The organism is Exiguobacterium sp. s28, from assembly GCF_018618135.1.
Classification (GTDB): Bacteria; Bacillota; Bacilli; order Exiguobacteriales; family Exiguobacteriaceae; genus Exiguobacterium; species Exiguobacterium mexicanum_A.
On sequence record NZ_JACSLL010000003.1, the window covers coordinates 112,757 to 167,715 of the forward strand.

Genomic DNA, 54,959 nt, shown 5'->3' on the forward strand with positions numbered 1-54,959 from the left:
GCGACGCGCGATCTCGACCGCGACGCGCTCGTTTTAAATGGGATCCCGGTCGTCCGTCGTTTGACCGGCGGACGGGCCGTCTTGCACGCGGACGAGCTGACGTATAGCGTCATTCTCCCTGAGACGATGCCATCCTTGCCGACGAACGTCATCGAGAGCTATCGCCTCCTGACCGAAGGGGTGCGTCGCGGGTATCACGCACTCGGCGTCCCGGCCGAGTTCTCGGTGCCGTTGACCGAGGCCGACCGTGAGGCGCTTCGAAAACCGAAGTCGGCCGTCTGTTTTGACGCCGCCTCGTACTATGAGCTCGCCGTCGACGGGAAAAAGATTGCCGGGAGCGCCCAAGTGCGCCACCAGGGTGCCGTCCTACAGCACGGGTCGATTCCGTTATCGATTGACGATGACGTCTTGTTCGACTGCTTCAATCTCGAGGCCGATGCGAAGGCGGAGGCGAAAGCCCGCTTTGGTGACAAGGCCGTCTCCTTGAACGAGACGCTCGGTCGACCGGTCGCCTTCGACGAGGTCGCGGCGGCGTTCACGGACGGGTTCCGTGACGCATTCGACTTGACGTTCGAACCGCTGACGTTCACCGAGGCGCAGCAACAAGAGATTCAAGAGCTCGTCGCCAAATACGAGAGTGATGCTTGGACCTGGAAACGCTAAAAAAACGAGTCCTCCGACTCGTTTTTTTAGCGTTTGACCGCTCGATCTTCGCAATCATCTATCACGTTCCATTCGTTTTCGTTTGATCAAAAACCCGAGATAGGGTAGCCCTGTGAAAACAAGCCCAACTACGACGAACATCTGAATGATCCAAATAATCGCCTCAGCCGTTCCCGACCAGTCGAGTCGAAGCAATAACAGTGTCCCCACGAAAAGCATTAAGCAAGTAAATGCCGCCTTCCCCATAGGTCGCTCTACTTGCGCGTATTTCTCATGTGTCGTCTGTTGATCGGTATAAAGCGGCGTCGCGTCCGGACTGCCTTTGAACACATGAATCTCATCGCCGGTCGACGTGACATGTTCCCATCCGCTCGTGGCGAACAGCTCAAAGTAATCCTCGTCCGGTTGTTTGCGATAGTCAAGACTGTAGCGCACATCCATCGGCTCTCCTTCGACGAGTGTGTATCCGAGCGGCGCGAACTTCTCTAAATGCCAACCGCGCGCTGCCATCTGCTCCAACTTCTTCATTTCCCGCTCTTCGGCGAACGCCAGTCCCCAACTCGACATATATTTCCGTTTCATCGGTGTCCCTCCCCTTCCAAAATGAAGCGTGCATCGTCAACGATTGCTTGCCGTCGTTTCAAATCCTCGGCCACGAGTGCGCGGCCTTGGGTCGTAATCACATAACTCTTCTTCTTCCCGTCCCCGTCGAGCGGCTCGATGAGCTGTGCGTTCACGAGCTTTTTGATAATCGTATACATCGACGCCGGGCCAATCTTGATTCGCCCCTTCGTCAACTCCTCGACGAACTGCATAATCAAGTAGCCGTGACGCGCCTCGGTCAAGGCGAGGAGAATGTAGAACATGCTGTCGGTCAATTCTCCGAGTTCGATTGTGTCATTACGTGGCATCTTGCCACCTCCTATATCATTCATTGATATATCTTACCCTCACTATATATCGTTGAATGATATATGTCAATAAATGATATAAAAAAGCCGCAGACAGTTCGTCTGCGACCTCGTCAGCTCGTGACGTAATCTAAATCGTGCAAGATGTACGCTAAAAAGAACAACATGCTCGGGTTCTCGTAGCGCATCTGCACTTTACGAAGTTGCTCCCGATACGTGACCTCATACTCAGCCCCGTTCATCTTCCGCTCCATGTTCATCTTGATGAGCGCGTCGAGTTTGTCCATCATATCGACGAGCATGCCTTCATACGTATCGTCTTTCGAATCGGCCATATAGCGGCGGAACGCCGGCTGCATATAGTCCGGGAGGAGCGACAAGAGCGCCTCGCTCTCGGTCCGTTCGTACGCCTCGAACGCCGCACCGGTCTCGGCGGTCGAATGTTTCACCGGGCCGAGCACGTCCCCGGTCACCCCTTCGACGAGGTCGTGACAGAGAAGACGGGCCGTCAATTCGGCGACATCGACGTCGATGTCATACTTCTCGCGCTCCAACAAGCCGCTGAACAGCCCGAGCGCGGCCGCCCGGAATCCATGGATGGCGTCGTTATCGTCAATCGTATTGAAACGGCCTTTCCAGCGCCTTACGCTGTCCATCCGCATGACGTTCTCGATGAACGTCGCCACGTCGGTCTCCGCCTCGACTTGTTCGTAGAGCCAGCGGACCGATTCGAGCGGATGATTGCGCAAGGCTGCTTTCATCTCTTCAAGCTTCGCGACGAAATGGGGCGAGCCGTGTCCGACTTCGCGCCGCACGAACAGCATCGCGTCGAACGAGTCGATGCCGTCGACGAGCCGTCCTTCAAATGAGTCGTCCTCCGCCTCGACGAGAAAACGATAGAAATGCGGCCGCAGCGACTGCGATAGTAACTCGACGAGGCCGAGACTCGCCGTCCGCTCCATCCGTTCGATATGTTCTTTGAGCGTCGGTTCTTTTTTCGTCCGATGCATGATCGGTCCGGTCTGCACCTCGTTCATATCATGGAACAACGCCTTCCCGAGCACGTCGAGCAAGTTGACGTCCTGTCCTTTGTTCTCTTCGTAGTATGCGGCAATTAAGCTGAAGACAGCGACGCGGAAACTGTGGCTTGCCGCGTTATCATGATAATGCGGCGCATACTCGTCCCAGCGTTGCACGTTTTGCATGCGTGTCATCTTGCGGATAAACGTTCCGTTATGCATCAAATTCCTCCTTGGTTCAGTCGCTCCCACGAGTCATCGTGACAGACGATGTACAGCATGTCGTTCGTCTTAAGCGTTGTGTCGAGCTCCGTCGCATAATCGAGACGGTCGTTGACGGCGATCAACGTGACGCCTTGGTGCATCAAGCTCTCCGCAGCGTCCCGGATGGTCGCCCATTCCGGTTTCGGCGCGAGCGCCTGGATGTTGCCGCCTGACTGTTTGCTGAGCAGCTGACGGAAAATCGATGTCGTCCCCGGTTGCAGCGTCGCTTTCGCCATGAGGAGTGACACCGAGTCGTTCGCGAGAATAAAGTCGTCAATCCGAACGTGTTTGAATTTCGAGATGTTCCGTTCCTCGCACACCTCGACGACCGTATGCAAATCGACGCCGCGTTCAGACGACAGCGCTTCGACCGCGGACGCGATGAGCAATGATTTTCCGTCGGCGAGGAGTGTCTCCGTGATGCGGGCATCCGCGAAGATGGCGATGCGGCGCGCCTTTAAAATATTGGCCTGCAAGAGTACGGCCTCGTCCGACGCGTCACCGTGGACGAAGTGAACGTTATCGTGGTCGTACGGTTCTTCCATCAACTGATCAATCAAGACGATCTCAGCCTTTGGCTCATAGATGAGCACTTCATCGATTGCTTTCTTTGTCTTCGGCGACCAGCCGATGTAGACGTAATGCCCTTCTCCTCGATACACTAACTTCCCCTCCCGTTTTAACCGTTGAAACGTCGCACCGACTTCAACGAGTTTTCCAATCAACGCCCCGATAATCCCGATCCCGAACAGGAACAAGAAAATCCCGAGCCAACGTCCCGCGACCGATGTCGGGAAAAAGTCACCATATCCGACGGTCGTGAGCGTCGTCATCGTCCACCAGAATGAGTCGAACATCGACGGGAACGTCTCCGGTTCAAGCACAAATCCGAGGACGGTACCGGTCAAGATGATGACGAGTGATGCCAAGACGACGTTTAAAAACGATAATTTCGATAATCCGCGCCAGACACGAAAAAAGATATGCACAGAAAAACCCCTCCTTTTCCTATATACTAGAGACAACTTACTTGATTTACGAAACCACCTCACGTTCGGTTTCGTATAGAAAGAAAAAAGAAAGGACGACGTCATGAACTCAATCGTTTTAGAATATCGACTCTATAAAAATGAACTTTCGTTCGAGCCACTCTACCATTATACATCGCTCGGCCTCGATGAAGTACTCGCCCGCCGCGAATGCGAATTTTTCGTCAAGGACGGCATGACCTACAAACAGCGCTCATCGGCGCTCGAAGGCGAGCAATATTTCTTGATTTACGTCGACCGCTACACGGAAGGGCCCGTCGACAAGCACGAGACGACCGACATTAAAGTGGAAATTCGGACGCTCGACGACCGATTCGACAACCCGATGCTCGAGGCGTATTACGTCGATCGGCATCTCGACGCACTCGCCATGCTCGGCAGTCAATACTTGTACGTCGCCGGCAAAGAGTATGAACGCGACTCGGCCGAGACGGACGAAGATCGTGGCGTCTATGTCATTTACGTTACCCCTACAGGTTATACATTGGAGGAATCAACATGAAGACAAGCAAAAAAATCTTGAGCGGTCTGTCGGCTGCTGTCTTGACCGCATCGTTAGCGGCTTGTGGTACCGACGAAACAGAACAAGCGACGTTACCTGAAGAACCGACCGGCTACGAGTGTGACGATTGGGATTGGGATGACGAAACGGAGTCATATTACTGTGACGATGATCGCTCGCCTCACTTCGGTAGCTTTTTCTTGCTCGGCAGCCTCTTTAACTCAAAGAGTGCCTTGAAGAACTCATCAGCGTATAAGAATTACCGCTCAAACGGCGGCGCCAGCAGCATCACCCCGAACAAATCAAACTCAGGCTCCAACTCGGGACTCGGCAGCGGCTCAAAAGGCGGCTTTGGGGGATGAAGCGAGACGCACTGTTTGGCCAAATCCCTTTCTTTTGGCCTGACTTGAATGACGAAGAGTACGCCCTTTACGACTGTCTCGCCATGTCGGATGACGTGGTGAGGCAGATTCGTGAGGCGACGCGTGACGTCGATGCGATTTTCCGCAAGACGAACCGTCTGCTTCGGACGCTCCCGGACGATACGCTCCGCCTGATCGGTTATCCTGAGGCGAGCCTGCCGTTCCTGCGCGACAAGGCGATCCCGCAAGAGACCATTATCGGTCGCTATGACTGGATCGTTAAAGACGACACGCTTAAACTGATGGAATTCAACGCCGACACACCGACGTTCATCAAAGAACTGTTCGATGTGAACGGCTATGTGACGACAGAATTCGGACTCGACGATCCGAACGCGGCGTCGACCGAAGAGCTCAAGGCCGAACTTCGAAAAGCCGTCATCGCAGCATGGCAACGACTCGACCGGGACGGGGCACCGAAAATCGTCTTCACGGCCCACGATGACAACATCGAGGACAAATGGACGACGCGTTTCCTTCAAGAGACGCTCGACTTGCCGTCAGAGTTCGTCCCGCTCGACCGGTTACTCGTCGAGGCGGATGGCGTGTTCACACCGACTGGGGAACGGATCGACGTCTTGTATCGTCAGACGTACCCGATTGAACACTTGGTCGACGACCGGGCACCCGATGGAGATTTGATCGGCATCCGCCTGCTCGAACTGAACGCGGCCAAACACGTCTCGCTGCTCAATCCGCTCTCGGCCTTCCTTATGCAGTCCAAAGGCGTCCAAGCGCTCATTTGGGAACTGTATGAGGCCGATACATATTTTGACGAAGCGGAGCGTTCCATCATCACAACGTATTTTTTACCGACGTATCTCGAAGCCGAGCCGTTTATCGGCCAGAGCGCGTACGTGCAAAAGCCCGCTTTCGGACGGGAAGGCGACTCGGTCATCCTCTATGACCAAGCCGGTGTCCCGTTCCATAAAGAGGCGCTCCAGACGTACGCCGACGAAACGGCGGTGTATCAACAGTTCATCGAGTTGCCGACCCGTCTGACGAACACGGTCAACGGCCCGCTCGAGACACACTACATGGTCGGCTGTTTTTGCTTGAACGGCCATCCGTCCGCCCTCGGCGTCCGCGCCGGCAGCATGATCACGAACAACCAGTCTTACTACTTAGCCATCGGCACAACAAAGGAGAATAACTTATGACGTTCATCACGCTCGATTCCATCTTGAGCTTCCTCGCTCACCTCGGTACAGGGTTTGGCCTGATTTTAGGCGGACTCGTCGTCTTCGCCCTCACGACGAAATACTCGGAACGTAAACTGATTAAAGAAGGCAACGTCGCCGTCGCGCTGAAACTTTGGGGGAAAGCGATCGGACTCGCCATCGTCATCTACACGGTGTGGGCGAACAGTGTCAACCTGCTCGACGCCTTCATCTGGGGACTCGTCGGGATTCTCGCCCAAGTGCTCGCCTTCTGGACGTTTGAATACATTCTGACGCCAGGCGTGAACTTAGAGAAAGAAGTCGAGAACGGCAACCTCGCCGTCGGGATCAGTCTGTTCTCCGCCTCACTCGTCGTCGGTATTATCGTCGCCGCGAGCTTGACGTACTGAATAACCTCTAACTGTTTCAATCGACAAAGAACGGCCATGATTTCCACTTTCGAGAAATCATGGCCGTTCTTTGTTCACACGTTATTTAAGACAACCTTCTAGAATCTCCATTGACTTGATAGATGGTTTGTCCGTTCGCAAATGTCCACAGAGTGTTTCCATTTGGTTTTGAAGGACCGTTTCTTCCAAGTACCATCGCAGCCGTAGCACTGGCACTCCCTTGAATTGGCTTCATAACCGTATATCCGTGACTATTTTTTTGGAGATGGCCACTTTGCTCGAGCGCATAGATATTTTCAAGCATCCATCCCTCGTTACCGTGGTTACTCGTAACCTGTGTTCCGGCTACTAACACGGAACGGGCGTTTCGTTTTTTAGTCCCATCATAATGAGCGCGCCCTAAATCACCAATAAAAACATTTGGCGTCACCATATCGATATCTGATGGCCGAACTGTCAGTTTTTTCATACATATTTCCTCCCTTGAAGTTGTTTTCCCGCTGGATTCCTGCCCCTCATTATAATTTTGCTTCAATCCGCTGCAGAACATTTAAAATTTCAGTCAATAACTGTTCAGTAGATTGATGCGCCTGTTCGTTCATCGTTATGTTCGACACGACCTGAATCTCTTCTTGTAAAATTGAGTTTAATCCTTGTTCAAACGCAACGGCCCATGTGGTGTGGTTCGCCAATTTAAATTCTTTGACATTTTTGAACATTCGAACATGCTCGTCTGAGAATTGTTGACGATTTCCAATCAATCCACGCTTTCTCAAATGCTGTTTGAAGAAACGAACGTTCCCAATCTTATCATGTACGATTTCTACAAATTCTAAATCACTGTAATGCCTCATCCGTTCTCGGCCCCTCCCTACAAAAAAACATTCGTTGACTTTTATTAAATTCATTATAAATCAACAAAATTTTTTTGTCGAGTTGTTTTTAGATTAACGATATGACAAATAAAAAAACTCCCACATTTAATGTCATGAGTCAAAAACTAAACCGTTTGACCATGTTTAAAAAGGGGAGTCTCATTTGAATCGTTGATCATTCAATTCTAGAAAGTTAGAAAGAATTAAGCTTTTGCAAGTACGGCCGATGGACCGAAGAACTCGTAACGGGCTTGTGGAATCGTTTGGACGACCGTCTCCATCATCGCGGTCGGACCGCACGTGTAGACGTCGTGTCCCTCGACATCAAGTGCTTCGAGTTGTTTTGCACTCATACAGCCTGATACGTCATCGACGTGCGTGATGAGCTGAAGACCAGCGTTCACGAGTTCATCGAGCTCTTCACCGAGCGGACGGAGGTTCGTGCTACGGACCGCGTGCAACAACGTGACTGAACGCCCTTGGCCGAGTGCCGTTTTCGCCATGTTGAAGAGCGGTGTGATACCGATCCCGCCAGCGACGAGTGTGAGCGGGCGGTCCGTGTCTTCAAGCACGAATTCACCAGCCGGCGCGCTCACTGGAATTTCCGTGCCGACCGTCTGCTCGTGGAGCCAGTTTGAGACGAGCCCTTCCGCTTTCGGAGCGATCCAGTAGCCGTCTTCTGTCGTCTCGACGACGCTATATTGACGATGGTGCAAGATGTCTTCCCCAGCGATACGAGCTTGGACCGAGATGTATTGACCTGGGATGGCCGTCCCGACGACGCCATCGTTCGCTTTGATTCGGAATCGTTTCACTTCCGGCGTGTCTTCGATCACTTCAGCGACCGTGAACGGTTTGAAACCAATCCATGGCGCATCGGCATACATCTGTTTCTCGAGTGAGATGAAGACGTCGGCGATGACACCATATGCTTTCGCCCACGCGTCAATGATGTCCGGCGTGGCTGCTTCACCGAGCACGTCTTGAATCGCGCCGAGTAAGTTCTCGCCGACAATCGGATAATGTTCCGGACGGATGTTCAAGCTCTTATGTTTATGAAGCGCCGGTTGGATGGCCGGAAGAATCGCTTCGAGACGATCGATATGGACGGCTGCCGCGTAGACAGCGTTGGCGAGCGCCTCTGGCTGACGACCGCGTTTTTGGTTCGTATGGTTGAAGAAGTGGCGGACTTCTGGGTTGTTTTCGAACATGCGCTTATAGAAGTGACTCGTGATGGCAACACCGTGGTCTTTCAAGACCGGTGCTGTTGCTTTGACGATATCCATGGTTTGTTGATCTAACATATTGTTTCCCCCTTTTTGAAAGTACACGTCCATTATGTGAGGTAAGTCACTTCAAAAGCAATATATAAAATACTTGTTTAGACACAAGTTCAAATTTCCGCCTTGAATCCGCCACGCTTTTTTCACATCTTCCATCGTCGCGCTTTCGTCAGATGTCTTGTACAATGAACGGATGAAGAGGTGAAACATCATGCGGCTCACGCAAACGTGCGATTACGCACTCCGAACACTCATGTATAGCGCCACGTTCTCCCATCGTCTCGTGACGATTCAAGAAGTGGCGGATCAATATCAGATTTCAAAGAATCACGTCATGAAAGTCGTCTATGAGCTCGGCAAGCACGGTTATCTCGAATCGGTGCGCGGCCGTGGCGGCGGTTTCCGACTCGCCCGACCGATGGAGGACATCAACGTCGGCGACGTCGTCCGGACGATGGAACCGTTCGAGCTCGTCGAATGTTTCGGCGAGGGACGATGTGTCATCGCGCCCGCATGCGATTTGCGGAGCGTCTTGAACGAGGCGATGCTCGCCTTCCTGCACGTGCTCGACCGCTACACGATTGCCGACCTCGTCGCTAACCGGACGAACGAACTGGCCATGTTGCTAGGCATACAAAACCCGACGGACTGAAATAGTCTGTCGGGTTTTCCTGTTATAGCGGCTTCAATTTGGCTTCGATCTCGGCTCGTCGTGGCTCGAGAAACGGCGGCAGCGCCAAGCGTTCTCCGAGCGTCTCGAGGGATTCGTCGGTCGTAAAACCAGGTCCGTCCGTCGCGAGTTCCACCAAAATCCCGCTCGGTTCGCGGAAATAAATCGATTTGAAATAATAACGGTCGATCAGACCTGAATGACTGATGCCGAATGAATCGAGCCGCTCGACCCAACGCGCCATCTCCAAATCATCCTCGACGCGGATTGCGACGTGGTGGACACTACCCCGGCCCGGGCGCTCCGATGGCAAATCGGGACGGTCGACGAGATGAATCTCTGTCGCCACACCGCCATCCCCCGTCTCGAACACACGAACCGATTGACCGTTTCGCTCGAACTCAGACACGAAGCGATATCCGAGCACGTCCGTCAGCACCCGTTCCGTCTTCTCAATTCGCCGCACCGTCCACTCGCTAAATCCGAGGCCGAAGACGGCGACGTCCGCCGGCACCGGTCCGTTTTTCCACGGCGTCCCTGACCCGCCCTCGACGAGACAGAGCCGTTGTCCTTCCTCATCTTCGAAGTAGAGCGTTGGCCGCCCTAGTACATCCTCTACCGGATCATGAAGTACACCGAATTCGGAAAATCGCTCAAGCCAGTACGACATTGCCCCTTCCGGCACCCGGAGCGCCGTCCGTGAGATGCTGCTCGATCCTTTATACGTCTGTCCGAGAAACGGTAGCTCGAAGAACGTTAAATCCGTCCCCGGTGTCCCCGATTCATCTGCGTAAAACAAGTGGTACATCGACGGATCGTCTTGGTTGACCGTCTTTTTGACAAGCCGCATCCCGAGGACTTCCGTATAGAATCGCAAGTTCTTCAACGCGTCCCCCGTCATCGCCGACACGTGATGTTGTCCTATAATCGCCTTCATCCAACTTCTCCCCTTTCGACTTTGATTATATTGTACCATCCACAAATAAGTAAAGTTAGCTTTACATTAAGTAAAGTTTATTTTACACTGAGGATAGAAATAAGAAATGAGGTGGCGGCATGCCATTAATCAATCGCGTCAAAGAGTTGCGGGCCCGGCATCAATTGACCCAAGGCGACTTGGCAGCCAAGGTCGGTGTGACGAGACAGACGATCATCTCGCTCGAAAAAGGGAGCTACACCCCGTCGCTTCTGCTGGCGATGCAAATCGCCCGCGTGTTCGAGGAACCGGTCGAATCTATTTTCACAATCGAGGAGGAAACAAATTGAAACACGTCGTCATCCAATCCATCTCCAGCATCATCTTGTACGTCCTGATGGCATTTCTGTTCAGTTCGTTCTTGTCTGACGTGTCGACCGTCATCGAGACCGACCGATTCGAAATTGAGTTTAACTTATTGCCGCTCTTGCTGTTAGTCGGCTTCTTCATCGTTTGGACGGTCTATTCGTTCAAGACGCGCCCGAACCAAAATTTAAGCTTCGGCCAATGGTCGGTCCGGATGACGGAATTTAGCGAAGTCGACGAGCGGGAACAAATCATCACGGCGAAAGCGACGAAAGCGGCCTACGTCTCGTTCGGGATCACCGTACCGCTCCTCATGGCGTCGTTCATGTTTTATCCGCTGTTCGAGAATGCGCTCCCAGCCTATCCGATTTACGCGCTCGCCTCGACACTGATCATCTCGACACTCGTCTACATGACGACTTGGATCCGCGCCTATACCCATTAAGGAATTCACATCGAATTCCTTTTTTTGTGTCGATTTTTCGTCGAGTCGTTCCCTACGATTGCGAATTCGGTCACGTCGTGCTTATATATAACTAAATGGTTATATACTAAATGTGTTGAAGGAGTCTTTCATCGTGAAAACCATCGATTTGACGACCGGTCAGGTTCAACGCGTCATCGTGGCGCTCGCCCTTCCGCTCGTCGGCAGTTCGCTTTTACAGTTCACCTATAGTCTCGTCGATATGTTCTGGGTCGGCGCGCTCGGCAGCGATGCCGTCGCCAGCATCGGCGCGGCCAGTTTTTATATCATGCTCGGTCAGGCGATTCAATCGCTCATCGTCGTCGGTGCCGGCATCAAAGTGTCGCAAGCCGTCGGACGGCGGGATCAAGAGTTGATTCAGCGCTACGTCCGGGCTGGGAGGCGAATGAACCTCGGGATCGGACTGTTGTTCGTCGTCCTCCTCGCCGTACTCGGCCAGACGCTCATCGGCTTTTTGAACATGAACGCACCGGCTGTCGAACGATTGGCTTACAGCTATTTGCTCGTCAGTGCACCGATGCTCGTGTTCTCGTTCTTCAACTTGCTGTTCGCCCGTCTGTTCAGTGCCTATGGCAATACGACGACGGCAATGCGTATCAACGCGACCGGGGTCACCCTCAATATGATCCTGTCACCGCTCTTCATCTATCCGCTCGGACTCGGCGTCGTCGGGGCCGGTCTCGCGACGCTCGTCGCGAACGTCGTCATGTTCGGTTTCTTCTGGCACCGAGCCCGCGCTTTATTCGATTGGGAGGAGACGGTCGAACCAAATCGCACGGACTATAAAGAAATTCTTCGCCTCGGTTTCCCGATGGCGACCCAGCGCGTCTTGTTCACGGTCATCAGCATTATCCTCGCCCGCATGATCGGTTCATACGGGACCGAAGCGATCGCGGCCCAGCGCATCGGGCTTCAAATCGAGTCGATCGCCTATATGATGATCGGTGGGCTGAACGGCGCCATCGCGAGTTATACGGGACAAAATCTCGGCGCCCGCAAAGTCGACCGGGTCCATGAAGGCTACCGGGTGACAACGCGGCTCGGTGTCTTGTATACCGGGCTGATCACCCTCGTGTTTTTATTCGTACCGGACGTCCTGATCGGGCTGTTCGTCGATGATCCGAGAACGATTGACATTGGCGCGAATTATTTACGGATCATCGGGATCTCGCTCATCTTCGCCTCCTTCGAGATGATCGGGAACGGTTATTTCTCGGGGCTCGGTCTGCCGAAGATCCCAGCGACAATCTCAATCGTCTTCACCGTCGCCCGCATCCCGCTCGCGCTTGCCCTCGAGCCCTATCTCGGTCTCGATGCTATTTGGTGGAGCATCGCCATCTCAAGCATCGTCAAAGGGCTCGTCTCCGTACTCTATGTCCGACTAATGAAAAAGGAAGTGACTTCCCTTGCAGAAGCGATTTAATCAACTAAGCAAACAACTGTTGCACGGGCGTTTCGCCATCGAGCGTGAGATGCTCCGCGTGACACCTGAAGGGACGCTCGCCGTAACGAAGCATCCGGCAGGACTCGGTGACAAGGCGACGCACCCGTATATCACGACCGACTTCTCGGAAAGTCAGATTGAACTAATCACCCCGACGTTTCCGACCGTCGAAGCGGCGCACAATTTCTTAGAAACACTGTACGACGTCACGGCACTGAACATCGGCGATGAACGGCTTTGGCCACAGTCGATGCCGTGCGCGCTTCCGGACGGCGGGGTCATCCCGCTCGCGGATTTCGGCAATTCAGGACTCGAGGCCGGCCGCTATCGGGAACACCTGCTCCAAAAATACGGGGCGAAAAAACAGCTCATCTCGGGCATCCATTTCAACTTCTCGTTCGCAGACGAGTTGATTGCCGCCCTCTATGAAGGATCGCCGGAACGCTACGACCGTTTCAAGAACGACCTTTATTTAAAACTCGTCCGCAACTATTTACGGACGCGTTGGCTCGTCGTCTATCTGTTAGGCGGGACACCGGCTGTCCATACGAGCTATGAAGAACGTTGCGTCAGTCAAATGCAGGCACTCAGCGAGGACGTGTATTCGAATACGACGGCGTTGTCGTACCGGAATAGTGACTGCGGCTACACGAATGTCGAGCCGCTCTATCCGGACTATTCAACGCTCTCGGACTACACCGCGAGCGTGCGCCGCTTCATCGCCCAAGGTGACATCGCCAACCCGAACGAGCTCTACTCTCCGATTCGGCTGAAGACGTCACGGGGCGGCAATGACTTGGAACGACTGGAGACGAACGGCATCGATTACATCGAGATTCGTAACATCGACCTCAACCCGTTCGAGAAGACCGGCATCGCCCTGTCCGACTTGAAGTTCCTGCACGTCTTCTTGCTCTACTTGACGTTGAAAGACGAGACACGATTTACGGACTGGCAAGCCGAGGCGTTCCACAACCAGCAACGCGTGGCGAAAGAAGGCCTATCCCCAACGCTCTTGCTGTACCGCGATGGCGAGGCGGTGCCGCTTCAGACGTACGCACGCGATTTGCTCGACGAGATTGAAGCGTTCAATGACCGATACGCACTCGGGTTCGATGATGTCTTCGCCTCTGTCCGGGATCGGATTGACCATGTCGAGGCGACTTACGCGTCGCGGCTTACTTCCGCCATGACGACAGACGGCTACACGTCCTGGTCGCTCCGGCAAGCCGAAATGTTCTATCAAGATGCGTACGCTAACCGGTTCCGGATGCACGGCTACACGGATATGGAGCTGTCGACGCAGATTTTGATGAAGGCGGCCTTGAAACGCGGCTATGCCGTCGACGTGATTGACCGGGATGATCAGTTCATCCGAATCCGGAACGGTAACCAGACCGAATACGTCAAACAAGCGACGAAGACGTCGAAAGATAACTACGTCTCTGTCCTCATGATGGAAAATAAGACGGTAACGAAACACATACTCGCCGAACAGGGCATCCGGGTGCCGAGCGGGATCGAACTCCGGAGTGAAGTCGATTTACAAGACGCCTGGTCTACGTTCGCGAACCAGCCGATCGTCTTGAAACCGAAATCGACGAACTTTGGCATCGGCATCCACATCTTCAAGGACGGCACGACGTTCGACGAGACGCTCGAGGCGTTCCGTCACGCCCGTACGTTTGACGACGTCGTCCTGCTCGAGACGTTCCTGCCCGGGAAAGAGTATCGTTTCCTCGTCATCGGAGACGAAGTCGCAGGCATTTTACACCGCGTCCCGGCGAACGTGACCGGGGACGGTGTGTCGACGATCCGTGAGCTCGTCGCCAAAAAAAATGAGGATCCTCTCCGGGGCAAAGGTTATAAGACACCGCTCGAAAAAATCGACATCGATGACATCGTCGTGGCTTTTCTCCGTTCTCAAGGCAAGACACCGGACAGTGTCCTCGCCGATGGTGAGCTCGTCTTCTTGCGTGAGAACTCAAACATCAGCACAGGCGGTGACAGCATCGACTATACGGATCGAATCGCCGACTTCTATAAACAGATTGCGGTCGATTCAGCAAAAGCGATCGGTGCGACGATTTGCGGCGTCGATATGATGATTCCCTCACTTGATGGAGATATCGACTATGGCATCATCGAGCTGAACTTCAATCCGGCCATCCATATCCACGCCTTCCCTTACGAAGGCAAGGAACGGCCAATCGGCGAGACCGTGCTCGATTTGTTATTTGACGGAAAAGGTTGAAGAGGTCCATGAATCGGGAATAGAGACTACATTGATTAGACAGATGTATCTTCTTTCTCGAGAAAGGGGTCTTTCCAATGGAAAAAGTGAAATCTCAAGTCGAAGGCAACACGTTAGTTGTCGAACGAAGTTTCAACGCACCGCGTGAGCTCGTGTTCGAGGCGTTCTCGACACCGGCCCATCTCGAATCCTGGTGGGGGCCGGCTGGATGGAAGACGGAGATTCGAACGTTCGAGTTCGAACCTGGAGGCACGTGGCATTACAAAATGACGTGTGTCGACAAGGATCAAGGCGACTATTATGGTATGGAATCATGGGGGAAATCGACGTTTCTCGAGATTGATTCGCATCGAAAAATCGTCTACACGGATGCGTTCTCGGACGCAGACGGGCACGTCAATCCAGAACTTCCCGTCATGACAATTACCAATGAGTTCATCGATATCCCAAACGGCACGCTGTTCATCAGCCGCTCCGAATTCACGGACGCCGAGTCGCTCCAGCAAGTCGTCGAGATGGGGGCCGTCGAAGGCTTTTCTTCGCAGCTCGAACGGCTCGACGCCATCGTCTCCAGATAACGACAAGCACCGCTCCTCATCCGAGGCGCGGTGCTTGTTTGTCGTCAAAATAAAAAGTAACTGACAATCAAAATCAACGTGAAAATGAACACCATCCCGATGGCGAGCGCGACGAGGCTCATCTTCGCTGACTTGAACTGCTGAGAGTTGATCGTATGCACCTTTTTCAAATACGACCGGGTCCCGACGAGAATCGTCGCAATGCCGAAAATAATCGACAAGATGCCGATCGCCGTAATCAATTGGTGCTCGGCCCCGCTCAAATTTTCACTTCGATAGTAGTGGAAGTTCGTCACGAGAAAACCGATTCCGATGACCGTGATGGCCGTCCGAATCCAGGCGAGGAACGTCCGCTCGTTGGCGAGATGTTGCTGGATGTACTGCGAATCGACCGTCTTCTCTAAATCAAGTTTCATAACTCTCCCTCTTTCTAGCTGTCATCGTCGATCAACCGTTTTTTAAGCATAACGCGATCGGCTTCAGACTAATGCCAAGTGTCTCTCCAATCTCGATATTGCCGCAACCGAGCATCGTCAAACGTATCACTTCCGGTTCTCTTTCTTCTTCCATCATATCCCCGCGGGTAAATGATGCCAACTATTGTGAATACACAAACCGGACGTGATGCATCCACGTCCGGCCGAATTCATTATTTTTTTGTCTGTTCAGACAATACTTCGACCGTCGCTTGCATATATTTGAGCCCGTGTTGAACCGATGGCTCTTTCAGCCAACGAATGAGCGAGAACAACGTGATGTTGCGGTCGTCGCTTTCGGCCCGTGTTCGGATTTCTGTGAGCATCGCGCGCGTGACGTCGGCTTTCTCTTTTACCGGTGCGACATATTCATCGACCCGTTGACCAATCAATTCTCGTGTCTGCTCGTCCGCGTAGACGTCTTGTGCGAAAGCGAGCACCTGTTCAAGCTGATTCGTCACCTGAAGCAACATCGGCAACTTCTCAGCGAGCTTGACCGCAGCCTCGAGCGTCTCGACCTGTAAATTCGACGAGTCAAGGAGCGTGTCGAGTTTGTCTTTCACGTGTTGATCGTTCATCGTCGCCATCCCGAAATCGACGGCGTCTTCGAGGCGGCGCAGCGACTTTTCAATTTCGGGCAACCGTTCGACGAGGGAGACGAGCGCTTGCTCGACGTCCGGCCGCGTCAATACAGATTCTAATGTCTGATCTTTCGTTGTGGTATGTTCCATCGTCTTCTCCCCCTTTTTCACATCGTCCCTTTCAACATCCCGTTCCAATACATGACCGGAAGAAAGTCTTTTTTCAAGATGTACATGCTGTGGCGTTCTTTCGCCTGATTGAACGGCATCGATTCTTGTGGTACTTTTTCATAATCGAATTCGGCCAAGATGAGCTTGTTGTATCCTGTGACGATTGGACAAGACGAGTAACCATCATACGACGCGACCGGGACTTGACCATACATGAGATCGCTCACATTTTTAGCGACGACGGGTGCTTGTTTCCGAATCGCAGCCCCTGTCTTCGACGTTGGTAAATTCGTGCAGTCGCCGAGTCCGAAGACGTTTTTATATTGTTTATGTTGAAGCGTGTACATATCGACATCGACCCATCCACCCGCGTCTGCAAGCTTGCTCTCTCGAATGAATGCCGGTGCTTGCATCGGTGGCGTGACATGAATCATGTCATAGCGCACTTCGAACATTTCACCACTATCCAAATTCTCGAAGACGGCAAGTTTGTTATCTGCTTGAATCTCGATCAGATTGACGCGGAAATGTGTATCAATCCGTTTTCGTTCGAGTACTTTTTCGAGCGCCTCCCGATACTTTGCAACGTCAAAGATGGCCGGGTTGGCCGACCCGAAGACGATTTTACTGTGATCACGGACACCTGTTTTCACAAAATAGTCTTCTGCCAAGTACATGATTTTTTGTGGGGCTCCGCCACACTTCACGGGTGATGCCGGGTGCGTGAACAACGCGGTACCGCCCTCAAAACCCCTAAGGGTATCCCACGTGTAGTCGACGTGTTTATACGAGTAGTTGCTGCATACTTGTTTCGTGCCGAGCGCTGCTTCTAACCCTTTGATTCGACCCCAATCGATCTCAATCCCCGACGCGACGACCAAGTAGTCGTAGTGAATCGTCCCATTGACGGCGGTTTCGACCTGATTGGTTTCTGGGTCGAAGCTGACCACCTTGTCCTGAAGCCATTTCGCACCTTTTGGGATAAGTGTCGCCATGTCTCGCTCCGACTCTTCTTTTTCTACTGCGCCTGCTCCGACGAGCGTCCAAAGCGGCTGATAGTAGTGTTTCGTTTCAGGATCAATCAACAAAACTTCATCGACTAAATGATGTTTTTCGCGAAGCAGGCGAGCGGCGACGCTGATCCCTCCGGTACCGGCCCCGACGATGACTACTCGATAATGTGTACGCATCATGCAATTCCCCTTTCATTTCTATAAATGATAACCAGTGAATTCCCCCACATCTTCACCCGAATTGAAAGCGCATACATTTAATAAGATAAATCTTTTCCCGGACGATATGGATTAACCCTATTATACCACAGGGGGTATAATGGGGTTAATGATTCTCACTCTTCCTCTCTATTTTTGTCCGCACTCGAAACATCGTTCCTCGATGGGAGGTTGTTATTGTTGATGGAAAGTACCTCGAACAATCTGTCGAGCCGCGCCGTGTCAACCTCTAAAAAGCCGTCACCGATACTAATCTCGGTCGAACAATAGCCGTTATGCGGCACGACATAACCGGTGATGCCGATTCCTGTCTCCGTCTGGACACGTTCGATCCAACTTGAAACAGCTTCCGTACTGCCGTTCATATGAAGATGGAACATGTTCGTCACTGGCACGTCCGGTGTCGTCCACACCCCGTCAAGCGCATTGAAGCGGTGTGCGAGAGCTTTGGCTTGTTCGACATACGTCCCCATCTTGTCTTTCCGTAGCTCATAGTAATAGTCGGCCGGGATGATGTATGGATATAGTCCAATCAAATCACCGCCGTACCGACGTTTCCATATTCTCGCCTCGTCACAGAACGGTTTCGGTCCGGCCAAGATAGCCCCGGCAATACCGCCGATTCCTTTATAGAAAGAGACGTAGACGCTATCGAACAGCGCGCATACGTCCTCCGCCGTCTTCCCATAATACGGGAGCGTCTCGAGGAGGCGTGCTCCGTCGAGATGCAGACGAATCCCCCGCTCCCGGCAATACTGACTGATTGTCTCAAGCTCTTTAAACGGGGGCAAATAGCCCCCGAGTTCCCGTTGCGGCAACTCGATCAACAGGCAAGCGACGTCCGGTAACGCCCTCACTTCGTCGAGCGTCATCAACCGGTCGTCGTCCCCAATTAAAATCGGTTCGAGGTGATGCAACTCCTTCAACCCGTCCTGTTCGTGAATCTCCAAGTGACAGAGCGGATGATAGGCGACGTTTCGATTTTCGGTCTCGTCCGCCCAAATCCGTAAGGCGATTTGTTGTGCCATCGTGCCGCTCGGGAAGAAAATCGCATCCTCCATGCCCAGTTCTTGCGCCATTTTTTGCTCGAAGCGCGCGATGACCTCGCCCGTCCCGTAGTGGTCGCTCGCCTGATTCGGGTCGACCTCGGCGAACGCCTGCTGCAACACGCCGACGGTCCGTTTCCCGTGACCGCTCAGTTGATACGACGTCTGTTGATATGATGTCCGTAAATCCATGTCATTCCCTCCACAAGAAGCCCCCTGTCTACAGACAGGAGGCTCCCAAGTTAGTCGCGCATGCGGACGATTAATTTGCCGCGCACTTTGCGTGTTTGTAGCTGTTCCAAACCATCTTTTAACCGTTCGAACGGCAAGACGTCCGTGACGAGGTCGTTCAATTCACCCGCCTCGAGCAGCTTCATCATCTCTTCGGCCATATACGACAAGTTACGGATGGCCCGCTCGTTCTCACTCGCATGGGCCGCACCAAGGGCGACTTCATGAATCGACGGTGACAGCGTGAACCCTTTCATGTTCGACATGTCAGGTGGACCGGCGATATAAGCGAGCTGTCCACTGAATGCGAGCCGGTCGAGATCGGCCGTCGCCACATCGCGTCCGACCGTGTTCAAAATCAGGTCGACACCGCGACCGTCTGTCAGTTCCATGATTTTCTCCGTCACGTCCTCGACGTTGTAGTCGATGGCGACATCGGCACCGAGTGATGTGACCCAGTCAAAGTTTTCCGGCGATGCGGTCGTGAACACTTTAAGCCCAAGTTTTTTGGCGAGTTGAATCGCGTAACCACCGACTCCTCCCGCTCCGGCGTGGACGAGAATCGTCTCTTTGTCGCGCGTGTTCAACTTCTGCATGATAGCCTCATACGCTGTCATGCCGGCACAGAGGATGGCCGCAGCGGCCTCGTCGCTCACTTCCGGCGGAACGACGGCGCAAGCACGCGCATCGACGACCGCATACTCGGCGAAGCCGCCGTTGTTTCCAAGACTCGTATGGACGGCGACACGTGAACCGGTAATGATATTGGCGATGCTCGAACCGACTTCGACGACTTCCCCGACGAGGTCGACGCCGAGAATGTGTGGGTACGACCAGTTCGGGTTGCCGTTCGTGCCGACTTTATAGTCGACCGGGTTCAACGCGACCGCTTCGACTTTGATGAGCAGTTCGCCCGCATCTGGTGTCGGCCGCTCCACCTCACCGATGTGTAGATATTCTAATCCAGGTTGATCAAGTAGCCAAGCCTTCATGCTCAATACGCTCCTTCCGAATACGTCAGTTCATAGGAATGCGAGTAGATTTCGACGAGGTTGCCGAACGGGTCTTCACAATACACCATCCGGTACGGTTTATCGTCCGGGTAATATTCCCGGATTGGCATCCGTTGTTTTCCGCCATGGGCGACGATTTTCTCAACGAGCCCTTCGATGTCCGGGTCTTGAACACAATAGTGGAAAATACCCGTCTTCCAAAACTCGAAATTATTCTCCGGCTTCTCATTGTTTGGGAACTCGAACAGCTCGATGCCAATCTTATCACCCGTCGACATGTGGGCGATTCTGAAGCTGCCCCAGCCCGGTCCGAATACGTCCGTGCACATGACACCGATCGGCGAGTCGTCCTCGACGACGTCCGATGGTTGCATGATGGTGTACCAGCCCATCACGTCCTCATAAAATTTAACTGCTTCGGTCACACTCGGGACCGATAGCCCGATATGTGAGAATGTACGTGGATATGTCACTGTCATCCGCTCCTTTTTGTTTGCTCAATTTGATGGATAACGATACGATACCTTCATCGAAGCAATAAAAAAAGTACGCACATTCAAGTAACTACCCGAAAGCGAGGCGAATTGAACATGACGACCCCGTTCCCCGTCAATAAGGCGCTCGACATCATCGGCGGTAAATGGCGGCCTCAAGTGTACTGTACGCTCGAGAACGGCCCGCGCCGCTTCTCGGAGATTCAGCGCGCCATCCCTGACGTCAGCCGTAAAGTGTTGACCGACCAACTCCGTGAACTCGAACAACTTGGCATGGTCCGCCGCATCGACTATTCGACCGAGAAACAGCTTCACGTCGAATACTCGCTCACCGAGGACGCACTCAGCCTGCAACCAGCCATGAAGGCGCTCTGCTCTTGGGGCGAGACACACGACGAATAAACCCGCGCCGAATCCGGCGCGGGTTTTGTCATGCCGCGAATAGGCTGATCAGGTTTCCGTCCGGGTCGATGACGATGGCGTAACGTTGTCCCCAAAACGCATCCCACGGTTCGCGGTGCGAGGCATGGCCTTGCCCGACGATCGCTTCATAGCGCGCATCCAGTTCATCCCGACTGTCGCACAAGAAGGCGAGTTCGACCCGGTGCCCCGTCGCCGGTTTCCATTCCCCATACACCGACTCCGCCACTTCGACCGTATCGAAGGCGAGCCGGACACCGCCATCATCGATTTCGACGTGCGCTTCCCCATCCATCGCTTCCGGGATCGACAGGCCGAGCAAACGGTAAAAATCGAGCGCCCGTTTCATGTCTTCGACGACGATGCCAATCATATCTAGCTTGATTCCCATGTGATCACCTCATTTTCCAAGTTGGTGGTGCTATGATGAGTGTAGCACTACATCCTGCTCGTGAAACGAGGAAATTCAAATGACCCATCAATTCGCTGTCCTGACCCAGCCACAGGCGGAAACGATCGCCTACACGTGGCATTACGAAGGCGATTATGCGTTTTACAATATGGAGGCCGATCAGGACGATTTGGCCGAATTTTTAGACGCCGAACAGCGCGGACAGTCGGTGTTCGCCATCACCTCAGACGAGGAATTGGTCGGCTTCGTGAGCGTCGCGCAAGCGGATGCCGAGACGGTCGATATCGGGCTCGGCATGAAGCCCGATTTGACCGGGAACGGGAGCGGACGAGCGTTCGTCACATCGATTCTCGACTTCGTCAAAGCGACGTACTCACCTCATCGCATCACCTTGTCCGTCGCCGCCTTCAACGTGCGGGCAATCCGTGTCTATGAGTCGTGCGGGTTCACGCAGACCGGTTCGTTTCCACAACCGACGAACGGGAGCACGTTCACTTTCATCCAAATGGAACGTCAAGAAAGTCCTCAGAACCAACCGTTCTGAGGACTTTTCCTATGTGAGCTGTTTCTTTTGGATGTATGACAAGCCGAGCGCCGCAATCAAAATCACCCCTTTGACGATGTCTTGGGCGTAATACGGCACGTCCCACATCGTCAGCCCGTTCAGCAAAATCCCAATCAAGATGGCACCAATCAACGTACCGACGACGTTCGGTCGCCCGGTCCCGAAGACGGCGTAGCCGATATAGGCGGCCGCGACGGCGTCCATGAGGAGCGGTGCTCCGGCCGATACTTGTCCGGTACCGATGCGCGACGCCAAAATGATGCCGCCGATGGCCGCGAACAGACCGCTCAACACGTACGCGTACAGTTTGATCCGTGTGACGGCGATGCCGGAGCGGCGGGCCGCCTCGACGTTCGAGCCGACGTAATAAAATTCGCGTCCCGTCTTCGAATACGTCAAAAATAGATGGGCTCCGGCGAAGAAGAGAATCATCAAGATGGCGACGAATGGAACGGGACCAATCGAGCCTTGGCCGATGAAGAGGAACGACGGGATGAATCGTCCCGGTGCCGTCCCTCCTTCAATCGGCATGTTGTCGTAGATTGAAAAACCTTTCGTATACGTCAATTGGACCCCGTTGATGACGTACATGATGGCGAGCGTCGCGAGCAAATCCGGTAACCGGAACTTGATCGTCACGAGCGCGTTCAACAGCCCGACGAGCACGCCGAGGGCAATCGGGACGAGCAAAGCGACGAGCAGTTCTTGACTATGTAACACGAGACTCGACGCCGCCCCGATTGTCGCGAGGCTCGCCGTCGAGCCGACCGATAAGTCGAATCCGCCGACGATGAGCGAGAACGTCACCCCGAGGGCGAGAAGCGAGACGATTGACACGGACTTGATGATGTCGCTGAAGTTCGCGTACGTCAGAAACTGGTCGTTCGTCACTCCGAAGACAGCGATAAGTGCGAGAATCGCGAATAGCGTCCCATATTGACCAATTCCGCTGAAGCGTTTCGTACGTTGTTTTAAGACGAGTTGGGCCATGTTAGGCGCCTCCTTTCTGTTGCCAACGGCCGCGGTCGAGCCAGAGCGTCCGGTTGGCGACCAATTCTAGTTCGTGCGGTTCACTCGAGGTGAAAATGACGGTTTTCCCGTCTTTGGCGAGACGCGTGACTAGTTCATAAATATCCCGTTTCGCCGTCACGTCGACGCCTTTCGTCGGTTCGTCTAGCAAATAGACGTCCCGGTCCTCGAGGAGCCATTTGCTGAGGACGACTTTTTGTTGATTCCCCCCGCTCAGCTCTCGGACCGGTTGCCCGACCTGGTCGTATCTCACTCGCAGCGAGGCCAAGACGCGTGTGACCGCGTTCGCCTTCCCTTCAATCGCGAGGACGTTCCGTTCAATCGAATCGTCGAGGAAAAGCCCCTGTTTCCGGCGTTCTTCCGGTACGAGGGCGAACCCGGACCGGACCGCCTGACGTGGTTCACGAATCTTGATTGGTTTCCCCTCCAACGTCACTTGTTGTTCGACACCGGAGAGACCGAATAGCGCCTCGATCAACTCCGTCTTCCCGCTCCCAGTGACGCCGCCGATGCCGACGACTTCACCTTTATACGCCGTGAACGAAAGCTTCGTCCCGAACGTCGGTAACGTGAGCTCTGCCTGAATCCGCATCTCGGTTTCCGGAACGGCTTTCGCTACCGCTTCTGCCATGTCGGATCCGCTCAAATACGTATGGATCTCCTGTTCTGACAATGCCTGAAATGGCCCTTCGTAAGCGATGCGCCCGTCCCGGAGGAACGTCGTCGTCGTGGTGACGCGCGACAGTTCGTCCGACCGGTGCGTGATGAGAAGAATGCCGACACCGTCCTCTGCGAGCGACTGCAGTAATTTGAGCAGTGACGTCGCATCATCTGTCGACAGTGCGGCCGTCGGTTCGTCGAGCAAGAGGTAAGCCGCATCACTCGCGAGCGCCCGGGCAATCAAGACACGTTGCTTGACGCTGAGCGGGAATCGTCCGACCGGTTCGGTCACATCAAGATCCAGTCCGACGCGCTCCAAGTAGGTGGCCGCTCGCTGTTTTAGCTCACGAGGACGAATCCGTTCGACCGCCTGCCACGGCACGACGTTTTCATAAATCGGTAAATCGAGATAGAGGGCGTCATCGACTTCTTGCGACACCGTGATGATCCCACGGCGTATCGCCTCGGCCGGTGTGAATGTGACCGGTGTCTCATCGAGCTCGATCGTCCCGGATGTGGGGGTGATGGCGCCACTCAACAGCTTCACGAGCGTGCTCTTTCCGGCCCCGTTCAATCCAAGCAAGCCATGAATCTCGCCACGTCGGAGCGTGAAGTTGACATCGTCGAGCACGGTGACGTCGCCATAACGTTTCGTGACGCGTTCCAGCCGTAACATCAGTCCGTCCCTTTCATCCAGTCCGACCAGGCCGCGTCTGACGCGCCCCAGTTCGGGACGTATTGGCCGAGGTCGTCCATCGTCACTTTTTCGTCCGGCAAGACGTCACGGTCGACGAGATACGGATCGACCGAATGAATCGACGGCGTCTCTTCACCCGCCAGTTTTTGATACGCGTAACGGACTTGGATCCGTCCGATTTCAGCCGGATCCGTCGCCGCCGTCACTTTCCACGGGCTGCCGTCCTCTTGCATGAGTTGAAGGTCTTCGTCACTCAAATCGATGCCATAGACGGCGATTTCATCGCGTCCGGCCTGTTTGATGGCACGGCTCGCCCCTTTGGCGAACTCGTCCCACATCGCGAATACGGCATCAATCTCGCCTTCCGGATACTTCTTCAAGATCGCTTCCATCTGGCTCTGTGTGTCGAGCGCCGTATTGTTCGTCGCCGAACCGAACTTGGCGACTTCCGTGATGCCTGGGTAGCGTTTCAAGAACGCATCATAAATCGTGTGGCGTCGTTCCATCGGTGTGAAGCCACCGACCCAAATCGTGACGATTTTGCCTTCGCCGTCCAAATCTTCGGCCAGTGCCTTGAGCGAACGCCAAGCGAGCGAATAGTCGTCCTGGTCGATGACCGTCACCCCGTCGTTCGTCAAATCATTGTCGAACGCGACGACTTTGATGCCTTTGTCGAGTGCGCGTTGGACCGGTTCTTTCAATGCATCGGCGCGGCCATGGTCAATCAAGATGACATCGACGCCTTGCGTCGTCGCCGTGTCGACGTAACTCGCCATCTTCGACAGATCGTTGTCGGCGTTGTACACTTTCACGTTGCCGCCGAACGATTCGACTTGTTCCGTCACCCCATTGATATACTGCGACGAGAACGTCCCGATCGACATCTGCATGATGAGGGCGACATCGATATCTTTTGGCAACGTCCCGTTCGAGACCGAGACGGGTTTCGTCTCTGCCGTCTTCTCGGCCGGCTTCGATGGGGCCGCTTGCTCGTTCGTGCAACCGACGAGCGCCAAGACGAATGTGAATAACAAAATCAAGAGTTTTTTAGACATGAATCGTTCCCCCTACATGATGTGTGATGGCGGCCTCTGTCGGTTCGAACACACCCGCCTCGGTGATGAGTCCGGTGATGAGATCGGGCGTCGTGACGTCGAACGCCGGATTGAAGACGGTGATGCCGACGGGCGCCGTCGGTTGACCACCGATATGTGTGACTTCTGACGGGTTCCGCTCCTCGATTTCAATCGTGTCATCCGCCGTCAAATCGAACGTCGAATGCGGCGCAGCGACGTAGAACGGAATGCCGTAATGCTTGGCGAGGACGGCGAGCTGCAACGTCCCGATTTTATTGGCGACGTGCCCCGTCCGTGTGATGCGGTCGGCTCCGACGATGATGGCATCGACTCGTTTCGACTGAATCGTCCAAGCCGCCATATTGTCGGTGATGAGCGTCACGTCGATATCGGCCCGGTCGAGCTCCCAGACGGTGAGGCGTGCCCCTTGCAGGAGCGGCCGCGTCTCACAGGCGAAGACGTTGAAGGATACACCGCGTTCTTTTCCGACGTAAAACGGGGCGAGCGCCGTCCCGTAACGCGATGTCGCGATGGCACCGGCGTTGCAGGTCGTCAACACGTTCCCCCCGGCCGGCAACACCGTCAGTGCATGCTCGCCGATGGCCCGGTACGTATCGACGTCCCGGTCGTACAAAGCGATGGCGCGGCGTTTGATTTCCTCGGCAATCGCCTCGAAGTCGTCCCCGACATTTAAATCAAGGAGCGATTCGATCACGTTTTGCAGATTGACCGCTGTCGGCCGGGTCGCGATCAAGCGGCGTCCGACGAGGTCGAGCCGACGCGTAAAGTCCGGATCGTCGACTAACCGGCCCGCCTCTTTGGCGAGGACGAACGCCCCGAAGTATGCGATGGCCGGGGCGCCGCGGACTTGGAGCGTCTCGATGGCATGTTCGGCCTGTTCGAGCGTCTCAATCGTCACGTACCGCTCTTCATGCGGCAACAACGTCTGATCCAATACGATGAGTTCGTCTGTCTGTGAATGGAAACGGATGTTTTGAACCGTCATACGCGCACCCCCGACAGGAGTGTCACCAAGTCGTCAATCGATTCGACGCTGTGGCGTTCTTTAATGAGCGCCGTCCCGAGGGCGAGCGCGTCACGTTTTCGTTCGAGCCGCGTCGCTTCCGGCAACGTCTCGAGATCGGCGACACCGGCCAGTCCGACGGCACGGCGAATGAGTTCGCAACCGGCGTAGCCGATCGTGTCGCTGAAAATCGTCCGCAACAACTCGTCGACGAAACCAATCGTGTTGAACGGCTCGACGGCGCGTTCAAAATTGGCCCGAAACGTCTTCTCGAACGTCTCCCACACCGTCAAGACGTCCGTGAAACGCTCGAAGCGTTTGAGCGGGTCATGGAACGTCGACAGCGTCAAATGGGCGATGATTTGGCCGAGGTCGAAGCCGAACGGTCCGTAAAACGCGAACTCTGGATCGATGATTTTCGTCTCTTGTTGAGTCGCGAAGATGCTGCCCGTATGTAGGTCTCCGTGCAGGAGTGCCTCATGTTTCGTGACAAAGCCGACTTTCAGTTTCGTCACCTCGACTTTGAGCGCTTGGTCTTGCCAAAGGCGTTCGACATCTTCTCGCAGCGCCGTCTCGATGTTGTTCGACTCCGCGTCTTTGAACGGGTCGGTAAAGATGAGTTTCTCGGTGATGTCACACAGTTCCGGGTTGTAATAGTCACGTTCAATCCGCTTCTTCGCGATCGGCCCGGCCGCGTAATCCGACGTCGCGAACAGCGTCTCGCCTAAAAATTCACCGACATGGCGGGCAAGTTCAGGATACGTTTTCCCTTCCAAATAGCCAGTCCGAACGATCTCAAAATCTGACAGGTCCTCTAAAATCGTGTAGGCGAGCGGGCGGTCACTGCCAAGCACGACTGGCACGAAACGAGGGACGACGTTGGCGAATTCGCGCAACGCCAACTGCTCGATCCACGCCCGTTCAAGTGTGAGCGGCCAACTTTCGCCGACGACTTTCGCATATGGGAGCGCTTGTTTGACGATGAGACTCGTTTCGCCTTGTCGGATGCGGAAAACGAGGTTCAAATTGCCGTCCCCGATCTCCTCGCAATGCGTGATGCCTCCGTCTTCGATTAACCCCAACGTTTTCACATGCTCGACGACGGTCTGTTCTGTAAATGGTTGATATGACATAATGTTTTCCCCTTCCTGTACGTTGCCCATAAAAAAAGCCCCTTTCTCCGCGAGAAAGAGGCACAGCCAAACTGGTTGTTCCTCTCATCTGTCAGACATTCGTCTGGTGGATGTAGCACCGTGCCTAGTGGTCGGTTGCTGCGGCGTCATCGGGCCAATTCCCTCTGCCAACTCGCGATAAGAGTGGTTTATTCGATTCGGTGAACTTATGTGCTGAATATTACGGACTCGACGTCACGATTGTCAACGGCAATTTCCCGATGCAACTTCGTCTTTTTTTGTGCATATATGGAAACAACTTTCCAAAATATTTTTTTTGGAAAAAAAGGAATTGACGATGTGACGATTCTGTGCAAAAATTCAATTAAATTTCACAACTTCAAATCACATTCTTATCAAGAGCAGACGGAGGGACAAGCCCGATGATGTCGCAGCAACCGACCAGAGATGGCACGGTGCTAATTCTTGCAGCGTAAGCTGAGAGATAAGAGTTCATTTTTTTTATGATGACCTCTTGCCTCGGCATGGGGTCATTTTTGTTTGCCTGGAAGGAGGAACCATATGAGTATCACTGCCACATATGAAATCAAACGGACGGACGCGGTCGCGACCGTCGCCAACAAGATCGCCCTCGAGCTGACCGTCGGCACATGGACGGACTTGCCTCACTTAGAGCAAGAGCAGTTACAGGCGTTCCGAGGTGAGGTCGTATCAACCACACATACGGACACGACGAGCCGCTTCACGATCCGCTATCCGTTACATAATGTCAGCCCTGACTTTTCATCCATCTTGACGACGACGTTCGGGAAACTGTCCCTCGATGATTCGGTCCGATTAATCGATTTGACGTTGCCGGAGACGCTCGCCTCTGATTTCAAAGGCGCCAAGTTCGGTGTCGACGGGATTCGTGAGTTGCTCGGCGTTCAGGATCGCCCGCTCGTCATGAGCATCTTCAAAGGCGTCATCGGCCGTGACCTCGCGTTTCTCGAGCAGCAACTCCGCGATCAGTTCGCCGGTGGCATCGATATCGTCAAAGACGACGAGATTTTATACGACAACCCGCTCACCCCGTCGCTTGAACGGGCCCGGATCGGAGCGGACGTCATTCAAGCCCACTTCGAGGCGACCGGGAAACGCGTCCTGTACGCCATCACGCTGAGCGGCCCCGTGTTCGGTCTGCGTGACCAGGCGCTCCGTCTCATCGAGGCCGGTGCGACGGCGCTCCTGTTCAACGTCTATACGTACGGTCTCGACGCACTGCGCGAACTCGCGAACGATCCGGATATCCACGTCCCGATCTTGGCACATCCGGCCTTTGCCGGCGCCTTGACCGGATCAATCAGTCATTCGCTTTTGCTCGGTAAACTCCCTCGCCTCGCCGGGGGCGATTTGACGCTCTTCCCGTCACCGTACGGCTCACTTGCGACACCGCGCGACGAGGCGTTCGTGATTCGTGACCAGAGTGCCGAACCACATTGGTCGAAGCCGATTTTGCCGGTCCCGTCCGCGGGGATTCATCCGGGACTCGTCGCCGATATCATTCGGGACTTCGGGACGGATGTCGTCATCAACGCCGGCGGTGGCATTCACGGTCATCCGGACGGTGCAGCCGCCGGGGCTCGTGCGTTCCGACAAGCCATCGCTCACGTACTCGGTCAAACCGAAGGGCAGACGGACGAGCTCGATACCGCGTTGAAGGCGTGGGCGTCACGATGACGGCCCATATCCTCTGCGACTTTGACGGGACGATTACGGCGGAAGACAATATCATCGCGTTGATGAAGGCGTTCGCCCCGCCGGCTTGGGTCGAGTTGAAAGACGCGGTCCTCGAGCAACGGATTTCCATCCGATCCGGGGTCGGTCAAATGTTTCGACTGTTGCCGAGCGAGGCCGCCCCGGCTTACCGTGATTATTTGTTGGAGCGCATCACGCTCCGCCAAGGGTTCCCGGCATTTTTAGAAGAAGTTCGGGTCCATGGCTGGAAGTTTGACGTCGTCAGCGGCGGGATGGACTTCTTCGTGCAACCGGTCTTGGACGGGCATGTCGCCCCCGAGCATATCTACTGCAACGTCGCCGACTTCTCCGCTGAGACGGTCACCGTCGCTTGGCCGCACGCTTGCGATGAACAATGTACGAACGATTGCGGCTGTTGCAAGCCGACGCTCGCTCGCCGCCTTGTCAATCCCGCCGATCGCTTGATCGTCATCGGCGACTCGGTGACCGACTTCGAGGTCGCGAAGCGTGCCGACTTTGTCTACGCCCGAGGTCAACTCATCACGCTCTGCGAAGACGCAGGCATCCGTTACGCCCCGTTCGAGACGTTTGACGACATCACCCATCACTTGAAGGAGGTTGCCGTATGATCCTTGCCGCACGTTGGCTCGAACTGGCCGACATTAAAGACGAACTCGCCGCCCGCGACTGGTTCCCCGGAACGAGTGGGAATTTGGCGATTCGCGTTTCCGACGATCCGCTCGAATTTCTCGTCACGGCGAGCGGACGCGATAAACGAAAACGAACACCGGAAGACTTTGTTCACGTCGATGCGGCCGGACGCTTGATTGGCGAACAAAACGGTCGTCCATCCGCCGAGACGCTACTTCACGTCGAAGTGTTCAATCGGACGGACGCGACGTGTTCGCTCCACGTCCATACAGTCGACAATAATGTCATCTCCGAGCTCCATGCCGCCACCGGCGAAGTCGTCTTCACCGGCCAAGAGATCATCAAGGCGCTCGGCTTCTGGGACGAGGATGCGGTCGTCCGCGTACCGATTATCGAGAACCATGCGGACATCCCGACGCTCGCAGCCGCCTTCGCCCCTCATATCCGGGCAAACGCCGGCGCCGTCCTCATCCGCAATCACGGCATCACCGTCTGGGGCGAGACCCCGGCCGCGGCCAAACGTTATTTAGAGGCTTACGAGTTCTTGTTCAGCTATACGTTAAAACTACGCGCCCTAGGCGTCCATTCATAAGGAGGAACCAACCATGGCAACTGTCTATTTCCAACAAACCGAAGAACGTTACGTCAATCAAACTGAAGTGAGTGCCTTTTTAGAGTCACGCGGGATTTTATATGAGCAGTGGGATATCACAAAGCTCCCGGAAAACCTGCAAGAGAACTATCAGTTGACGGACGAGGACAAACAAGCGATCTTGTCGACGTTCCGTGACGAGATTCGTGACGTGTCGGAGCGCCGTGGCTATGAGACGGCAGACGTCATCTCGTTGTCGGATGCGACGCCGAACTTGGACGAACTGCTCGTCAACTTCCAAAAGGAACATCATCACACAGATGACGAGGTCCGCTTCATCGTCAGTGGCCATGGCATCTTCGCCATCGATGACGCCGAGCGCGGCTACTTCAACATCGAGCTTAACCCGGGTGACCTCATCTCGGTGCCGGTGAACACACGCCACTACTTCACGCTCCAAGACGACCGCAAAGTCGTCGCCGTCCGCATCTTTGTGACGACCGAGGGATGGGTGCCGATTTACGAGAAACAAGACGTGACAGCATGAAAAATGGTCTCTCGCCCAAAGGCGAGAGACCATTTTTTAATGTTTGGCAGCGGCTGTCGGTTTTGAAGAGAACCAACCCCATGCCGCGATCCCGACCATGACCGACCAGAAGAACACGGTCCACGCCGTCGAGTGGACGAATCCGTCCGGAAGACCCATGAATTCGAACGGTGTGCCGGCAATCAATTTCTTGAAGCCAGGGTGTTCGAGGACGAGCACCGTCAACTTCACGCCGACCCAGCCGACGATGATGAAAGCAGCTGTTTCGAGTGATGGGCGTTGATGCAACAACTTGACGAAAATACGTGCGGCGAAACGCATCAAGATGACCCCGATGAGTCCACCTGTCAAGACGACGAAGAACTGACCAGAGTCGATGCCGCCGATCTCACCGAGCCCGAGTGGCGGCAAGCTGACCGCGAGCGCGACTGCTGCGAGAATCGAATCGACCGCGAAGGCGATATCGGCGAACTCGACTTTAGCAACCGTCCACCAGAACTCTTTCTTCGTGACCGGCTTCTCCGTGATGGCCGTCTCTTCTTTCGCCTCAGCGGCGAGGTCTTGTTTCGGATCCATCTTACGGGCCTTATAGGTCATATACAGATGCCGCGCACTCATCCCGATCAAATAAAGCGCACCGAGCGCCTGGACTTGCCAGACGTTGATCAAGAACGAGATCAAGAACAAAGCGATGAAGCGGAAAACGAACGCTCCGAGTAATCCGTAAAATAGTGCCTTCTTCTGCTCTGTCCGTGGCAAGTGCTTGACCATGACCGCCAAGACGAGCGCGTTGTCTGCAGAAAGCAGCCCTTCAAGACCGACGAGTACGACGATGATCCAGGCGTACTGCAGGATTAACTGCCAATCCATTAAAACATCCCCTTTTTCTGTTGTGTTCCTTCATATTTAACAGTGATCTATATTTTAAGTTCACAGGAACATTTTATTCCCCATTTAGATTGAAATCAATCTTCTTTTCTTCAATTGCTGAAGTTTTTTCATTTGTGAGCACGTTCAAAGCATGTTCAAAGAGCAAAATGGTACCCGGTCGATGTACATTTCGTGATAAAATCCTAACAAGAACGAGTGGCAGTCATTTGCCCTCTCAAAAAAGGAGAATCCGATTATGTCTACAAGCCATGTCGCTTTACCTACTAAAGCAGAACGACATAAATTATTCGGTTCGGTCCCGCCGATCAAAGGCACGAAGCCAACTGAAAAAGATAAAATGGTCGATCTACAAAACACACCAAAAAACTTCTTGTTCGCGCTCGACAGCGTCGGCATCTCAAACGTCAAACACCCGGTCAACATCGAGACGCCAGACGGCATCCAAGCGACGGTCGCCACATTCGAGTTGACGACATCGCTCGTCCAAGACCGTAAAGGCATCAACATGTCGCGTCTCACAGAACAGCTCGACGCGTACCATACGCAAGGCTGGACGTTATCGAACCGCTCGCTCATCGAGTTCGCGCAAGAACTCGCCGAGCGCATGGAACAGACGGAAGGTCAATTGACGGTCCGTTACCCATGGTTCTTTAGCCGCAAAGCCCCGGCGACAGGTCTCAGCGGTCTTATGAACGCGGACGTCATGCACAACGTGACGTATAACTTAGAGACTGGTATGGCGAGCGTAACGGTCGGTCTTGTCATCAACGTGACAACACTTTGCCCATGCTCGAAAGAAATCAGTGAATACAGTGCCCACAACCAACGCGGCTACATCACGATTGAAGCTGGTCTCGATGAAGCATCGCTCGACGGTTTCGACTGGCGTCTCGCGCTTCTTGAGGCAGCTGAGTCGAACGCATCGGCCCCGCTTCACCCTGTCCTCAAACGTCCGGATGAGAAGCGTGCGACGGAAATCGCGTACGAGAACCCGCGTTTCGTTGAAGATATGGTCCGTTTGATCGCGGCTGACTTGTACGAAATGAAACAAGTCGTCAACTTCTTCGTCGAATGCCGCAACGAAGAGTCGATTCACCAACACGATGCGATCGCTTCGATCACATTCGATAAACGCGATAACTAAAAAACGAGTGAAGCCGCTGCGGGCTTCACTCGTTTTTCTATAGACTTTGGACGAGCCGAATCGTCAACATCATGACGATGACGATGATCCAGACCGCCCAGACGAGCCGCCACTTGTCCCCATCGACTCGCTTGACGAACGTATAGACGGTCAAATAAAGCGCGATCAACAGCGGGATGACGACCCATGGATTATCGAGCATCACGCTTCGACGTCACCGTCCCAAGCGAGCATGCCGCCCTCGACGTTGATGACCTTGTAGCCTGCTGACTCCAAATAATCACATGCCGTCACACTGCGGCCGCCTGAGCGACAGATAACGTGATAGACGTTGTCTTTCGCGAGCTTGTCCGTCACATCAGGAAATTCAGACAGCGGATAGAGCGGTACGTTCGGGATATGACCCGCATCGTACTCATCTTGTTCGCGGACGTCGATGATGTGGAGCGATTCGCCGTTCTCGAGTTTTTCACGTAATTCGGTTGCGTGGATGTTTTGCATGGTGGTTCCCCCTTCAAAGTGTTGTCCCTTACTAGTTTACCTCAGTTTCCGATGAAACAAACTCCAATTGATTGTCGTGTCGTCATCACAATAGAACCCTTCGATTTCGCACCGCTCGACCACCTGCTCGGCCCATGCTCGGCTGCCGCAAATCAACGTGAAATGGCTATCCCAAGGCGGTACGATGAGCCAATCATGTTGATGTCCAAAGAACGTCCGATGCCGCATCCCCCACGTATCGGAGGTTAGCGTCTCCCGAATGTTGATAAGATGCCGTTCCGTGCAGAACTCGTCCCCGCTCCACATCCACTCTTCTCCCATCTCAAGAAGTGCTCGTAACATCTGATTCTCTAAAAGATCAGACAGTTCCCCTTCGCCCGGTGGAAGTACGTTCTCGCGATCGCAAAATTCAATGATTCGATTCGCACCTTCTTGGTCTTCGGCGTGCGGTTTCAGCGCCCCAATCATCGTCCGAAGCGCATGATCGATGCGTTTGATGTCATCGAAACCAAGTCGGCGACGCATATCTGCCCATGTGATGGCCCGAAATTGCTGTTCGACCTCATTTTTATCCATCTCGACATAACGGTCAACCGCGGTCGGGTCGTCTTTTGGAACTAGAAACGGATGAAACACGACGAATACTGTTTCGAACACCCCTTCGTAATACGTTTTGATTGGATAATCATCTCCGCCACCGAACATGGCGTACCGATGCCCTTCCGGCAATGTGATGATACCTTCCACTTCATCCATTTCCTCGTCCCCCTTTTCCAATAGTTTACAATGGGACCACAAAAAAAGCATCCCCCGCTCAGGAAGGATGCTTTTGACTTACGCTTCGTTGCGCTCGTCGATCGCTTGTGCCGCTGTGATGAGCGTCAATTTATAGACGTCCTCTTCGTTACAGCCACGCGACAAGTCGTTGACTGGCTTGTTGAGACCTTGAAGGATCGGTCCGATCGCTTCGAATCCGCCGAAACGTTGAACCATCTTGTAGCCGATGTTTCCGGCTTCGAGGCTTGGGAAGACGAAGACGTTCGCATTTCCGGCTACTTCAGAGCCTGGTGCTTTCTTCGCCGCCACGCTCGGGACGAACGCCGCATCGAATTGAAGTTCGCCGTCGATTGGAAGGTTCGGTGCCTTCTCTTTGGCGAGACGTGTCGCTTCGATGACTTTCTCCGTCTCTGGCGACTTCGCTGAACCTTTTGTCGAGAAGCTGAGGAGCGCGACTTGCGGCTCGATGCCGAACGTCTTCGCTGTCAACGCTGACAAGTAGGCGTTTTCGGCGAGGTCAGCCGCGTCCGGTGCGATGTTGATCGCGCAGTCCGAGAAGACGTACTGCTCGTCGTCACGTACCATGATGAAGACGCCTGACGTCTTTTTGATGCCTGTTTGCATCTTGATGATTTGAAGGGCCGGACGAACCGTGTCGGCTGTCGCATGCATCGCGCCTGAGACGAGACCTTCTGCTTTTCCTGTGTGGACGAGCATCGTACCGAAGTAGTTCACGTCTGACGACAACAATTCACGTGCTTGTTCCGGTGTCGCTTTACCTTTACGGCGTTCGACGAACGACTCGACGAGTGTGTCGATGTCTTCGTACGTCGCTGGGTCGTATTGCGTCAAACCTGAGATGTCAAAGCCATGCTTCGCAGCGACCGCTTCAAGCTCAGCTTTTGGTCCGATGACGATTGGTTCGACCATGCCGTCATTCTTCAAACGAACAGCGGCGCCGAGGACGCGCTCGTCAACGCCTTCTGGGAAGACGATGGTCGGGCGAATCGGGCTGACTTTTTGTTTCAACGTGTCAAATAGTTTCATAGTGAATGAACTCCTTTTCGATTAGAAGAAATCGGATTTTTTCTCTCTCGGACGCTCTCGTCCATATGCGAGTTTTATTATACACAGTACGTTTTTTAAAATAAACTATTCTGCCCATTTCGTCATAAATCGCTTGAAATCAATCATTATATGGATAGAACAGTTTGTCGTTTTCGACTGATACAGCCCGTTGTGAAGCCGTTTTCATAAAAACTGCTCTTTACCTCTTTACCCAGCTCGAAGTGTGACTACCCTCACAACGGCGTCAAATTTGCCAGGCGGTGATTCGTGTATGGTAAAATAGTCAGCGAAGCCTAGTCTCGAAAGGAGTTTTTTTAATGTCAGAACGTCCAGCACCAACACCGACAACCGATACGCAACACGCAGCCGCCACGTTAGACGGTTGGTATACGCTCCATGATTTCCGATCCATCGATTGGACTCGTTTAAAAGCAGTCGATCCAACCGCCCGCCAAGAGATGATTGACGAGTTCGTCGCCTTCCTCGGCTCACTCGAAGATGTCGAGACACGCGGTGAAGGAAGCCACGCCTTCTATTCAATCCTTGGCCAAAAGGCGGACGTCGTCTTGATGGTCCTTCGTCCGACGTTCAAAGAGCTCGAGCAAGTCGAACTCGCCCTCCGCAAGACGAAATTGTACGATTATATGATTCCAAGCTATTCATACGTTTCCGTGATCGAACTCGGCATGTACCGTGGTTCAGGAGACGGTGACCCGTACGAGAACCCTCACATCCGGGCCCGCCTCTATCCGACACTCCCGAAAGCGGCCCACATCTGCTTCTACCCGATGAGCAAGGCTCGTCGCGATGGGGACAACTGGTACACGTTGTCGATGGATGAGCGCAAAGACCTCATGTATCGACACAGCATGATCGGCCGCAGCTATGCCGGTAAGATTCAACAGTTCATCGGCGGCTCGACTGGTTTCGACGGTTGGGAATGGGGCGTCACGTTGTTCGCGGAAGACTCGCTCCAATTCAAGAAGATCGTCTATGAGATGCGCTTTGACGAAGTCAGTGCCAAATATGGCGAGTTCGGTGACTTCTATGTCGGGAACATCCTTCCTAAAGAAGAACTGGGCACATTCCTCGGCTGAACGAGGTTTACGCCATCACGCCCTCGGGAATCATTGTTGTAGAAGCAACATTACAATGATCAATGAGGTGAACAACGATGCGCGTGTTCAAGGAATCAGATCGAGACACGGCGAAACGTTTAGATTCGTTCATTGAACGAATGGCACCGACGGCAGAACTAGTCCAACTTCGATTTGAACAGCAATTACAACATACACAGCGAAAGGGTCAGGCAAAAGCCTGACCCTTTCGCTATCTTTATTTAGTCGTGACCGTCAAGGCGTCCCCGAGGAATGTCGCGAGTTCGAGCATACCGTACTGCCCTGCTTTCGCTTCGGCGTCCGAGTTGTAGTTCGTGTTCGTGTTGACGTCATACGCGTACACGTTTCCATCCTCGTCTTCGATGATTTCAATTCCAGCAACGGCAATGTGATTGTTCTTCAGAAACGCCTCTAGCTGCTTGATAATCGGGTCGTCGAAACCAGAGACGATCTCGAACTTCGCCGGTGGCGTCTCGCCGACCGGGCAAAACTGGTCTTCAATCGAGCAGGCGTCGGCCGGGCAGAGTTCGAAGCCGTCTGACGTATCGACTCGTACCGCGTAAACGAACTTGCCCCCGATGAACTCACAGCGTGTGATGAACGGTTTCGGTGCCTCGATATATTGTTGGATGAGCGTAATCCCGTCAATCGATTCCTCGAACGTCGGTCCGTTCACGTATGCCTTCAACGCATCGATCGAATGGAACAGTTGGACACCGAGCCCTTTACCGGCCCGGTTGTGTTTCGTGATGAACGGCGTCATCCCGAGCTTCTCGGCCGCCTCGATGATTTGGGCTTTCCCGACGGCCGCAATCGTCTTCGGCACCCGAATTCCCTCTTGGCGGAGCGCCGTATATTGATTGACCTTGCTCACTTCGAGCCGAATCGCGCGTGTGCCGTTGAAGACGGTCCGTCCGTTCGCCTCGAGCCAAGCGAGCACACCTTCCGTCAACTCCGGCGCGTACCGGTGCCCCCGTGTGTGCGACGAAGCACTCATCCGGTTATAGAAGACGCCCTCTGGCGGCTCGGCCGCGATGTCGATGATGCCTTGATCGAGATGCCACAGCTCATATGGAAGTGATAATTCCTCGAGTCGTCGGACGAGATGGTCCGTCCATTCGTTGTTTTCGTGGAGTACGTGAATTTTGGCCATGTGAATCCCCCTTTTGATTGTCCTTACTTTACCATATCCATATCCGATTATTCCAATCTGCATAATCGACAGTGCGTTGATTCTTACTTCATAACCATTTCATGGTATAATGAACTTAATAATACAATGCGACTATTAACGTGAAGAAGGAAGTGATGTGTTTGACCGCACCGATTTTGAGTACCGATTTTTTGATTCTTTTATTTGGTCTGCTCCTTGTCGCCGGCGTGTTAGCCACACGCGTATCGACTCGTTTCGGCTTGCCTGCCTTAATCCTGTTTATGGGTATTGGCATGCTGATGGGTAGCGATATCACCGGGCTGATTTTCTTCGATGACACCAATCTCGCTCAAATGATCGGTGTCGCCGCACTCGTCGTCATTTTGTTCGAGGGTGGACTGCAGACGAAATGGTCATCGATTCGAAGTGTGCTTGCTCCGTCCGCTTCGCTCGCCACAATCGGCGTCTTGTTGACGACCGGACTTATCGCCGTGGCCGTTCGTTTCGTATTTGGTTTCGACTGGATTGAATCTTTCCTGTTCGGCGCCATCATCGGTTCAACCGATGCGGCTGCCGTCTTCGCCGCCTTTAAAGGAAAGAATATCTCGCCGAAAGTCGGCGCGACACTCGAAGCCGAGTCCGGCACGAATGACCCGATGGCGATGTTCTTGACGATTCTCGCCCTCGACTTCATGTTAAAACCCGACACGACGATTTGGGACGGTATTTGGATGTTCATCCTGCAAATCATTGTCGGCGCGTTCGTCGGTTACATGCTCGGAAACTTGTCCCGACTCATGCTTAACCATTTGCGTCTCGAGTCGAGTGGTCTGCATGCTGTCCTCATGATTTCGATGGCCTTTATGACGTATGGGGTCGCTGCTTACTTTGCCGGTAGCGGACTACTTGCCGTCTATCTCGCCGCGATGATTGTTGGGAATGCGCACACGGCCCATGAAGTGACAATCGTTCAATTCTCTGAGGCTTTGGCCTGGATCATGCAAATCATCATGTTCGTCATCCTCGGTCTGCTTGTCTTCCCGAGACAGTTGCTTGACCCCGAGCTCATCTGGAAAGGGTTATTGATTTCATTCATCCTGATGTTCATCGCCCGGCCGATTGCCGTCTATTTATCGACAATCAAGATGCAGTTTACCCACAAAGAAAAACTGTTTATCTCGTGGGCCGGACTGAAAGGCGCCGTGCCGATTGTCCTCGCTACGTTCCCGCTCATCGCAGGCATCGACAACGCCCAATTGATTTTCAACGCCGTCTTCTTCGTCGTCGTGACGAGTGCCTTGATTCAAGGAACGACATTAACACCGCTCGCGGCGAAACTCGATTTGCTCGGGCCGGATAAAATTCGCTCGCCGTATACGATCGCTCTCGTATCGAGCAAACAGTCGCAGCATCAGCTCGTCCCTTACGTGGCGACCGAAGAGTCATCAATGATCGGCAAGACGCTCGCTGATATCACCTTGCCACCGAACACGGTCGTGAATGCGATCGTCCGTCAAGACTATCTCATCCCACCGACGGGCCAGACAAAAATCGAACCCGGTGACTTGTTGTACGTGCTCGCCTCGACGTATCGCCATGACCAGCTCGATCGCAAGTTCGGGGAAGACGGGTTGGAGCGCGTCGAATTGTGACTCTCGTTTCTTCAATAAACTGTCACGTCGATTACGTTTATCCCTAACTAAAAACGGACAGAGTAAAAGTGACAACACTTCTACTCTGTCCGTTTTTTTAAAGGGGGAATTTGTATGTTCGATTTGACGCCATTCCGGAAGAATGAACTCGATCGATTGCGCAAAGACTTGTTCGGAGATGTCTTTGATCGGATGAATCATCTGTTCGACCCGAAAGACGGAGCGACGTCGTTCCTCGACTCGTTCAAACTCGACGTTCGGGACCAGGACGGCCAATACGTCATCGAGGCCGAGATGCCAGGCATCAAAAAAGACAACATCCACATCCGCTACGACAAAGATTATCTCATCCTCTCGGTCGATCAACGTGAAGAGAAGGAAGAAGACAAGGACTACGTCTATCGGGAACGCCGCGTCACATCGATGCAACGTTCACTCTATCTGCCGAACGTGAAAGAAGACGCCATCAAAGCGAAACTATCAGACGGCGTGCTCCACTTGACCGTACCGAAAGCCGATGACGGCTCGAGCACACGCACGATCGAAATCGAGGAATGAATAAGGATCGTGCCGAGGCACGATCCTTATTTTTTTACGCTGACCGTCCGCGCCGATGCAATCAACGCGGCCACGTCTTGTTCACGTCCGGCGTGGAGCGCCTCGACGATAAAACTACCGACGACGACCCCGTCACAGGCTGCCCCGAGCGTCCGAACCTGATCGGCGCGATGGACACCGAATCCGGCGAGCACCGGTACCGGTGACCGCTCCGTCAACGAACGCAAGTGGTCGAGTAACTCCTCCGGGAACACGTCCGTTTTCCCGGTCGTCCCTTTGAGCGTTACCGCATAGACGAACCCTTCCGCCTGGCTTAAAATCGTATCGATGCGAGTCTGACTGCTCGTCAACGTGACAAGCGGTACGACCGCGACCTCGTGACGATCGATGCCGGCGAACAAATCAAGGCTCTCTTCAAACGGCAAATCGGGAATGATGACGCCGCTGACTCCAGACGCCGCCGCTCGCTCGAAGAAGCGCTCGACCCCGAATCGGAACACCGGATTCAAGTACGTCATCAGGACGATTGGGACCGAAAAACGACCCGTTCCTTCTATTAAACGGTCCAACACGTCCGTCAACGTCACCCCTTGTTCGAGGGCGCGCATTCCAGCCGCCTCAATGATGGGGCCGTCCGCTACCGGATCGGAAAACGGGATACCGAGCTCGATCGCCGTCGCACCCATCGCCTCCAACCGTTCAATCGTCGGGATTAAGCTGTCGAGACCGTCGTCCCCGGCCATAATGTACGGGACGAACGCCGTCCCTTCACTCCGCTGTCGAATCGCTTCATCTAATCGCATCATTGTGTCACCCTTTCTCGAATCGTATGAACATCCTTATCCCCGCGACCAGATAGACAAATGACGAGCACGTCATCCGCGTCCATCGTTTGGGCGAGCGTTTCCGCATAGGCGAGCGCATGCGATGACTCGAGTGCCGGGATGATCCCTTCTTGGCGACTGAGCGTCATGCAGGCCGCAAGTGCGTCTTCGTCCGTTACCGCCGCGTAGCGAACCCGCTCAATGTCTTTTAAGAAGCTGTGCTCTGGTCCGACACCCGGATAATCGAGCCCGGCCGAGATTGAGTGCGCTTCCTGGATTTGTCCGGCCGCGTCTTGCAAGACGTACATGAGCGACCCGTGGAGCACCCCGACCTCACCTTTCGTGAGCGTCGCCGCATGCTTGTCCGTATCGACACCGCTCCCTGCTGCCTCGACACCGTATAAGGCGACCATTTCGTCATTCAAGAACGGATAGAACATGCCCATCGCGTTGCTCCCGCCACCGACACAAGCGACGACCGCGTCAGGGAGACGACCTGTCTTCTCGAGTACTTGGCGACGCGTCTCCGTCCCGATGACGCTTTGGAAATCGCGGACCATCGTCGGGAACGGGTGCGGTCCGAGCACCGACCCCATCACGTAATGCGTGTCATCGACGTGTTTGACCCAGTAACGGAGCGCCTCGTTGACGGCATCTTTCAGCGTTCGGCTCCCCGACTTGACGGGAACGACGGTCGCACCGAGTAGCTCCATCCGAAACACGTTCAATTCTTGACGTTCGACGTCGACCTCACCCATGAAAATCGTACATTCGAGATTGAGGAGCGCACATACCGTTGCCGTGGCGACACCATGCTGCCCGGCCCCTGTTTCGGCGACGACTTTTCGTTTGCCCATTCGTTTGGCGAGGAGTGCCTGACCGATTGTGTTGTTGATTTTATGGGCACCGGTATGGTTCAAATCTTCTCGTTTTAAATAGACGTTCGTCCCAAGACGGCGACTCATGTTCTCCGCATAATAGAGTGGCGTTTCCCGTCCTACATACTCACTGAGGAGATCGTTGAAGCGTTCCTGGAACTCAGGGTCTTGTTTCGCTTCCTCGTACGCCACTTCGAGCTCTTCGACCGCTTGCATGAGCGTCTCAGGGATATATTTCCCTCCATAGGGGCCGAACTTTCCGTTCACTGGTTGTGTATACATCGTGTTTCCTCCTTGGCGCGTCCGATGAACGCGCGAATTTTATCATGATCTTTCTGTCCATTCGTTTCCACACCGCTCGAGACGTCGACGCCGTCCGGTCGCATGGCGCGAATCGCCGCGCCGACATTGTCGACTGTCAATCCACCGGCGAGCCAAAACGTTCGCTCCGGACGTTCCAGCGTCTCCCAATCGAGCGCCTGCCCACTGCCCGGTGTCGGCGCGTCAAGTAAAATGACGTCAGCCTCCGACTGGTAATCCGCTTCGATGAGCGGAAGCTCGAACTGACGGAACGCTTCAAGCGGACGCGTCCGACGGTGCAGTTGAATGTCGGTCAAACCACAAGCGACGGCAGCTTCGACTTCTTCAACTGTCGGGTCGAGAAACACGCCGATGACCCGAACTTCATTTGGAATCAACCGTCGCAACCGCTGCGCTGTCGCGATATCGATTTGGCGCGGGCTATCCGCAAACACGAACCCGATGGCGTCCGCTCCCGCCTCTACCGCCGTGACGACACTGGCCTCGGTCGTCAGTCCACATATTTTAACGAACATGACGTCAACTCCTCGATCAAGGCTGTCGGGTCGTCCTGTCGCATGAGCGCCTCTCCGACGAGAATCGCCCGGGCCCCGGCTGTCTGTAACCGACGGGCCGCCTCTCCTGTGCTGACACCGCTCTCGCTGACGAACGCGACATCGGGATACTTCGTCATCAAGTCGACCGATGTATCGAGCGATACCTCGAACGTCTTCAAGTTCCGATTGTTGATGCCAATCAACACATCTCCGAGTTCGAGTGCCGTCTGGAGCTCGGCCTCATCGTGCACTTCGACGAGCACGTCGAGGCCGATTGATCGGGCATACGTCTTCAAGGCGTGGATCCGGCTCGGATGAAGTGCCGCGACGATTAACAGTGCTGCACTCGCCCCGGCCGCTTTGGCCCGGTCGAGTTGCCGTTCGTCGATGATGAAATCTTTACAGAGGACCGGGATTTCAACGGCGGCCGCGACGTCGCGCAAGTCGTCGAACGAACCTTGAAAATACGTCGCGTCCGTCAAGACGGAAATCATTGTCGCTCCCGCCCGTTCATACTTCCGGGCCCGGCTCGCGACGTCCATTTCGCCGCGAATCAACCCTTTCGACGGGGAAGCCCGTTTAATCTCCGCGATGACATGAAACCCTTCCCCCATCAATCGCTGTAGCGAGATCGGTGTCGTCTTCGCCACCTCGATGTCTTCCATTTGATTGACCTCTTCGATTTTCGTTCCGATGATTTTCGTCAAGTAGCTCATGCGCCAACCTCCGTTCGTTGTAATTGTTTGAGTACGCGGATGGCGTGCCCTTCATCGATGCTTGCCATTGCCACGGCGACGCCTTCGCGAAGCGTCTGGACCGTCCCGTACGTACAGAGGGCGAGTGCGGCGTTCAATAAAACGACGTCTCGCGCCGGTCCCTGCTCTCCATTCAAGACGGCAAGGAGCGTCTCGGCATTCTCAGTCGGTGTCCCGCCTTGCAAGGCCGACAGCGGCGCTCGCATCAATCCGACGTCGCGCGGGTCGACGGTGTAGCGGGCCACTTTGTCGCCGTTGAAGAACAAGACTTCGTTTCTTCCGGCGAGACTCGCTTCATCCAGTCCGCCTGCCCCATGGACGACCATGCCGCGCTCGACGCCGAGGTGGCGCATCGCCGTCGCCATCTTCTCGATGAGCGATGGATGGTACACGCCGATCAATTGCCGCTTCGGCTTGAGCGGGTTCGTCAACGGGCCGATTTGATTGAAGATGGTCGCCGTGGCGAGTCGTTTCCGGACCGGCATGACGTGTTTCATGACCGGATGGATGTGCTGGGCGAACAAGAAACTCAAGTTCGTCCGCTCGAGGTCGGCGAGCATCGCCTCATGACTTTGGACGATCGGGATATTCAATGACTCGAGGACGTCGGCACTGCCTGACCGGCTCGACACGCTGCGATTCCCATGTTTGGCGACCGGGATATCGAGCCCCGCCAAGACGAACGCGACCGTCGAGCTGATATTGAACGTGTTCGCCCCGTCGCCGCCCGTGCCACAGACGTCGAGCACAGGAAGCGCCGTCTCGGGGAACGTTGCCGCCTCACGGATGTAATCAGCGAGTCCGGCCATCTCCTCGGCCGTCTCACCGCGCGCTTTCATGGCGAGTAACACCTCGGCGATTTGCGCTTCGTCGGCTTGGAACAACTCGGCCGCCGCCCGTTTCATTTCATTCGTCGTCAATGGGTTCGTCAATAGTCGTGTTAACATGTCCGTTCCTCCTCAAGCATTTTGGGTATAAAAAAACTCCATACGACGTCTGTCGTATGGAGGACGGTATGGACCGCGGTGCCACCTCTCGTTGGATCGATCGATCCCACTTTCCGATGCTATCACATCGTATCCCGATAACGGGGGAAGCCGTCATGACCTACTTGATTCAGCCATGCTCTCATGAGCCCATTCACGTAAATGTCTCGGCCAGGATCCCACCACCCCCGGCTCTCTTGACGAGACTTGTTCACGCTACTCTTCTCAATCACTGATTTATTATGCGTTGAAACGAAAAAGGGTTACCCGCCCGACTCATAGCTTGCGCTATGAGAAGGACGAGTAACCCCGTGGTGCCACCTTCGTTGGTTCCGTAGAACCCACTTCACGGACAATCATCCGCTTTCCCATGGTAACGGTGGGTGACCCGCTAAAGCCTACTAAAAGTTTCGGTTTAGAGCTCGGAAGTCCATTCGCGACGTCCCGCATACTGATTCACACCAACCATCAGCTCTCTGTCATACGGGGACCGTCGTTACTTCTCTTCGTCGACGCCTTTATTCGTTTCAGTTAAGTTAACTCGTACTATACAGGGCAGGAAACTTCCTGTCAAACAAAAGCGTGCAAAAAAACTTTGCTTCTATAGGTGCGGCCGAATCGATACCGCTTTTTACGATTTCGCGAGTTGACACCCGATTTTTTTGTCTGCTATAGTCGTCCCCAACAACACTTCACTCAACTAAAGGAGAATCAACTTTGGAAACTAGCAAATTAAAACGTGAACTGTCCACACGGCAGTTGACGATGATTTCGCTCGGTAGCGCCATCGGGACGGGCCTCTTCCTCGGAAGCGGGCTCGCCATCCAAACGGCAGGACCGAGCGTGCTCGTCAGTTACGCCATCGGGGCGTTCATCGTCCTCTTACTGATGGGCTGTCTCGCCGAGATGACGGTCGCCCATCCGACCTCAGGCTCATTCGGCACGATTGCCGAGCGATATGTCCATCCACTCGCCGGCTTTTTGGTCCGCTACTCGTACTGGGTCGCCAACGTCCTCGCCATCGGCGTCGAAGTGAGCGCGATCGCCATCTATATGCGCTACTGGTTCCCCGATGTGAACGGATTCGTCTGGGTCGTCGTATTCGGCGGTTTGCTCATCTATGTGAACGCCCGGCACGTCCATACGTTCGGGACGACCGAATACTGGTTATCGTTCATCAAAGTGACCGCCATCATCCTCTTCATCGTGCTCGGGGCAGCCACGCTGTTCGGTCAACCCGGTTCACCAATCGAATCGATCACGACCGGTGATGAAGGTTTCTTCGCCTTCGGGTTTTACGGGATGTGGGTGACGATTTTCATCTCCCTCTTCAGTTTCCTCGGGACCGAGCTCGTCGCCGTCACGGCCGGCGAAGCGAAAGACCCGGACCGTGCCGTCCCGAAAGCGTTGCGCGCGACCGTGTTCCGCTTGACGTTCTTTTATCTCATCACGATTGGCATCATGCTCATGCTCATCCCTTGGCAGCAGGCCGGGATTGATCAAAGCCCATTCGTTCTCGTCATGCAGCAGTTCGACGTGCCTGGCGCAGCCGGCATTTTAAACTTTGTCATCTTGATCGCTGCCTTGTCAGCGATGAACGCTCAGCTCTATGCTTCAACGCGAATGATGTATTCACTCGCCGAAGCTGGTGATGCTCCGCGTCTCTTTAAAAAAGTCAGCACTAGCGGGATTCCATTGCCCGCCTTGCTCGTCTCGACGGGCGGAATCATTCTCGCGGCGCTGCTTCAAGTGTTCATGGAATCGTCGTATCCGTTCCTCATGGGGATCTCGATGTTCGGAGCGATTTTCACATGGTTCATGGTGTTCGTCTCGCATTTGTTCTTCCGCAAAAAATGGACCGGGCGCAAATTGCCGGTCCGCATGATCGGATATCCGTTCCTACCGTTACTCGGTGCCGGGCTGTTGCTCAGCCTCATGATCACGACATGGTTCACCGATTTCAACATTTTGCTCAAGTTCGGGATTCCGTGGTTGGTCGGATTGACCATCATCTATCTTGTCCGTGAACGGTTCCGTAAAGCGAACAATCAATCAGACGATATCGAACAAGCGAACTGAAACAAGCGCCTCTCCATTGCGGAGAGGCGCTTGTTTTTGGTTTCATCGAGCACAAAACGAGGACCTGTCACGATTGACGGGTCCTCGTATATTCATCAGAAGAACTGACGTGGGTTAACTGTGCTTCCCGCGTCCGTTCCCGAGTACGAGTAGTTGCCTTGATGGATCTCGAAGTGAAGGTGCGGGCCTGAAGAGTTACCCGTGTTACCAAGTCCACCGATATTTGATCCTTGCGTCACACGTTGACCGGCACTGACTGAGACCGAGTTCAAGTGCGCATAGACCGTTGTCCATACTTGTCCGTTGATGACGTGGGCGATCATGACGTGATTCCCATATGCTCCACCCCAGCCGGCACGGATGACCGTTCCGGTTGCCGAGGCACGGATTGGCGTCCCGACAGGTCCTGCAATGTCGACACCGTTATGGAACGAGTAGCCGAATTGACCGCTTGCCGGTCCCCATCCTTGTGAGAAACGACCCGTTGTCGGTTGAATGAACATCGCGCCAGATGGTGCTGGTGCTGATGTCGTCGGTGCAGTCGGTGCTGGTTTCGGTTTTGGCGCTGGTGCAGGTGCTGGTTTCGGTGCTGCCGGCTTTGGCGCTGGTGTATTATTTTGTGTCGTCTGGTTTGAAGATGCAGATGACTGGGTATTATTGTTACTGTTCTGCTGTTTTTGAGCTGCTGCTCGTTCTGCCTCGGCTTTAGCCGCTGCCGCTCTTGCTTCTTCTGCTTGACGCGCTGCTGCTGCCGCTTGAGCCGCTTCCGCTTGACGAGCTTCTTCAGCCTTGCGTGCCGCTTCTTGACGAGCCGCTTCTTCAGCGCGACGACGTGCTTCTTCTTCCTCACGACGCTGTGCTTCAATTTCAGCCGCAATCGCTTCTTCTTGGGCGATTAACGTCGCTTCGATTTCTTGAAGGTCGAAGATTTGCGATTCAAACTTAATATTCTTCTTCTCGAGCTCTTTGATGCGGGCTTCGCGCTCTTTCATCTTCTTCTCGAGTTGAGCTTGGCGCACTTCAAGCGCTTTTTGTTGTTTCAAGAGCGAAGCACGCTCTTCTTTGAGTGAGGCTTGCGCTTCTTTTAACGATTGGCGCGTCGCTTCGTAATCTTCAAACAACTCTTGGTCGCTCCGTTGAATCGTTCCGGCCGTGATCATGCGTGTGATCAAGTCCGAGAAGTTTTTCGAACCGAAGATAAACTCCGCCCAGTTGATTGAGCCGCCGCCGTTCGTTTGCATCGTGGCCATGCGCTCTTTCATCATCTCTTCTTGGGCTTTCATCTTCTTCTCGTAACCTTTAATATCTTTCTCAAGGTCTTCAATCTTCAATTCAGTCCGCTTGATTTCTTGGCGTTTTGCCGCGACATCGTTGATGATATCTTGAAGCTGGGCATCCATCTTGTTGACTTCCGTTTGGACTTTCGAGATTTCATTTTTGTTTTGCTTGATTTTTGAAGACGTGTTCGATTGGTTCTGTTTGACGTTATTTCGTTGCTCTTGCACTTTTTTCTGCTGTTCTTGTTTCTCCTTGATTGACGTCGAGGCATCAGCCACCGAGTGCGTCCCAAGAAGAAGCGCGCTAAGCGTAAGTGTCGAGACGGTGCGTTTCCAATTGATCAATGGGGACATCCTTTCTAGTTTAAGGGGTTGGCGTTCACGTTCTATTTAAGGTCAGTCGTTTTGCTATGTAACAAAAACGATTAATTTTTTAGTTTCAACACGACTAATTATATCGAAGTGTCGAATGTTTTCCTGTTAAAGTTATATTTCACTTTTATTACGACTGATGATGCGAAGACCTCATGTAGCTCCCAACCTCTTTATATTTCAACATTTTTTCACTTTTCTTTTCTCGAAACACTTTTGTAACAATAGTTGAAAATAGGAAATCATTGACCTTATATTTAAATAACGTTATCCAGTCGTTTTTCTAAGTCTAACCATTCCCAAAAAACGTAAAAAAGGGCCCGGTTGGTGTCTCGCTCAAGGCGAAGAAGCCAACCGGGCCAATTGTTCGTTGTCGTGTGAAGACGAGGGGTCTCACACTTAGAATGTTACACGACGACTGTTAATCACACGTTAACGTTTGATTACAGTTTGAGCGCACCGATGATGACGAACACCCAGGCTGCGATAAACAAGACGCCGCCAATTGGCGTGACCGCCCCGAGCTTCGTAATTCCAGTCAATGCCATGACGTATAGACTGCCTGAGAAAAAGAGAATTCCTGCAAACATGAGCCAGCCTGCTGTGTTGAACTGGCTAATGCTCACTTTCATCAAGATGCTCGCTAAGGCGATGATGCCGATGGCGTGAATCATATGGTAGAGCACGCCGGTCTGCCAGTTGGCGAGCATGTTCGGTGCCAGACGTTCTTTCAAAGCATGGGCCCCGAACGCACCGAGAGCGACGCCGAGCGCCATTAAGGCGGCGCCGATGATGAGCAATAGTTTCATACTAATTTCCCCCTTATCGCACTTTCCGTGCAGGTAAATTCCACTTCCGATAGTAGGATATCACTCGAAGCGCCGCAACGACAACGAGTAAGGTGTAGACGGGGAGTCCCCCTTCAAGCCGAAAATAATACGTGACGACCGCGATGATGATCGCCCACATCGCGTACACTTCAGACTGGAGGACGAGCGGTTTCCGGCCGGCCAATAAATCACGGACGACCCCCCCACCGACACCTGTCAGGACGGCAGCCGCAATCGCTGCCGACAATGGTAAATCCAGCTTGATGGCAACTTGTGCGCCTTGAAACGCGAAAGCGACGAGCCCGATGGCATCGACGATGACACCCCAGCGTTCCCAATGGGGCAAGACGACACTCGGCAACAGGAAGATGAGCAACGCGACAAGAAAACAAAGGATGAAGAGATCGTTTTGTTGCCAAATCAAGCTGACAGGGTTCCCGAGCAAGACGTTTCGGATGGCACCGCCACCGAAAGCCGTCGTAAAAGCGAGCAACCACACCCCAAAAATATCATATTTCTCGTCCATCGCGATGATGGCACCGCTCGCCGCGAATGCGATTGTTCCGACGACGTTGAGTAATTCCCACTCCATAAACATCCCTTGCCCTTTCTTGAAAGCATTCTGTGGTAAAGTTAAGATACAAAAAATCAGATCAGTCGAGCGACTGCTTGTAAAGGATGTCGGTACTTTTATGAAACGAATCGCCTTGTTACGCATATGGATTATCGTCACGATGTTCGCCCGATTCATCATTAAAATTTATGCATTCTCCCGCAAACAGCAGCAAGGTCTCGCGTCGACCGAAGAGTACGAGGCGCTCATGTTGAACCTTGCCCGCGAGTATAAACGGAACGCGCTCCGGCTCGAGGGGCTGTTGATCAAGCTCGGGCAGTTTCTATCGATTCGGGCCGACTTGTTGCCTCCGTCCGTATTGAACGAGTTATCCGAGCTTGTCGACCGCGTCCCGACATCGGGCTGGGACAAGTCTCGCGCCATCTTGGAAGCAGAATGGGGCGTCCCGTACACCCAAGTCGTGAAGGACGTCGGCATCGACGCCGTCGCCTCTGCCTCGATTGGGGAAGTGTACGGCGCCACACTCCTGGAAACCGGGAAGCGTGTCGCGCTGAAAATCCAACGTCCGGATATCGAAAAAATCATTCGGACCGACTTCAAAGCGATGCGAATCGTCACGACGATGCTCAAGCGGACATCGCTGGCAAAATCGACCGACTTAGATAGCTTATATCGCCAAATGATTTTTGTCATCGGGGACGAGTTAAATTTCCAAACCGAATTGAAGAACGCCCATTATTTCAAAGCGAAATACGCCGATAACCCCGACGTGTACATCCCGGACTATTATGACCACCTTTGTACGAATCGGGTGTTGACGATGGATTGGGTCGAAGCCCGCCGCATCACCGACCTCGCTTTCTTAAAAGAAAATAATATCGACCGCTCCGCACTTGCCGAACGGTTGTTCACGATGGCAGCCGAGCAACTGTTGTTCGGTGGGCAATTCCACGCCGACCCCCACCCCGGTAACGTCCAGATCCGGGCCGACGGGACGATCATCCTGCTCGACTTCGGAATGGTCGGGTCATCGACTGCCCAAGACATGGCAACGATCCGTAAAATCTTGCAGGCGTTCATCTCGCTCGATTATGACGGTGTCGTCGACGGACTTGAAGACTTGCGTTTTCTGTTGCCGACGGCGAACAAGCACAACATTCGTCAAGCGCTTGAAAAAGCGGTCACGTTCTATTTAGAGACCGATATCGATACGGTCGATACGAAGCTGATCGAAAAAGTGTTGCAAGATATCCAACTGCTCGTCAAAAACGAGCCGATCCAACTGCCGGCCGAGTTCGCCTTCTTCGGTCGTGCCGCTTCGACGCTGCTCGGGATTCTGCAAATCCTCGACCCGAAAATCGATTTGTTCACGCTCGGCAAACCGATCGTGATCCAATGGCTCGAGTCCGATGGGACGACGATTCAGAACCGTTACGTCATGACGGCACTCAACTACGGGAAGAAGTTACTGAACGTCCCGCCGCTGCTCGATAACTATTTGAAAGAACCGACCCGGAAGCGCCTGTCCGAGCAGGCGATGTTCCAACGCGACCTCGAGTCCAAAGAACTGCTCCACCGCCAGACGTTCAACTCAGGGGTCATCATCCTCGGCCTCGTCGTCGGCCTGTTCGGCTATATCCGGCCTGACGAGTGGCTGTTTTGGTCAGGTGGGGTCGTCGCCGTCGTCGCCTACTTCAACTCAAGACGCCTCGGTCGTAAGATTCGTCATTTGGCGCGCCAAGATTTCCGTGTTTGACCCCGTCACTCCTCTGAGTGGCGGTTTTTTTCTGGAGCCACGTCCCGATATAGGCGGCGACTTGCTGCAGATCCCGCTCGGTCGTCCATCCCATCGTGGAGACTTGGAGACAGTTCGCACGCCGTAAATAGGCGCTCTCATATTGCACTTGATAGCCATGGAACATCAACTGGCGCCCCAGTTCAAGCGAGGAAAGATGTTCCGGTAACGTGAGCGAAAAAATACCCGGTGCTTGGTCGTCTCCGATTTTAACCGGTGCGCCTCGGCGCAAAAGTTCATTCACGAACACATCGAGTTTTGATTGATGCGTCCCAATCTCCGCGTCTGTCAGTTCGTCCAACGCGATGTCCATCGCTTGAATGAGCGGGACCGATTGCGTGAAGGCAATCGGGTCATAGCCCGCCAAGTCCAAATAGCGTGAAATCGACGGGTTCGGGACGGCTCGATGTCTCATCGCGACAAACGCCAATCCCGGTGCATTGCGAAGCGCCTTTCCCGATACGAACGTCACCATGTCCGCAAAGGCATAGTCCGTCTCAAGCGTACCGACTGCGCTGATCGCATCAATCGCAATCACCGTTTCACACTTGCGTGCATAGTGACGCAACGCTTCCAAGTCGACCATTCTCCCCGTCGACGTCTCGCAGTGGACCGTCCAAATCCAATCCGGCCGTTGCCGTTCGAGTTGCTGGACGTCAATGCGCTGACCCCCAGAGAGCGACAAGACCTCAAATTCAAGCCCAGCCCGGTTGGCGTGATCGATGAGTCGTCGACCGAACTCACCTGTATCGAGAATCATCCCTTGTCCAGTCAATTGTGCGGCAACTGCATCGTTCGCGATCGTCCCGCTCCCGAGTAACGTGTAAATATGAGGTAACTTGATGAGGGCGCTTAACTTCAGCTGGACCGAATGGAGCAAACGGCTGGCCTCGACTGACCGATGTGATAACGGCTGCATGGCCAAGGCGGAGCGAACGCGGGATGACAGTTCGACAGGACCGGCGAGGAGTTGCTTCGGACGCAACGTTCGTGCGGTCTCAGATTGCATAAACCCAGAGCGGGTCAGCTTCATCGGCACGTATAACGCCTCCACCGTCCCGACCGGTTCTGCGAACGCGGTAAATCCAAAGCGTCGATACAACTTCTGTTCACGTACGGTGCCACTGATGACAATCCCTTCGACGCCCCGCTCTGTCGCTTCCAAGAGCATCCCACGCATGAGACCGGCAAACGTCCGCGTGTTCCGATAGGCGGGCGTCACCGCCAATAGCCGGACTTCAATCCATTCCCCCGGTGGCAACGTCACCCCTTTTTGTTCGAGCGAGAACGGTCGCTCGTCGCGGATGGCACACATGGCGACAAGCTGTCCGTCCGCCAATCCAATCCAGTATGTATTCCTATCATGGAAGCGATCGACGAGTCGTCGCTCCGCGTTCGGATGGTGTTGCGGGATTTCTTCGACAAACGTCTCATAGTTCAATCGATGAATCGCTTCCGCATCCCCCGGCGTCGCTCTTCGAAATTCAAGCACGTTGTTTCCCCCCTTATATGATGGTACATGATCAAAATCATCGTCAAACTGGCCACACTGACATCTGTTGCGTCCCCCCAGGCCGCGAGCGGCAAGAGCATGAGCATGACGAGCCCCGTCTCGCGCGAGTTACGCGTCAGTTTGATGAGAATGAGCAACATGGCAAGTCCTGCTAAAAACCATAGCGGGCTGTACGCTAATATAATTCCAGAAAATACGGCGTACCCCTTCCCACCGGTGCGAATATGCCACATCGGATAAATGTGCCCGAGCGTCAAGGCGAGCCCGGTCTCAAAAAAATATGGACCGCTGATCGACAAGACGAGTACCGTCTTCAAGACGTCGAATCCGTAAACGAACAAGAACGCTCGCTTCCCGCCAATCCGTAACGCATTGCGGGCACCGGTGTTTCCCGACCCACTCGTTGCCAAGTCTTGACCGCTCCACCTGCCGTATAAGTGCCCGCCAAGTATACTGCCGACGACATAGCCCAAGATGATGACCCACATAGCGATCCCTCCCCCGTTGTAAAATTGTGTATGATTTTTGAAATCGGGTACCTTCTTAATGTGCACCTAGACGAAAGGGGAAATCAAGATGCGAGTGGAGAACAATTTCATCAACGGAGAATGGATTGATACATCGGACACGATCGAGGTGCGGAATCCCGCGACCGGCAACATTATGGCCACGGTGACAAAGAGCGACACCGCCGAAGCGAAACAGGCTGTCGATGCCGCCCACGACGCCTTGAAGGACTGGCAAGAGAAAACGGCAGAAGAACGAGGCGCCCTCCTGCTCGAATGGAACCGCCTGATCGATGAACATACGGAAGCCATCGCTCGGACGATGGTCGAAGAGCAAGGCAAGCCGCTCCAAGAAGCCATCGGCGAAGTCCGCTATGCGAACGGCTTCATCGAGTGGTACGCCGCGGAAGGTCGGCGCGTGTACGGCGAGACGATTCCGGCATCGTCAAACAAGAAACGCATCTTTGCCATTAAACAACCGGTCGGCGTCGTCGCCGCCATCACCCCATGGAACTTCCCGGCCGCCATGATCACCCGAAAATTGGCGCCGGCGCTTGCCGCAGGTTGTACCGTCGTATTGAAACCGGCATCAGCGACACCATTGACGGCGATCGAACTCGTCAAACTGGCTGAGAAAGCAGGCTTCCCACCCGGTGTCATCAATCTTGTCACCGGGAAAGCTTCTGACATCGTGAACACGTGGCAACACGACCCCCGTGTCCGCAAATTGACGTTCACCGGTTCGACCGAGGTCGGCAAGACGCTCATGCGCGGCGCCGCCGATACGATGAAGAAAATCTCACTCGAGCTCGGTGGTCACGCCCCGCTCATCGTCACGGCACAGGCAGATCTCGACAAGGCTGTCCCGCAAGCGGTCGCGACGAAATTCCGTAACGGCGGACAGACGTGTGTCTGCGCCAACCGGATTTATGTCGAGCAGTCCATCGTCGATGCGTTCTCCGAAAAATTCATCGAGGCCGTCGCAGCGCTCGAAGTCGGCAACGGGCTCGACGAAGGGACGGATATCGGTCCGCTCATCGACGAGGCCGCGGTCGAGAAAGTGATGAAGCACTTGGAGGACGCTCAAATCCGCGGAGGCGAGATCACGGGCGGGGAGCAGCTCGACGGCCTATTCGTCCGGCCGGCCGTCGTCCGCTATGCGAATGAGGACATGCTGTGCATGAACGAGGAGACGTTCGGTCCTGTCGCCCCGATTGCGTCGTTTGACTCGCTCGAGGAAGTGATTGAACGGGCGAACGCGACCCCGTTCGGTCTTGCTGCCTATGTATTCACGCAAGACATCAACGAGGCCCTCTATTTAGCCGAGTCGCTCGAATACGGCATCGTCGGCGTCAATGACGGCCTCCCCTCAACGCCGCAAGCCCCGTTTGGTGGCTGGAAACAGAGCGGTCTCGGCCGCGAAGGTGGCCACCACGGTATCGAAGAGTTTTTAGAAGTAAAATATATTTCGCTTGGACTCTAAAAAATCCGGTTGAACGTCGCGCGTTCAACCGGATTTTTTATTTTTCGACCAAGGCGATCAAATCGTTCGGCGTCGCGATCACATGATCGGCGAGCCCCCACTCGTCTTCGTTGCCGAAGCCGAAACCGGTCAAGACGACCGGGAAGTCATGCGCTCGTGCCGCTTCGACGTCAGATTTACGATCCCCGACCATCACATAGTCGTTCTCGCCGTGACGGAGACGATGCGCCGTCAAAATGTCGGCTTTCTTCTCCCCGCTCACGGATTCAAGACATTCTGGAGCCGTCATGAACTGGCGGATATTTTGCGAG

Annotated in this window: 62 protein-coding genes, 2 riboswitches and 2 other annotated features (2 of these 66 running past the window's edge); of the genes, 24 read left to right on the forward strand and 38 right to left on the reverse strand. The window is 54.1% G+C overall.

Annotated features, from left to right (window positions below; all coding sequences use genetic code 11):
• Positions 1-663 carry the 3' portion of a lipoate--protein ligase family protein gene (locus KNP78_RS04960; RefSeq protein ID WP_214823376.1) on the forward strand. Its footprint begins 168 nt before the window's first position, so 663 of the gene's 831 nt are visible here — the last part of the coding sequence; its start codon lies beyond the left edge, outside the window; its stop codon occupies positions 661-663.
• Positions 664-717: 54 nt separating this feature from the next.
• On the opposite strand, the gene KNP78_RS04965 is transcribed toward KNP78_RS04960, so the two are convergent.
• The 4 genes from KNP78_RS04965 to KNP78_RS04980 form a co-directional block, all read right to left on the reverse strand.
• Entirely contained in the window at positions 718-1,245 is a 528-nt protein-coding gene (locus tag KNP78_RS04965; protein ID WP_214823377.1) for a DUF2812 domain-containing protein, read from the reverse strand.
• Positions 1,242-1,574, reverse strand: coding sequence for a PadR family transcriptional regulator (locus KNP78_RS04970; protein WP_214796623.1), 333 nt, complete (start codon positions 1,572-1,574; stop codon positions 1,242-1,244). The genes KNP78_RS04965 and KNP78_RS04970 overlap by 4 nt, the downstream gene beginning before the upstream one ends.
• 113 nt (positions 1,575-1,687) lie before the next feature.
• On the reverse strand, positions 1,688-2,815 hold the full coding sequence (locus KNP78_RS04975; protein ID WP_214823378.1) for a YfbR-like 5'-deoxynucleotidase: 1,128 nt from the start codon (positions 2,813-2,815) through the stop codon (positions 1,688-1,690).
• Positions 2,815-3,846, reverse strand: a complete 1,032-nt coding sequence (locus tag KNP78_RS04980; protein WP_214823379.1) for an ion channel — start codon at positions 3,844-3,846, stop codon at positions 2,815-2,817. Before KNP78_RS04980 ends, KNP78_RS04975 begins: the two co-directional genes overlap by 1 nt.
• A 103-nt stretch (positions 3,847-3,949) precedes the next feature.
• Between KNP78_RS04980 and KNP78_RS04985 the strand changes: the two genes are divergently transcribed.
• Genes KNP78_RS04985 through KNP78_RS05000 form a run of 4 tightly spaced genes read left to right on the forward strand, consistent with a single transcriptional unit; the run spans position 3,950 to position 6,400 of the window.
• The gene (locus KNP78_RS04985; RefSeq protein ID WP_021066042.1) at positions 3,950-4,408 is read left to right on the forward strand and encodes a hypothetical protein; all 459 of its coding nucleotides are present in this window, start codon (positions 3,950-3,952) and stop codon (positions 4,406-4,408) included.
• Entirely contained in the window at positions 4,405-4,770 is a 366-nt protein-coding gene (locus tag KNP78_RS04990) for a hypothetical protein (RefSeq protein ID WP_021066041.1), read from the forward strand. The genes KNP78_RS04985 and KNP78_RS04990 overlap by 4 nt, the downstream gene beginning before the upstream one ends.
• The gene (locus KNP78_RS04995) at positions 4,767-5,990 is read left to right on the forward strand and encodes a glutathionylspermidine synthase family protein (RefSeq protein ID WP_214753620.1); all 1,224 of its coding nucleotides are present in this window, start codon (positions 4,767-4,769) and stop codon (positions 5,988-5,990) included. The genes KNP78_RS04990 and KNP78_RS04995 overlap by 4 nt, the downstream gene beginning before the upstream one ends.
• Positions 5,987-6,400, forward strand: a complete 414-nt coding sequence (locus KNP78_RS05000; protein ID WP_214753618.1) for a DUF350 domain-containing protein — start codon at positions 5,987-5,989, stop codon at positions 6,398-6,400. Before KNP78_RS04995 ends, KNP78_RS05000 begins: the two co-directional genes overlap by 4 nt.
• An 85-nt stretch (positions 6,401-6,485) precedes the next feature.
• On the opposite strand, the gene KNP78_RS05005 is transcribed toward KNP78_RS05000, so the two are convergent.
• The 3 genes from KNP78_RS05005 to KNP78_RS05015 form a co-directional block, all read right to left on the reverse strand.
• Positions 6,486-6,869 carry a hypothetical protein gene (locus KNP78_RS05005; RefSeq protein ID WP_214753616.1) on the reverse strand — a complete coding sequence of 128 codons (384 nt, stop codon included), beginning with the start codon at positions 6,867-6,869 and terminating at the stop codon, positions 6,486-6,488.
• Between the two features lie 49 nt (positions 6,870-6,918).
• The gene (locus KNP78_RS05010) at positions 6,919-7,254 is read right to left on the reverse strand and encodes a hypothetical protein (protein ID WP_214753614.1); all 336 of its coding nucleotides are present in this window, start codon (positions 7,252-7,254) and stop codon (positions 6,919-6,921) included.
• Positions 7,255-7,478: 224 nt separating this feature from the next.
• Positions 7,479-8,579 carry a globin domain-containing protein gene (locus KNP78_RS05015; protein WP_214753612.1) on the reverse strand — a complete coding sequence of 367 codons (1,101 nt, stop codon included), beginning with the start codon at positions 8,577-8,579 and terminating at the stop codon, positions 7,479-7,481.
• Between the two features lie 190 nt (positions 8,580-8,769).
• On the opposite strand from KNP78_RS05015, the gene KNP78_RS05020 reads away from it, so the two are divergent.
• Positions 8,770-9,210: an RrF2 family transcriptional regulator gene (locus KNP78_RS05020; protein ID WP_021066036.1), complete on the forward strand. Its 441-nt coding sequence runs from the start codon at positions 8,770-8,772 to the stop codon at positions 9,208-9,210.
• Positions 9,211-9,232: 22 nt separating this feature from the next.
• Here KNP78_RS05020 and KNP78_RS05025 read toward each other — a convergent pair whose 3' ends face one another.
• Positions 9,233-10,165, reverse strand: a complete 933-nt coding sequence (locus KNP78_RS05025) for a ring-cleaving dioxygenase (RefSeq protein ID WP_214753610.1) — start codon at positions 10,163-10,165, stop codon at positions 9,233-9,235.
• Positions 10,166-10,284: 119 nt separating this feature from the next.
• On the opposite strand from KNP78_RS05025, the gene KNP78_RS05030 reads away from it, so the two are divergent.
• From KNP78_RS05030 to KNP78_RS05050, 5 genes are all read left to right on the forward strand, one after another.
• On the forward strand, positions 10,285-10,494 hold the full coding sequence (locus KNP78_RS05030) for a helix-turn-helix transcriptional regulator (RefSeq protein WP_021066034.1): 210 nt from the start codon (positions 10,285-10,287) through the stop codon (positions 10,492-10,494).
• Positions 10,491-10,955, forward strand: a complete 465-nt coding sequence (locus KNP78_RS05035) for a hypothetical protein (RefSeq protein ID WP_214753608.1) — start codon at positions 10,491-10,493, stop codon at positions 10,953-10,955. The genes KNP78_RS05030 and KNP78_RS05035 overlap by 4 nt, the downstream gene beginning before the upstream one ends.
• Positions 10,956-11,067: 112 nt before the next feature.
• The gene (locus tag KNP78_RS05040) at positions 11,068-12,417 is read left to right on the forward strand and encodes an MATE family efflux transporter (RefSeq protein ID WP_353048162.1); all 1,350 of its coding nucleotides are present in this window, start codon (positions 11,068-11,070) and stop codon (positions 12,415-12,417) included.
• Positions 12,401-14,692: a bifunctional glutamate--cysteine ligase GshA/glutathione synthetase GshB gene (gene gshAB, locus KNP78_RS05045; protein WP_214753605.1), complete on the forward strand. Its 2,292-nt coding sequence runs from the start codon at positions 12,401-12,403 to the stop codon at positions 14,690-14,692. Before KNP78_RS05040 ends, gshAB begins: the two co-directional genes overlap by 17 nt.
• Before the next feature lie 77 nt (positions 14,693-14,769).
• The gene (locus KNP78_RS05050; RefSeq protein ID WP_214753603.1) at positions 14,770-15,270 is read left to right on the forward strand and encodes an SRPBCC family protein; all 501 of its coding nucleotides are present in this window, start codon (positions 14,770-14,772) and stop codon (positions 15,268-15,270) included.
• A gap of 44 nt (positions 15,271-15,314) precedes the next feature.
• Here the strand turns inward: KNP78_RS05050 and KNP78_RS05055 are convergent, their stop codons facing one another.
• From KNP78_RS05055 to KNP78_RS05080, 7 genes are all read right to left on the reverse strand, one after another.
• Positions 15,315-15,686: a YidH family protein gene (locus KNP78_RS05055; RefSeq protein ID WP_021066029.1), complete on the reverse strand. Its 372-nt coding sequence runs from the start codon at positions 15,684-15,686 to the stop codon at positions 15,315-15,317.
• 31 nt (positions 15,687-15,717) lie between these two features.
• Positions 15,718-15,840 carry a helix-turn-helix domain-containing protein gene (locus tag KNP78_RS15740; RefSeq protein ID WP_256440861.1) on the reverse strand — a complete coding sequence of 41 codons (123 nt, stop codon included), beginning with the start codon at positions 15,838-15,840 and terminating at the stop codon, positions 15,718-15,720.
• A gap of 79 nt (positions 15,841-15,919) precedes the next feature.
• Complete coding sequence (locus KNP78_RS05060) at positions 15,920-16,477, reverse strand: hypothetical protein (protein WP_214753601.1); 558 nt, start codon at positions 16,475-16,477, stop codon at positions 15,920-15,922.
• 17 nt (positions 16,478-16,494) lie between these two features.
• Positions 16,495-17,691: an NAD(P)/FAD-dependent oxidoreductase gene (locus tag KNP78_RS05065; RefSeq protein WP_371819183.1), complete on the reverse strand. Its 1,197-nt coding sequence runs from the start codon at positions 17,689-17,691 to the stop codon at positions 16,495-16,497.
• A 155-nt stretch (positions 17,692-17,846) separates the two neighbouring features.
• The gene (locus KNP78_RS05070; RefSeq protein ID WP_214753599.1) at positions 17,847-18,968 is read right to left on the reverse strand and encodes a threonine aldolase family protein; all 1,122 of its coding nucleotides are present in this window, start codon (positions 18,966-18,968) and stop codon (positions 17,847-17,849) included.
• Positions 18,969-19,018: 50 nt separating this feature from the next.
• Positions 19,019-19,999 (reverse strand): zinc-binding dehydrogenase, encoded by a 981-nt coding sequence (locus KNP78_RS05075; RefSeq protein ID WP_214753597.1) that lies wholly within the window; start codon positions 19,997-19,999, stop codon positions 19,019-19,021.
• 2 nt (positions 20,000-20,001) lie between these two features.
• On the reverse strand, positions 20,002-20,493 hold the full coding sequence (locus tag KNP78_RS05080) for a lactoylglutathione lyase family protein (RefSeq protein WP_214753595.1): 492 nt from the start codon (positions 20,491-20,493) through the stop codon (positions 20,002-20,004).
• A 117-nt stretch (positions 20,494-20,610) separates the two neighbouring features.
• Here KNP78_RS05080 and KNP78_RS05085 point away from each other — a divergent pair, with 117 nt between their 5' ends.
• Complete coding sequence (locus KNP78_RS05085; RefSeq protein WP_138858700.1) at positions 20,611-20,916, forward strand: winged helix-turn-helix transcriptional regulator; 306 nt, start codon at positions 20,611-20,613, stop codon at positions 20,914-20,916.
• A 28-nt stretch (positions 20,917-20,944) separates the two neighbouring features.
• Here KNP78_RS05085 and KNP78_RS05090 read toward each other — a convergent pair whose 3' ends face one another.
• Positions 20,945-21,325, reverse strand: a complete 381-nt coding sequence (locus KNP78_RS05090) for a VOC family protein (RefSeq protein ID WP_034779425.1) — start codon at positions 21,323-21,325, stop codon at positions 20,945-20,947.
• A 79-nt stretch (positions 21,326-21,404) separates the two neighbouring features.
• On the opposite strand from KNP78_RS05090, the gene KNP78_RS05095 reads away from it, so the two are divergent.
• Positions 21,405-21,890 carry a GNAT family N-acetyltransferase gene (locus KNP78_RS05095; protein ID WP_214753593.1) on the forward strand — a complete coding sequence of 162 codons (486 nt, stop codon included), beginning with the start codon at positions 21,405-21,407 and terminating at the stop codon, positions 21,888-21,890.
• A gap of 9 nt (positions 21,891-21,899) precedes the next feature.
• Here the strand turns inward: KNP78_RS05095 and KNP78_RS05100 are convergent, their stop codons facing one another.
• Genes KNP78_RS05100 through mtnK form a run of 5 tightly spaced genes read right to left on the reverse strand, consistent with a single transcriptional unit; the run spans position 21,900 to position 27,530 of the window.
• Positions 21,900-22,901, reverse strand: coding sequence for an ABC transporter permease (locus KNP78_RS05100; protein WP_214753591.1), 1,002 nt, complete (start codon positions 22,899-22,901; stop codon positions 21,900-21,902).
• A 1-nt stretch (position 22,902) separates the two neighbouring features.
• Positions 22,903-24,276 (reverse strand): sugar ABC transporter ATP-binding protein, encoded by a 1,374-nt coding sequence (locus tag KNP78_RS05105; RefSeq protein ID WP_214753589.1) that lies wholly within the window; start codon positions 24,274-24,276, stop codon positions 22,903-22,905.
• Positions 24,276-25,352, reverse strand: a complete 1,077-nt coding sequence (locus KNP78_RS05110) for a sugar ABC transporter substrate-binding protein (RefSeq protein ID WP_034779430.1) — start codon at positions 25,350-25,352, stop codon at positions 24,276-24,278. Before KNP78_RS05110 ends, KNP78_RS05105 begins: the two co-directional genes overlap by 1 nt.
• The gene (mtnA, locus tag KNP78_RS05115) at positions 25,345-26,379 is read right to left on the reverse strand and encodes an S-methyl-5-thioribose-1-phosphate isomerase (protein WP_214753587.1); all 1,035 of its coding nucleotides are present in this window, start codon (positions 26,377-26,379) and stop codon (positions 25,345-25,347) included. Before mtnA ends, KNP78_RS05110 begins: the two co-directional genes overlap by 8 nt.
• A complete protein-coding gene (gene mtnK / locus KNP78_RS05120) occupies positions 26,376-27,530 on the reverse strand; it encodes an S-methyl-5-thioribose kinase (protein ID WP_214753585.1) in 1,155 nt (384 codons plus the stop codon). The genes mtnA and mtnK overlap by 4 nt, the downstream gene beginning before the upstream one ends.
• 81 nt (positions 27,531-27,611) lie before the next feature.
• A riboswitch (SAM riboswitch) is annotated at positions 27,612-27,714 on the reverse strand.
• A 205-nt stretch (positions 27,715-27,919) separates the two neighbouring features.
• Positions 27,920-28,021: riboswitch (SAM riboswitch) on the forward strand.
• Positions 28,022-28,091: 70 nt separating this feature from the next.
• On the opposite strand from mtnK, the gene KNP78_RS05125 reads away from it, so the two are divergent.
• Genes KNP78_RS05125 through KNP78_RS05140 form a run of 4 tightly spaced genes read left to right on the forward strand, consistent with a single transcriptional unit; the run spans position 28,092 to position 31,057 of the window.
• Complete coding sequence (locus tag KNP78_RS05125; RefSeq protein WP_214753583.1) at positions 28,092-29,249, forward strand: 2,3-diketo-5-methylthiopentyl-1-phosphate enolase; 1,158 nt, start codon at positions 28,092-28,094, stop codon at positions 29,247-29,249.
• Complete coding sequence (locus KNP78_RS05130) at positions 29,246-29,896, forward strand: 2-hydroxy-3-keto-5-methylthiopentenyl-1-phosphate phosphatase (RefSeq protein ID WP_214753581.1); 651 nt, start codon at positions 29,246-29,248, stop codon at positions 29,894-29,896. The genes KNP78_RS05125 and KNP78_RS05130 overlap by 4 nt, the downstream gene beginning before the upstream one ends.
• The gene (locus KNP78_RS05135) at positions 29,893-30,510 is read left to right on the forward strand and encodes a methylthioribulose 1-phosphate dehydratase (protein WP_214753579.1); all 618 of its coding nucleotides are present in this window, start codon (positions 29,893-29,895) and stop codon (positions 30,508-30,510) included. Before KNP78_RS05130 ends, KNP78_RS05135 begins: the two co-directional genes overlap by 4 nt.
• 13 nt (positions 30,511-30,523) lie before the next feature.
• A complete protein-coding gene (locus KNP78_RS05140) occupies positions 30,524-31,057 on the forward strand; it encodes a 1,2-dihydroxy-3-keto-5-methylthiopentene dioxygenase (RefSeq protein WP_029594592.1) in 534 nt (177 codons plus the stop codon).
• A gap of 36 nt (positions 31,058-31,093) precedes the next feature.
• Here KNP78_RS05140 and KNP78_RS05145 read toward each other — a convergent pair whose 3' ends face one another.
• On the reverse strand, positions 31,094-31,927 hold the full coding sequence (locus KNP78_RS05145; protein ID WP_034779447.1) for a TerC family protein: 834 nt from the start codon (positions 31,925-31,927) through the stop codon (positions 31,094-31,096).
• Between the two features lie 256 nt (positions 31,928-32,183).
• On the opposite strand from KNP78_RS05145, the gene folE2 reads away from it, so the two are divergent.
• Positions 32,184-33,092 (forward strand): GTP cyclohydrolase FolE2, encoded by a 909-nt coding sequence (folE2, locus tag KNP78_RS05150; protein ID WP_021066012.1) that lies wholly within the window; start codon positions 32,184-32,186, stop codon positions 33,090-33,092.
• A 37-nt stretch (positions 33,093-33,129) separates the two neighbouring features.
• On the opposite strand, the gene KNP78_RS05155 is transcribed toward folE2, so the two are convergent.
• The 4 genes from KNP78_RS05155 to pta all read right to left on the reverse strand — a co-directional run bounded on the left by KNP78_RS05155 (position 33,130) and on the right by pta (position 35,417).
• Complete coding sequence (locus KNP78_RS05155) at positions 33,130-33,294, reverse strand: hypothetical protein (RefSeq protein WP_034780156.1); 165 nt, start codon at positions 33,292-33,294, stop codon at positions 33,130-33,132.
• Positions 33,294-33,593 carry a rhodanese-like domain-containing protein gene (locus KNP78_RS05160; protein ID WP_034779449.1) on the reverse strand — a complete coding sequence of 100 codons (300 nt, stop codon included), beginning with the start codon at positions 33,591-33,593 and terminating at the stop codon, positions 33,294-33,296. Before KNP78_RS05160 ends, KNP78_RS05155 begins: the two co-directional genes overlap by 1 nt.
• A gap of 36 nt (positions 33,594-33,629) precedes the next feature.
• On the reverse strand, positions 33,630-34,349 hold the full coding sequence (locus tag KNP78_RS05165; protein ID WP_214753577.1) for a DUF2711 family protein: 720 nt from the start codon (positions 34,347-34,349) through the stop codon (positions 33,630-33,632).
• Between the two features lie 78 nt (positions 34,350-34,427).
• Positions 34,428-35,417 carry a phosphate acetyltransferase gene (gene pta / locus KNP78_RS05170; protein ID WP_034779454.1) on the reverse strand — a complete coding sequence of 330 codons (990 nt, stop codon included), beginning with the start codon at positions 35,415-35,417 and terminating at the stop codon, positions 34,428-34,430.
• 338 nt (positions 35,418-35,755) lie between these two features.
• On the opposite strand from pta, the gene hemQ reads away from it, so the two are divergent.
• Entirely contained in the window at positions 35,756-36,535 is a 780-nt protein-coding gene (gene hemQ / locus KNP78_RS05175) for a hydrogen peroxide-dependent heme synthase (protein WP_034779456.1), read from the forward strand.
• 238 nt (positions 36,536-36,773) lie between these two features.
• Here the strand turns inward: hemQ and KNP78_RS05180 are convergent, their stop codons facing one another.
• Positions 36,774-37,709 (reverse strand): ATP-grasp domain-containing protein, encoded by a 936-nt coding sequence (locus tag KNP78_RS05180; protein ID WP_214753576.1) that lies wholly within the window; start codon positions 37,707-37,709, stop codon positions 36,774-36,776.
• Between the two features lie 155 nt (positions 37,710-37,864).
• Here KNP78_RS05180 and KNP78_RS05185 point away from each other — a divergent pair, with 155 nt between their 5' ends.
• Both KNP78_RS05185 and KNP78_RS05190 read left to right on the forward strand, forming a co-directional pair.
• Complete coding sequence (locus tag KNP78_RS05185) at positions 37,865-39,361, forward strand: potassium/proton antiporter (protein WP_214753574.1); 1,497 nt, start codon at positions 37,865-37,867, stop codon at positions 39,359-39,361.
• Between the two features lie 114 nt (positions 39,362-39,475).
• Entirely contained in the window at positions 39,476-39,919 is a 444-nt protein-coding gene (locus KNP78_RS05190; protein WP_214796582.1) for an Hsp20/alpha crystallin family protein, read from the forward strand.
• 26 nt (positions 39,920-39,945) lie between these two features.
• Here the strand turns inward: KNP78_RS05190 and trpA are convergent, their stop codons facing one another.
• From trpA to trpD, 5 genes are read right to left on the reverse strand one after another with little or no spacing between them, the layout of a single operon-like run.
• A complete protein-coding gene (gene trpA / locus KNP78_RS05195; RefSeq protein WP_214823436.1) occupies positions 39,946-40,722 on the reverse strand; it encodes a tryptophan synthase subunit alpha in 777 nt (258 codons plus the stop codon).
• Positions 40,722-41,903, reverse strand: coding sequence for a tryptophan synthase subunit beta (gene trpB / locus KNP78_RS05200; RefSeq protein WP_214823380.1), 1,182 nt, complete (start codon positions 41,901-41,903; stop codon positions 40,722-40,724). The genes trpA and trpB overlap by 1 nt, the downstream gene beginning before the upstream one ends.
• On the reverse strand, positions 41,885-42,457 hold the full coding sequence (locus tag KNP78_RS05205; protein ID WP_214823381.1) for a phosphoribosylanthranilate isomerase: 573 nt from the start codon (positions 42,455-42,457) through the stop codon (positions 41,885-41,887). The genes trpB and KNP78_RS05205 overlap by 19 nt, the downstream gene beginning before the upstream one ends.
• On the reverse strand, positions 42,433-43,194 hold the full coding sequence (trpC, locus tag KNP78_RS05210) for an indole-3-glycerol phosphate synthase TrpC (protein WP_214823382.1): 762 nt from the start codon (positions 43,192-43,194) through the stop codon (positions 42,433-42,435). The genes KNP78_RS05205 and trpC overlap by 25 nt, the downstream gene beginning before the upstream one ends.
• Positions 43,191-44,180, reverse strand: a complete 990-nt coding sequence (gene trpD / locus KNP78_RS05215) for an anthranilate phosphoribosyltransferase (protein ID WP_034779475.1) — start codon at positions 44,178-44,180, stop codon at positions 43,191-43,193. Before trpD ends, trpC begins: the two co-directional genes overlap by 4 nt.
• A 56-nt stretch (positions 44,181-44,236) precedes the next feature.
• Positions 44,237-44,461 (reverse strand) — a binding site (T-box leader).
• Between the two features lie 50 nt (positions 44,462-44,511).
• Positions 44,512-44,741, reverse strand: a binding site (T-box leader).
• A gap of 195 nt (positions 44,742-44,936) precedes the next feature.
• Between trpD and KNP78_RS05220 the strand changes: the two genes are divergently transcribed.
• Complete coding sequence (locus KNP78_RS05220; protein ID WP_214823383.1) at positions 44,937-46,298, forward strand: amino acid permease; 1,362 nt, start codon at positions 44,937-44,939, stop codon at positions 46,296-46,298.
• Between the two features lie 95 nt (positions 46,299-46,393).
• Here KNP78_RS05220 and KNP78_RS05225 read toward each other — a convergent pair whose 3' ends face one another.
• From KNP78_RS05225 to KNP78_RS05235, 3 genes are all read right to left on the reverse strand, one after another.
• Positions 46,394-47,929 carry a murein hydrolase activator EnvC family protein gene (locus KNP78_RS05225; RefSeq protein WP_214823384.1) on the reverse strand — a complete coding sequence of 512 codons (1,536 nt, stop codon included), beginning with the start codon at positions 47,927-47,929 and terminating at the stop codon, positions 46,394-46,396.
• Between the two features lie 461 nt (positions 47,930-48,390).
• Positions 48,391-48,756, reverse strand: coding sequence for a DUF423 domain-containing protein (locus tag KNP78_RS05230; protein WP_034779481.1), 366 nt, complete (start codon positions 48,754-48,756; stop codon positions 48,391-48,393).
• A 13-nt stretch (positions 48,757-48,769) separates the two neighbouring features.
• The gene (locus KNP78_RS05235; RefSeq protein ID WP_034779483.1) at positions 48,770-49,375 is read right to left on the reverse strand and encodes a trimeric intracellular cation channel family protein; all 606 of its coding nucleotides are present in this window, start codon (positions 49,373-49,375) and stop codon (positions 48,770-48,772) included.
• A 94-nt stretch (positions 49,376-49,469) separates the two neighbouring features.
• Between KNP78_RS05235 and KNP78_RS05240 the strand changes: the two genes are divergently transcribed.
• Positions 49,470-51,107 carry an ABC1 kinase family protein gene (locus KNP78_RS05240; RefSeq protein ID WP_214823385.1) on the forward strand — a complete coding sequence of 546 codons (1,638 nt, stop codon included), beginning with the start codon at positions 49,470-49,472 and terminating at the stop codon, positions 51,105-51,107.
• On the opposite strand, the gene KNP78_RS05245 is transcribed toward KNP78_RS05240, so the two are convergent.
• Together KNP78_RS05245 and KNP78_RS05250 are read right to left on the reverse strand one after the other, a co-directional pair.
• Complete coding sequence (locus KNP78_RS05245; protein WP_214753561.1) at positions 51,046-52,638, reverse strand: GNAT family N-acetyltransferase; 1,593 nt, start codon at positions 52,636-52,638, stop codon at positions 51,046-51,048. The two genes, KNP78_RS05240 and KNP78_RS05245, sit on opposite strands and share 62 nt — an antisense overlap.
• Complete coding sequence (locus tag KNP78_RS05250; protein ID WP_214753559.1) at positions 52,584-53,147, reverse strand: glycerol-3-phosphate acyltransferase; 564 nt, start codon at positions 53,145-53,147, stop codon at positions 52,584-52,586. Before KNP78_RS05250 ends, KNP78_RS05245 begins: the two co-directional genes overlap by 55 nt.
• Positions 53,148-53,235: 88 nt before the next feature.
• Between KNP78_RS05250 and KNP78_RS05255 the strand changes: the two genes are divergently transcribed.
• A complete protein-coding gene (locus tag KNP78_RS05255; protein ID WP_034779490.1) occupies positions 53,236-54,648 on the forward strand; it encodes an NAD-dependent succinate-semialdehyde dehydrogenase in 1,413 nt (470 codons plus the stop codon).
• Positions 54,649-54,685: 37 nt separating this feature from the next.
• On the opposite strand, the gene KNP78_RS05260 is transcribed toward KNP78_RS05255, so the two are convergent.
• Positions 54,686-54,959 carry the end of an HAD family hydrolase gene (locus tag KNP78_RS05260; protein WP_214753557.1) on the reverse strand. Its footprint extends 359 nt past the window's final position, so the window shows 274 of its 633 coding nt (coding positions 360-633); its start codon lies beyond the right edge, outside the window — the gene reads right to left on this strand; its stop codon occupies positions 54,686-54,688.

Bases quoted from the DNA above. Each gene is read 5' to 3' on its own strand.
- KNP78_RS04965 (WP_214823377.1), bottom strand. From the start codon at position 1,245: ATGAAACGGAAATATATGTCGAGTTGGGGACTGGCGTTCGCCGAAGAG.
- KNP78_RS04970 (WP_214796623.1), bottom strand. From the start codon at position 1,574: ATGCCACGTAATGACACAATCGAACTCGGAGAATTGACCGACAGCATG.
- KNP78_RS04975 (WP_214823378.1), bottom strand. From the start codon at position 2,815: ATGCATAACGGAACGTTTATCCGCAAGATGACACGCATGCAAAACGTG.
- KNP78_RS04985 (WP_021066042.1), top strand. From the start codon at position 3,950: ATGAACTCAATCGTTTTAGAATATCGACTCTATAAAAATGAACTTTCG.
- KNP78_RS04990 (WP_021066041.1), top strand. From the start codon at position 4,405: ATGAAGACAAGCAAAAAAATCTTGAGCGGTCTGTCGGCTGCTGTCTTG.
- KNP78_RS04995 (WP_214753620.1), top strand. From the start codon at position 4,767: ATGAAGCGAGACGCACTGTTTGGCCAAATCCCTTTCTTTTGGCCTGAC.
- KNP78_RS05000 (WP_214753618.1), top strand. From the start codon at position 5,987: ATGACGTTCATCACGCTCGATTCCATCTTGAGCTTCCTCGCTCACCTC.
- KNP78_RS05005 (WP_214753616.1), bottom strand. From the start codon at position 6,869: ATGAAAAAACTGACAGTTCGGCCATCAGATATCGATATGGTGACGCCA.
- KNP78_RS05010 (WP_214753614.1), bottom strand. From the start codon at position 7,254: ATGAGGCATTACAGTGATTTAGAATTTGTAGAAATCGTACATGATAAG.
- KNP78_RS05015 (WP_214753612.1), bottom strand. From the start codon at position 8,579: ATGTTAGATCAACAAACCATGGATATCGTCAAAGCAACAGCACCGGTC.
- KNP78_RS05020 (WP_021066036.1), top strand. From the start codon at position 8,770: ATGCGGCTCACGCAAACGTGCGATTACGCACTCCGAACACTCATGTAT.
- KNP78_RS05025 (WP_214753610.1), bottom strand. From the start codon at position 10,165: ATGAAGGCGATTATAGGACAACATCACGTGTCGGCGATGACGGGGGAC.
- KNP78_RS05030 (WP_021066034.1), top strand. From the start codon at position 10,285: ATGCCATTAATCAATCGCGTCAAAGAGTTGCGGGCCCGGCATCAATTG.
- KNP78_RS05050 (WP_214753603.1), top strand. From the start codon at position 14,770: ATGGAAAAAGTGAAATCTCAAGTCGAAGGCAACACGTTAGTTGTCGAA.
- KNP78_RS05055 (WP_021066029.1), bottom strand. From the start codon at position 15,686: ATGAAACTTGATTTAGAGAAGACGGTCGATTCGCAGTACATCCAGCAA.
- KNP78_RS15740 (WP_256440861.1), bottom strand. From the start codon at position 15,840: ATGGAAGAAGAAAGAGAACCGGAAGTGATACGTTTGACGATGCTCGGT.
- KNP78_RS05060 (WP_214753601.1), bottom strand. From the start codon at position 16,477: ATGGAACATACCACAACGAAAGATCAGACATTAGAATCTGTATTGACG.
- KNP78_RS05065 (WP_371819183.1), bottom strand. From the start codon at position 17,691: ATGATGCGTACACATTATCGAGTAGTCATCGTCGGGGCCGGTACCGGA.
- KNP78_RS05070 (WP_214753599.1), bottom strand. From the start codon at position 18,968: ATGGATTTACGGACATCATATCAACAGACGTCGTATCAACTGAGCGGT.
- KNP78_RS05075 (WP_214753597.1), bottom strand. From the start codon at position 19,999: ATGAAGGCTTGGCTACTTGATCAACCTGGATTAGAATATCTACACATC.
- KNP78_RS05085 (WP_138858700.1), top strand. From the start codon at position 20,611: ATGACGACCCCGTTCCCCGTCAATAAGGCGCTCGACATCATCGGCGGT.
- KNP78_RS05090 (WP_034779425.1), bottom strand. From the start codon at position 21,325: ATGGGAATCAAGCTAGATATGATTGGCATCGTCGTCGAAGACATGAAA.
- KNP78_RS05095 (WP_214753593.1), top strand. From the start codon at position 21,405: ATGACCCATCAATTCGCTGTCCTGACCCAGCCACAGGCGGAAACGATC.
- KNP78_RS05100 (WP_214753591.1), bottom strand. From the start codon at position 22,901: ATGGCCCAACTCGTCTTAAAACAACGTACGAAACGCTTCAGCGGAATT.
- KNP78_RS05105 (WP_214753589.1), bottom strand. From the start codon at position 24,276: ATGTTACGGCTGGAACGCGTCACGAAACGTTATGGCGACGTCACCGTG.
- KNP78_RS05110 (WP_034779430.1), bottom strand. From the start codon at position 25,352: ATGTCTAAAAAACTCTTGATTTTGTTATTCACATTCGTCTTGGCGCTC.
- mtnA (WP_214753587.1), bottom strand. From the start codon at position 26,379: ATGACGGTTCAAAACATCCGTTTCCATTCACAGACAGACGAACTCATC.
- mtnK (WP_214753585.1), bottom strand. From the start codon at position 27,530: ATGTCATATCAACCATTTACAGAACAGACCGTCGTCGAGCATGTGAAA.
- KNP78_RS05125 (WP_214753583.1), top strand. From the start codon at position 28,092: ATGAGTATCACTGCCACATATGAAATCAAACGGACGGACGCGGTCGCG.
- KNP78_RS05130 (WP_214753581.1), top strand. From the start codon at position 29,246: ATGACGGCCCATATCCTCTGCGACTTTGACGGGACGATTACGGCGGAA.
- KNP78_RS05135 (WP_214753579.1), top strand. From the start codon at position 29,893: ATGATCCTTGCCGCACGTTGGCTCGAACTGGCCGACATTAAAGACGAA.
- KNP78_RS05140 (WP_029594592.1), top strand. From the start codon at position 30,524: ATGGCAACTGTCTATTTCCAACAAACCGAAGAACGTTACGTCAATCAA.
- KNP78_RS05145 (WP_034779447.1), bottom strand. From the start codon at position 31,927: ATGGATTGGCAGTTAATCCTGCAGTACGCCTGGATCATCGTCGTACTC.
- folE2 (WP_021066012.1), top strand. From the start codon at position 32,184: ATGTCTACAAGCCATGTCGCTTTACCTACTAAAGCAGAACGACATAAA.
- KNP78_RS05155 (WP_034780156.1), bottom strand. From the start codon at position 33,294: ATGCTCGATAATCCATGGGTCGTCATCCCGCTGTTGATCGCGCTTTAT.
- KNP78_RS05160 (WP_034779449.1), bottom strand. From the start codon at position 33,593: ATGCAAAACATCCACGCAACCGAATTACGTGAAAAACTCGAGAACGGC.
- KNP78_RS05165 (WP_214753577.1), bottom strand. From the start codon at position 34,349: ATGGATGAAGTGGAAGGTATCATCACATTGCCGGAAGGGCATCGGTAC.
- pta (WP_034779454.1), bottom strand. From the start codon at position 35,417: ATGAAACTATTTGACACGTTGAAACAAAAAGTCAGCCCGATTCGCCCG.
- hemQ (WP_034779456.1), top strand. From the start codon at position 35,756: ATGTCAGAACGTCCAGCACCAACACCGACAACCGATACGCAACACGCA.
- KNP78_RS05180 (WP_214753576.1), bottom strand. From the start codon at position 37,709: ATGGCCAAAATTCACGTACTCCACGAAAACAACGAATGGACGGACCAT.
- KNP78_RS05185 (WP_214753574.1), top strand. From the start codon at position 37,865: ATGTGTTTGACCGCACCGATTTTGAGTACCGATTTTTTGATTCTTTTA.
- KNP78_RS05190 (WP_214796582.1), top strand. From the start codon at position 39,476: ATGTTCGATTTGACGCCATTCCGGAAGAATGAACTCGATCGATTGCGC.
- trpA (WP_214823436.1), bottom strand. From the start codon at position 40,722: ATGCGATTAGATGAAGCGATTCGACAGCGGAGTGAAGGGACGGCGTTC.
- trpB (WP_214823380.1), bottom strand. From the start codon at position 41,903: ATGTATACACAACCAGTGAACGGAAAGTTCGGCCCCTATGGAGGGAAA.
- KNP78_RS05205 (WP_214823381.1), bottom strand. From the start codon at position 42,457: ATGTTCGTTAAAATATGTGGACTGACGACCGAGGCCAGTGTCGTCACG.
- trpC (WP_214823382.1), bottom strand. From the start codon at position 43,194: ATGAGCTACTTGACGAAAATCATCGGAACGAAAATCGAAGAGGTCAAT.
- trpD (WP_034779475.1), bottom strand. From the start codon at position 44,180: ATGTTAACACGACTATTGACGAACCCATTGACGACGAATGAAATGAAA.
- KNP78_RS05225 (WP_214823384.1), bottom strand. From the start codon at position 47,929: ATGTCCCCATTGATCAATTGGAAACGCACCGTCTCGACACTTACGCTT.
- KNP78_RS05230 (WP_034779481.1), bottom strand. From the start codon at position 48,756: ATGAAACTATTGCTCATCATCGGCGCCGCCTTAATGGCGCTCGGCGTC.
- KNP78_RS05235 (WP_034779483.1), bottom strand. From the start codon at position 49,375: ATGTTTATGGAGTGGGAATTACTCAACGTCGTCGGAACAATCGCATTC.
- KNP78_RS05240 (WP_214823385.1), top strand. From the start codon at position 49,470: ATGAAACGAATCGCCTTGTTACGCATATGGATTATCGTCACGATGTTC.
- KNP78_RS05250 (WP_214753559.1), bottom strand. From the start codon at position 53,147: ATGTGGGTCATCATCTTGGGCTATGTCGTCGGCAGTATACTTGGCGGG.
- KNP78_RS05255 (WP_034779490.1), top strand. From the start codon at position 53,236: ATGCGAGTGGAGAACAATTTCATCAACGGAGAATGGATTGATACATCG.